Source organism: Devosia sp. P1_H9, assembly GCF_056405135.1.
Genome location: NZ_JBFUCQ010000018.1, coordinates 1 through 55,291, shown reverse-complemented (window position 1 = coordinate 55,291; position 55,291 = coordinate 1). Strand labels below are relative to the sequence as shown.

Annotated in this window: 51 protein-coding genes and 3 pseudogenes; 29 read left to right on the top strand and 25 right to left on the bottom strand. The window is 66.2% G+C overall.

Going from position 1 to position 55,291, the window contains the following annotated elements; translation table 11 throughout:
- Positions 1–91: 91 nt before the first annotated feature.
- The 5 genes from AC1DYL_RS22290 to AC1DYL_RS22270 all read right to left on the bottom strand — a co-directional run bounded on the left by AC1DYL_RS22290 (position 92) and on the right by AC1DYL_RS22270 (position 5,465).
- Positions 92–1,222 carry a glycoside hydrolase family 172 protein gene (locus AC1DYL_RS22290; RefSeq protein WP_477174828.1) on the bottom strand — a complete coding sequence of 377 codons (1,131 nt, stop codon included), beginning with the start codon at positions 1,220–1,222 and terminating at the stop codon, positions 92–94.
- Between the two features lie 31 nt (positions 1,223–1,253).
- On the bottom strand, positions 1,254–2,090 hold the full coding sequence (locus AC1DYL_RS22285) for a carbohydrate ABC transporter permease (RefSeq protein ID WP_477174827.1): 837 nt from the start codon (positions 2,088–2,090) through the stop codon (positions 1,254–1,256).
- A complete protein-coding gene (locus tag AC1DYL_RS22280) occupies positions 2,083–3,021 on the bottom strand; it encodes a carbohydrate ABC transporter permease (protein ID WP_477174826.1) in 939 nt (312 codons plus the stop codon). Before AC1DYL_RS22280 ends, AC1DYL_RS22285 begins: the two co-directional genes overlap by 8 nt.
- A 10-nt stretch (positions 3,022–3,031) precedes the next feature.
- Positions 3,032–4,372 (bottom strand): ABC transporter substrate-binding protein, encoded by a 1,341-nt coding sequence (locus tag AC1DYL_RS22275; protein ID WP_477174825.1) that lies wholly within the window; start codon positions 4,370–4,372, stop codon positions 3,032–3,034.
- 85 nt (positions 4,373–4,457) lie between these two features.
- Positions 4,458–5,465 (bottom strand): LacI family DNA-binding transcriptional regulator, encoded by a 1,008-nt coding sequence (locus AC1DYL_RS22270; protein WP_477174824.1) that lies wholly within the window; start codon positions 5,463–5,465, stop codon positions 4,458–4,460.
- Between the two features lie 289 nt (positions 5,466–5,754).
- Between AC1DYL_RS22270 and AC1DYL_RS22265 the strand changes: the two genes are divergently transcribed.
- The 6 genes from AC1DYL_RS22265 to AC1DYL_RS22240 all read left to right on the top strand — a co-directional run bounded on the left by AC1DYL_RS22265 (position 5,755) and on the right by AC1DYL_RS22240 (position 13,594).
- Positions 5,755–7,008, top strand: a complete 1,254-nt coding sequence (locus AC1DYL_RS22265) for an ABC transporter substrate-binding protein (RefSeq protein ID WP_477174823.1) — start codon at positions 5,755–5,757, stop codon at positions 7,006–7,008.
- A 75-nt stretch (positions 7,009–7,083) separates the two neighbouring features.
- Positions 7,084–7,980, top strand: coding sequence for a carbohydrate ABC transporter permease (locus AC1DYL_RS22260; RefSeq protein ID WP_477174822.1), 897 nt, complete (start codon positions 7,084–7,086; stop codon positions 7,978–7,980).
- Positions 7,981–7,985: 5 nt separating this feature from the next.
- Positions 7,986–8,840, top strand: coding sequence for a carbohydrate ABC transporter permease (locus AC1DYL_RS22255; RefSeq protein WP_477174821.1), 855 nt, complete (start codon positions 7,986–7,988; stop codon positions 8,838–8,840).
- A 13-nt stretch (positions 8,841–8,853) separates the two neighbouring features.
- On the top strand, positions 8,854–11,409 hold the full coding sequence (locus tag AC1DYL_RS22250) for a GH116 family glycosyl-hydrolase (RefSeq protein WP_477174820.1): 2,556 nt from the start codon (positions 8,854–8,856) through the stop codon (positions 11,407–11,409).
- The gene (locus AC1DYL_RS22245; protein ID WP_477174819.1) at positions 11,409–12,530 is read left to right on the top strand and encodes an ABC transporter ATP-binding protein; all 1,122 of its coding nucleotides are present in this window, start codon (positions 11,409–11,411) and stop codon (positions 12,528–12,530) included. The genes AC1DYL_RS22250 and AC1DYL_RS22245 overlap by 1 nt, the downstream gene beginning before the upstream one ends.
- On the top strand, positions 12,530–13,594 hold the full coding sequence (locus AC1DYL_RS22240) for a DUF4185 domain-containing protein (protein ID WP_477174818.1): 1,065 nt from the start codon (positions 12,530–12,532) through the stop codon (positions 13,592–13,594). The genes AC1DYL_RS22245 and AC1DYL_RS22240 overlap by 1 nt, the downstream gene beginning before the upstream one ends.
- Positions 13,595–13,597: 3 nt before the next feature.
- On the opposite strand, the gene AC1DYL_RS22235 is transcribed toward AC1DYL_RS22240, so the two are convergent.
- The 7 genes and pseudogenes from AC1DYL_RS22235 to AC1DYL_RS22205 form a co-directional block, all read right to left on the bottom strand.
- Positions 13,598–14,056, bottom strand: coding sequence for an enolase C-terminal domain-like protein (locus AC1DYL_RS22235; protein ID WP_477174817.1), 459 nt, complete (start codon positions 14,054–14,056; stop codon positions 13,598–13,600).
- Positions 14,050–14,652: pseudogene (locus AC1DYL_RS22230) on the bottom strand (enolase C-terminal domain-like protein); the annotation flags it as partial. The pseudogene AC1DYL_RS22230 and the gene AC1DYL_RS22235, both read right to left, overlap by 7 nt.
- Positions 14,653–14,833: 181 nt before the next feature.
- The gene (locus tag AC1DYL_RS22225) at positions 14,834–15,715 is read right to left on the bottom strand and encodes an amidohydrolase family protein (protein ID WP_477174816.1); all 882 of its coding nucleotides are present in this window, start codon (positions 15,713–15,715) and stop codon (positions 14,834–14,836) included.
- Positions 15,716–15,997: 282 nt separating this feature from the next.
- Positions 15,998–17,290 carry a class II D-tagatose-bisphosphate aldolase non-catalytic subunit gene (locus tag AC1DYL_RS22220; RefSeq protein ID WP_477174815.1) on the bottom strand — a complete coding sequence of 431 codons (1,293 nt, stop codon included), beginning with the start codon at positions 17,288–17,290 and terminating at the stop codon, positions 15,998–16,000.
- Positions 17,287–19,332, bottom strand: a complete 2,046-nt coding sequence (locus AC1DYL_RS22215) for an ROK family protein (RefSeq protein WP_477174814.1) — start codon at positions 19,330–19,332, stop codon at positions 17,287–17,289. The genes AC1DYL_RS22220 and AC1DYL_RS22215 overlap by 4 nt, the downstream gene beginning before the upstream one ends.
- Positions 19,332–20,201, bottom strand: coding sequence for a transcriptional regulator (locus AC1DYL_RS22210; RefSeq protein ID WP_477174813.1), 870 nt, complete (start codon positions 20,199–20,201; stop codon positions 19,332–19,334). The genes AC1DYL_RS22215 and AC1DYL_RS22210 overlap by 1 nt, the downstream gene beginning before the upstream one ends.
- Entirely contained in the window at positions 20,202–22,223 is a 2,022-nt protein-coding gene (locus AC1DYL_RS22205; RefSeq protein WP_477174812.1) for a DUF5107 domain-containing protein, read from the bottom strand. It abuts the gene before it with no gap.
- A 210-nt stretch (positions 22,224–22,433) separates the two neighbouring features.
- On the opposite strand from AC1DYL_RS22205, the gene AC1DYL_RS22200 reads away from it, so the two are divergent.
- The 3 genes from AC1DYL_RS22200 to AC1DYL_RS22190 are packed head-to-tail and all read left to right on the top strand — an operon-like array spanning position 22,434 to position 26,046.
- Complete coding sequence (locus tag AC1DYL_RS22200) at positions 22,434–22,976, top strand: 2Fe-2S iron-sulfur cluster-binding protein (protein ID WP_477174811.1); 543 nt, start codon at positions 22,434–22,436, stop codon at positions 22,974–22,976.
- Complete coding sequence (locus AC1DYL_RS22195) at positions 22,973–23,926, top strand: FAD binding domain-containing protein (RefSeq protein ID WP_477174810.1); 954 nt, start codon at positions 22,973–22,975, stop codon at positions 23,924–23,926. The genes AC1DYL_RS22200 and AC1DYL_RS22195 overlap by 4 nt, the downstream gene beginning before the upstream one ends.
- Entirely contained in the window at positions 23,923–26,046 is a 2,124-nt protein-coding gene (locus tag AC1DYL_RS22190) for a molybdopterin cofactor-binding domain-containing protein (RefSeq protein WP_477174809.1), read from the top strand. Before AC1DYL_RS22195 ends, AC1DYL_RS22190 begins: the two co-directional genes overlap by 4 nt.
- A 4-nt stretch (positions 26,047–26,050) precedes the next feature.
- Here AC1DYL_RS22190 and AC1DYL_RS22185 read toward each other — a convergent pair whose 3' ends face one another.
- Genes AC1DYL_RS22185 through AC1DYL_RS22175 form a run of 3 tightly spaced genes read right to left on the bottom strand, consistent with a single transcriptional unit; the run spans position 26,051 to position 28,165 of the window.
- On the bottom strand, positions 26,051–26,620 hold the full coding sequence (locus AC1DYL_RS22185; RefSeq protein ID WP_477174808.1) for a uridine kinase family protein: 570 nt from the start codon (positions 26,618–26,620) through the stop codon (positions 26,051–26,053).
- The gene (locus tag AC1DYL_RS22180) at positions 26,617–27,186 is read right to left on the bottom strand and encodes a nucleotidyltransferase family protein (protein WP_477174807.1); all 570 of its coding nucleotides are present in this window, start codon (positions 27,184–27,186) and stop codon (positions 26,617–26,619) included. Before AC1DYL_RS22180 ends, AC1DYL_RS22185 begins: the two co-directional genes overlap by 4 nt.
- Positions 27,173–28,165, bottom strand: coding sequence for an XdhC family protein (locus AC1DYL_RS22175; protein WP_477174806.1), 993 nt, complete (start codon positions 28,163–28,165; stop codon positions 27,173–27,175). Before AC1DYL_RS22175 ends, AC1DYL_RS22180 begins: the two co-directional genes overlap by 14 nt.
- A 109-nt stretch (positions 28,166–28,274) precedes the next feature.
- Between AC1DYL_RS22175 and AC1DYL_RS22170 the strand changes: the two genes are divergently transcribed.
- On the top strand, positions 28,275–28,583 hold the full coding sequence (locus tag AC1DYL_RS22170) for an acylphosphatase (RefSeq protein ID WP_477174805.1): 309 nt from the start codon (positions 28,275–28,277) through the stop codon (positions 28,581–28,583).
- A gap of 3 nt (positions 28,584–28,586) precedes the next feature.
- On the opposite strand, the gene AC1DYL_RS22165 is transcribed toward AC1DYL_RS22170, so the two are convergent.
- From AC1DYL_RS22165 to AC1DYL_RS22155, 3 genes are read right to left on the bottom strand one after another with little or no spacing between them, the layout of a single operon-like run.
- Positions 28,587–29,210 (bottom strand): glutathione S-transferase family protein, encoded by a 624-nt coding sequence (locus tag AC1DYL_RS22165; RefSeq protein ID WP_477174804.1) that lies wholly within the window; start codon positions 29,208–29,210, stop codon positions 28,587–28,589.
- Positions 29,203–30,063: an aromatic ring-hydroxylating dioxygenase subunit alpha gene (locus AC1DYL_RS22160; RefSeq protein WP_477174803.1), complete on the bottom strand. Its 861-nt coding sequence runs from the start codon at positions 30,061–30,063 to the stop codon at positions 29,203–29,205. The genes AC1DYL_RS22165 and AC1DYL_RS22160 overlap by 8 nt, the downstream gene beginning before the upstream one ends.
- Positions 30,060–30,671 (bottom strand): Rieske 2Fe-2S domain-containing protein, encoded by a 612-nt coding sequence (locus AC1DYL_RS22155; protein ID WP_477174802.1) that lies wholly within the window; start codon positions 30,669–30,671, stop codon positions 30,060–30,062. The genes AC1DYL_RS22160 and AC1DYL_RS22155 overlap by 4 nt, the downstream gene beginning before the upstream one ends.
- Positions 30,672–30,953: 282 nt before the next feature.
- Here AC1DYL_RS22155 and AC1DYL_RS22150 point away from each other — a divergent pair, with 282 nt between their 5' ends.
- The 8 genes from AC1DYL_RS22150 to AC1DYL_RS22115 all read left to right on the top strand — a co-directional run bounded on the left by AC1DYL_RS22150 (position 30,954) and on the right by AC1DYL_RS22115 (position 38,549).
- Positions 30,954–32,057, top strand: coding sequence for a BMP family ABC transporter substrate-binding protein (locus AC1DYL_RS22150; protein ID WP_477152180.1), 1,104 nt, complete (start codon positions 30,954–30,956; stop codon positions 32,055–32,057).
- A gap of 204 nt (positions 32,058–32,261) precedes the next feature.
- Complete coding sequence (locus AC1DYL_RS22145) at positions 32,262–33,377, top strand: ABC transporter permease (protein ID WP_477174801.1); 1,116 nt, start codon at positions 32,262–32,264, stop codon at positions 33,375–33,377.
- Positions 33,377–34,294: an ABC transporter permease gene (locus tag AC1DYL_RS22140; RefSeq protein WP_477174800.1), complete on the top strand. Its 918-nt coding sequence runs from the start codon at positions 33,377–33,379 to the stop codon at positions 34,292–34,294. The genes AC1DYL_RS22145 and AC1DYL_RS22140 overlap by 1 nt, the downstream gene beginning before the upstream one ends.
- Positions 34,295–34,316: 22 nt before the next feature.
- Positions 34,317–35,027, top strand: a complete 711-nt coding sequence (gene biuH / locus AC1DYL_RS22135) for a biuret amidohydrolase (RefSeq protein ID WP_477174830.1) — start codon at positions 34,317–34,319, stop codon at positions 35,025–35,027.
- On the top strand, positions 35,027–36,541 hold the full coding sequence (locus tag AC1DYL_RS22130) for an ABC transporter ATP-binding protein (RefSeq protein ID WP_477174799.1): 1,515 nt from the start codon (positions 35,027–35,029) through the stop codon (positions 36,539–36,541). The genes biuH and AC1DYL_RS22130 overlap by 1 nt, the downstream gene beginning before the upstream one ends.
- Positions 36,542–36,787: 246 nt before the next feature.
- The gene (locus AC1DYL_RS22125) at positions 36,788–37,453 is read left to right on the top strand and encodes a cysteine hydrolase family protein (RefSeq protein ID WP_477174798.1); all 666 of its coding nucleotides are present in this window, start codon (positions 36,788–36,790) and stop codon (positions 37,451–37,453) included.
- On the top strand, positions 37,453–37,833 hold the full coding sequence (hpxZ, locus tag AC1DYL_RS22120) for an oxalurate catabolism protein HpxZ (protein ID WP_477174829.1): 381 nt from the start codon (positions 37,453–37,455) through the stop codon (positions 37,831–37,833). The genes AC1DYL_RS22125 and hpxZ overlap by 1 nt, the downstream gene beginning before the upstream one ends.
- Before the next feature lie 74 nt (positions 37,834–37,907).
- The gene (locus AC1DYL_RS22115; protein ID WP_477152187.1) at positions 37,908–38,549 is read left to right on the top strand and encodes a GntR family transcriptional regulator; all 642 of its coding nucleotides are present in this window, start codon (positions 37,908–37,910) and stop codon (positions 38,547–38,549) included.
- A 201-nt stretch (positions 38,550–38,750) separates the two neighbouring features.
- On the opposite strand, the gene atzF is transcribed toward AC1DYL_RS22115, so the two are convergent.
- Complete coding sequence (gene atzF, locus AC1DYL_RS22110; RefSeq protein ID WP_477174797.1) at positions 38,751–40,466, bottom strand: allophanate hydrolase; 1,716 nt, start codon at positions 40,464–40,466, stop codon at positions 38,751–38,753.
- A 303-nt stretch (positions 40,467–40,769) separates the two neighbouring features.
- On the opposite strand from atzF, the gene rsgA reads away from it, so the two are divergent.
- On the top strand, positions 40,770–41,774 hold the full coding sequence (gene rsgA / locus AC1DYL_RS22105; RefSeq protein WP_477174796.1) for a ribosome small subunit-dependent GTPase A: 1,005 nt from the start codon (positions 40,770–40,772) through the stop codon (positions 41,772–41,774).
- Between the two features lie 33 nt (positions 41,775–41,807).
- On the opposite strand, the gene AC1DYL_RS22100 is transcribed toward rsgA, so the two are convergent.
- Positions 41,808–42,311 (bottom strand): winged helix-turn-helix transcriptional regulator, encoded by a 504-nt coding sequence (locus AC1DYL_RS22100; protein WP_477174795.1) that lies wholly within the window; start codon positions 42,309–42,311, stop codon positions 41,808–41,810.
- A gap of 187 nt (positions 42,312–42,498) precedes the next feature.
- Here AC1DYL_RS22100 and AC1DYL_RS22095 point away from each other — a divergent pair, with 187 nt between their 5' ends.
- A complete protein-coding gene (locus tag AC1DYL_RS22095; RefSeq protein WP_477152191.1) occupies positions 42,499–43,719 on the top strand; it encodes an MFS transporter in 1,221 nt (406 codons plus the stop codon).
- 117 nt (positions 43,720–43,836) lie between these two features.
- Positions 43,837–44,034: a hypothetical protein gene (locus tag AC1DYL_RS22090; protein ID WP_477174794.1), complete on the top strand. Its 198-nt coding sequence runs from the start codon at positions 43,837–43,839 to the stop codon at positions 44,032–44,034.
- Here the strand turns inward: AC1DYL_RS22090 and AC1DYL_RS22085 are convergent.
- From AC1DYL_RS22085 to lhpI, 4 genes are all read right to left on the bottom strand, one after another.
- On the bottom strand, positions 43,999–44,256 hold the full coding sequence (locus AC1DYL_RS22085) for a hypothetical protein (RefSeq protein WP_477174793.1): 258 nt from the start codon (positions 44,254–44,256) through the stop codon (positions 43,999–44,001). The two genes, AC1DYL_RS22090 and AC1DYL_RS22085, sit on opposite strands and share 36 nt — an antisense overlap.
- Positions 44,257–44,396: 140 nt before the next feature.
- Positions 44,397–45,290 (bottom strand): dihydrodipicolinate synthase family protein, encoded by an 894-nt coding sequence (locus AC1DYL_RS22080; RefSeq protein WP_477174792.1) that lies wholly within the window; start codon positions 45,288–45,290, stop codon positions 44,397–44,399.
- Between the two features lie 113 nt (positions 45,291–45,403).
- A complete protein-coding gene (locus AC1DYL_RS22075; RefSeq protein ID WP_477174791.1) occupies positions 45,404–46,135 on the bottom strand; it encodes a GntR family transcriptional regulator in 732 nt (243 codons plus the stop codon).
- Between the two features lie 5 nt (positions 46,136–46,140).
- Positions 46,141–47,076, bottom strand: a complete 936-nt coding sequence (gene lhpI / locus AC1DYL_RS22070) for a bifunctional Delta(1)-pyrroline-2-carboxylate/Delta(1)-piperideine-2-carboxylate reductase (RefSeq protein ID WP_477174790.1) — start codon at positions 47,074–47,076, stop codon at positions 46,141–46,143.
- Positions 47,077–47,190: 114 nt separating this feature from the next.
- On the opposite strand from lhpI, the gene AC1DYL_RS22065 reads away from it, so the two are divergent.
- The 6 genes from AC1DYL_RS22065 to AC1DYL_RS22040 all read left to right on the top strand — a co-directional run bounded on the left by AC1DYL_RS22065 (position 47,191) and on the right by AC1DYL_RS22040 (position 52,299).
- A complete protein-coding gene (locus tag AC1DYL_RS22065; protein ID WP_477152196.1) occupies positions 47,191–48,009 on the top strand; it encodes a transporter substrate-binding domain-containing protein in 819 nt (272 codons plus the stop codon).
- 89 nt (positions 48,010–48,098) lie between these two features.
- Complete coding sequence (locus AC1DYL_RS22060) at positions 48,099–48,764, top strand: amino acid ABC transporter permease (RefSeq protein ID WP_477152204.1); 666 nt, start codon at positions 48,099–48,101, stop codon at positions 48,762–48,764.
- Positions 48,765–48,773: 9 nt separating this feature from the next.
- Entirely contained in the window at positions 48,774–49,433 is a 660-nt protein-coding gene (locus AC1DYL_RS22055; RefSeq protein WP_477152197.1) for an amino acid ABC transporter permease, read from the top strand.
- The gene (locus AC1DYL_RS22050; protein ID WP_477152198.1) at positions 49,426–50,148 is read left to right on the top strand and encodes an amino acid ABC transporter ATP-binding protein; all 723 of its coding nucleotides are present in this window, start codon (positions 49,426–49,428) and stop codon (positions 50,146–50,148) included. The genes AC1DYL_RS22055 and AC1DYL_RS22050 overlap by 8 nt, the downstream gene beginning before the upstream one ends.
- Positions 50,149–50,155: 7 nt before the next feature.
- Positions 50,156–51,196 carry a trans-3-hydroxy-L-proline dehydratase gene (locus tag AC1DYL_RS22045; protein WP_477174789.1) on the top strand — a complete coding sequence of 347 codons (1,041 nt, stop codon included), beginning with the start codon at positions 50,156–50,158 and terminating at the stop codon, positions 51,194–51,196.
- The gene (locus AC1DYL_RS22040) at positions 51,196–52,299 is read left to right on the top strand and encodes a cis-3-hydroxy-L-proline dehydratase (protein ID WP_477174788.1); all 1,104 of its coding nucleotides are present in this window, start codon (positions 51,196–51,198) and stop codon (positions 52,297–52,299) included. The genes AC1DYL_RS22045 and AC1DYL_RS22040 overlap by 1 nt, the downstream gene beginning before the upstream one ends.
- Before the next feature lie 30 nt (positions 52,300–52,329).
- Here AC1DYL_RS22040 and AC1DYL_RS22035 read toward each other — a convergent pair whose 3' ends face one another.
- Positions 52,330–53,376, bottom strand: a complete 1,047-nt coding sequence (locus tag AC1DYL_RS22035) for a LacI family DNA-binding transcriptional regulator (protein ID WP_477174787.1) — start codon at positions 53,374–53,376, stop codon at positions 52,330–52,332.
- Between the two features lie 196 nt (positions 53,377–53,572).
- Here AC1DYL_RS22035 and AC1DYL_RS22030 point away from each other — a divergent pair.
- Positions 53,573–54,529: pseudogene (locus AC1DYL_RS22030) on the top strand (Gfo/Idh/MocA family protein); the annotation flags it as partial.
- Positions 54,516–55,291: pseudogene (locus AC1DYL_RS22025) on the top strand (sugar phosphate isomerase/epimerase family protein); the annotation flags it as partial. The pseudogenes AC1DYL_RS22030 and AC1DYL_RS22025, both read left to right, overlap by 14 nt.

Below are 55,291 nucleotides of genomic sequence, written 5' to 3'. Positions count from 1 at the left end.
AATTTCTAAGGCTTAGCGAAGGGCTAAGCCCAAGAAATTCCATTCTCCCCCGCAAGGGGGGAGATGAGCATCGAGCTTGTGGCCGGATGGCTCAGATCACCTCGAGATAGTCGCGGCCCGGCAGGGCCTCGAACGGGGCGGTGGGGAGGGTCTGGTACCAGAACGCCACCGAGGCGATGTCGTCTTGCAGCGGCAGGTAGCGCCGCGAGTTGCGGTTCTCCGTCCGCCAGCCGAGCGCCTGGATGGTGACCTTGAGATCGCTCTCGAAGCGGATCGGGTCGCTGAGGTGCCAGCGGTACATGCCGAAGCGGGTCTGGCTGCGATAGGTGCCGTCGGGGCGCAGCACTTGCGGCAGGCCGGAATAGGGAGTCGAGAACTCGCGGTAGCGGCTGTCCATGGTGTCGTCGACCACGCCGCCGTCGAAGTTGTAGGCGCCGCAGAAGTAGTCCTCGGTGCCGGTGCCGCAGATGGTGGGGAACTCCTTGTCCCCATCCATGAAGAACTTGATCTCGCCTTCGCCCCACCAACCGGAGTTGTTGACGCCCCAGGCCATGTAGGTGCCGACATAGTGCCCGCGGCCCTTGATGCCATCGAGGATGGTGTAGTCGGTGCCATAAGGCAGGGGGTTGGTGCGACGGAACTTGGCGTGGAAATACGCTGCATCCTCAGGCACTTCGGTCAGGGCATAGTTGATCTGGTAGTAGATGATGCCGAAGTCATCGGGATCGGTGTTCTCGATCTCGATGCGGGCGGCCTTGCGGAACGGCATCTCCCAGTAGCAGTTGAAGGCACGGCCGGGGTTGACGCACACGGCGAGCGAGTTGATCTGCGCGAACTGGCCCCAGCCCGAGCAGAAGAAATCGCCGAGCGGCGCTTCGACCGAGGGGTTCTCCTGGTCGTCCCACCACATGCGGATGATGAGGCTGCGCCAGCGCAGGTTCGCGGTGGTCAGCCAGATCTGCTGGATCGCGCCCATGCCCTTGATGTCGGCGAGGACGCGCGTTTCGCCCGGCTCGATGCGGATCGAGGGCGAGACCTTCCAGCCCTGGCCGCTGCCGTTGGGGCCGAGCCCCTTGGCGTGCACGGCGCCGGTGCCTTCGGTGGCCATGCCGCCCTTGCCCTTTTCGCCAGTGAAGTTCTCGGGCGAGATGGAGCGGGTCTTGGCGGGGGACAGCCGGTAGAGGTTAGAGAGGTTGACGCCGAGGCCATTGAAAGAAGTCATGTTGGGATCCGTTGGAATAGAGGGTTTGGTCTCAGCCTTTGAGGCCTGAAGTCTTGATGGAATCCATGATCTGCCGCTGGAAGATCACGAACAGGACGAGCATCGGCACCGCGACGATGGTCGAGGCGGCCATGGTGTAGTTCCAGCTGGCGGCGTACTGGCTCTTGAAGTTGGCGATGGCCACCTGCACGACCCAGAGGTTCGGGTCCGAGGCGACCGTGAGCGGCCACAGGAAGCTGTTCCAGTTGGCGAGGAAGAACAGGATCGCCAGCGCCGCGATGATCGGCCGGCTCAGCGGCAGGATGACGCTGGTGTAAATGCGCCAGTAGCCGGCGCCGTCGATGACGGCGGCTTCCTCCAGCTCCTTGGGCAGCGACAGGTAGTACTGGCGGAGCAGGAAGATGCCGAAGGCGTTGAAGATCGCCGGGATGATGAGCCCGGCATAGGAGTTCAGCATGCCCATCGAGCGCACCAGGATGAACAGCGGAACGATGATGACCGGGAGCGACACGAGGAAGGTCGAGAACATGGCGAGGAACACCACTTCGCGCCCCGGAAAACGCAGCCGCGCCAGCGCGTAACCGGCCATGGTGTGGAAGAACAGCGCCACCACAGTCACCACCGCCGAGATGACGAAGGTGTTGAGCAGGTAGCGCCAGAACGGCACCTCGGTCAGCACGTAGATGAAGTTATCGAGCACGGGCTTTGCCGGGATGAGGTTCGACTTGAACACCTCGGTCGGGCCCTTGAAGGCGATCGACAGCATGTAGAGCAGCGGGAAGATCGCCATCAGGGCGAGCACCACCGTCACCAGCATCCAGACCAGCCGGACGACGTTGGCCTGCGAACGGGAGAGGTTGTTACTCATAGTCGAACCGTCCGCCGCGGGTGAGGAGGAAGAAGAACACCGTGACCACCATCAGCAGCACGACCAGCAGCGTCGCCAGCGCCGCGGCATAGCCGAAGGCGGAGTACTGGAAGGCCTGCTGGTAGATGTAGCTGATCAGCAGAGAGGTCGAGTTGGCCGGCCCGCCCTTGGTCATCACGTAGATCAGGTCGAAGGCCTGCGCGCCGGTGATGGCGGCGACCGAGGAGACCAGCAGCACAAAGAAGGTGGTGGGGCGAAGCAAGGGCAGGGTGATGAACCAGAAGCTCTGAGTGGCGCCGGCTCCGTCGATGCGTGCGGCCTCGTAATACTCCTTGGGGATGTCCTGCAGGCCGCCGAGGAAGATCAGCATGTAGAAGCCCATCAGGAACCACACCGCGGCGAGCGTCACCGTGAACAGCGCGAGGTTTGGATCGCCGAGGAACGAGATGCCGCCGAGCCCGATACTCGCGGCGAAACGGGTGAGCACGCCGAGCTTGTCGACCACCATCAGCTGCCAGACCAGCGCCACGACGACAAGGCTGACCATCTGCGGCGCGAAGAACATCGAGCGCATCACGGTGTTGAACTTGCTGGTCCGCTGTACCAGCAGCGCGAGGCCGAGCCCGGTGACGTAGAGCAGGGGCACCAGCATGACGGTGAACTGCGCGGTGACGCGCAGCGACGACCAGAACAGGGGATCGATCCACATCTTGGTGTAGTTGGCGAGCCCGACGAACTTGAAGCCGCCGAAGCCGTCGACCTCGAACACCGAAATGCCGAGCGCCAGGAGCATCGGCAGGCCGATGAACAGCGCCAGCCCGATGGCATCGGGCGCGACGAACAGCACGCCGGCAATTGCCTCGCGCTGCTTGGTGGTGAGCCGGATGGCAGCGGGCTTTTCGCCCGCCGCCGTGGTTGTAATCTCGGTCACTGGTCTGCCTTCAGAGGATCGGTGCGCCGGTGTAGGACGCGAGGAAGGCATCGAGCTGCTGGCTCGCGGCAGTGGCCGTCGCCTGCGGATCGGCACCGCCGAGCTGGGTCTGCTGGATGGCGTCGGAGATGATCTTGTAGACCTCCGGCGGCACCCGCGGCTCGGCCCGGGTCCCCGGGTGGATCTGCGTGCCGAAGATCCCCATGTTGCCCTTGGCGAAGGCGTCACCGCCGGCCGCCAGCGCCGAGTTGCGCGGCGGCATGTCGGACTTCGCCACCGTGCACCAGTCGACTACGCGCTGCACCGAATCCGGCGCCATCGAGGCCAGCGCCCAGGCGATGAACTTCGCCGCAGCTTCCGGGTTCTTGCCCTTCGAGTTGGCAACGAAGGCCCAGCCGCCGCCGACGGTCACGTACTTGCCGCCTGATGGGACCGGCAGCTTGAAGATGCCGTAGGGGACGTCGGGGGCGTTGTTGTCCATCGCCGAGATGCCCCAGATGCCGACGTTTTGCATGGCGCAGTAGCCGGAGCCGAGGTTGGCAACGATATCGCCACCGCCGCCGCCGAGCATCTGGCGCGGGGCAGCGCCGGAGTTCACCGCGTCCTGCCACAGCTTCAGCGCCGCGACGGTCGCCGGCGAGTCGAAGGCGGACTTACCTTCAGCCGACTGGAACTCGCCGCCGCCCTGCCACATGAACGGGTACCAGGTGAAGTTCTGGTAGTAGCCCGGGTTGGTCTCGAACAGCACGCCATAGCGCTCGGCCGTGGTCAGCTTCTTGCCGACCTCGAGCAGTTGATCCCACGTTTGGGGCACGTCGTTCTCGTTGAGGCCGGCGTCCTCGAAGGCCTTGATCGAGTAGTAGAAGGCCATCGGCTCGACTTCCATCGGCACGCCGAAGATCTTGCCGTCGACCATGCGGTTGGCGATGACGCTCTCGGGGAAATCGGCACGCGCCGCTTCCTCGATTGCCGGCGTCAGGTCCTGCAGCACTCCGCCATTGTAGTAGCGCAGGAAATCGCCGGGCGAGATGATGAAGATATCCGGGCCCTGGCCCGAAGCGAACGAGGTCGCGAGCTTGGTGCCGCCGATATATTCGGAGCCCACCACGTATTCGAGCGCCACCTGCTCGGACTGGGTGGCGTTCCAGTCGGCCACCATCTTCACGAACCAGTCGACCTGCGGCTTCACATCGCCGCCGGGGGCATAGAACTGCCAGAAGCTGAGCGTGTTGTCCTGCGCGAACGCCTTGCCGGCGAACGGCAGGGTAAGGCCGGCAGCGCCGAGTGCGGCGCCACCCTTGAGGATGGACCGGCGGGACCATCCCGACGGCATGTTGGACGTATTAGTCATCTCACTCCTCCCTGGAGCTTTCGTGTTGTCGTCCGGACGCGGCCACCTCCCCCGAAACGGCCGCGCTTACTGTTTCTCCGGTCGGCTAAGCTGACTCGAAGATGCGCAGCGCACAGGGGATGACCTCGGTGCGCGGCGGGCCGTCGAACTTTCCGTTGATACGTTCGAGCAGCATTTCGACGGCGCGCCTTGCGAGCGCGCCTGGATTCTCGCCGGCTCGGGTGAGGTTCGGCCTCACATATTCGAGCTGCGGCAGGTCGCCGAAGATGGCGACGGCGATGTCGTCCGGGATGCGGATGCCCCGGTCGTGGAACTCTGCGAGCGCGCCGGTGGCCATCAGGTAGTTGCCGATGAAAACGGCAGTCGGGCGCTGGTCGCCGGTCAGGCTGGCGATCCACTCGACCGCCTCGCGGCCGGAGGGCGGCAGGTAGGTGCCTTCGTGGCGCTGGGTCAGCCGGTCGAAGGCGACGCCGTGGTCGGCCAGCGCCTTCTCGAAGCCGTCGGCTCGCGCCATGGCGCTTTCGAAGTTGTTGGGGCCGGTGATCTGCACCACACGCTTGTGCCCGCGTTCGGCGAAGTGCTTGCCCACCATGTAGCCGCCGCCGAAATCATCGACCTTGATGCTGTCGACGGCGTGGCTTGCGAGCTGGCCGATGAACACCACGGGGGTGTCGAGCTTCAGCAATTCCTCGTTGATGCCGTGGAGCGCGAAATCGCCGACTAGGAGGCCATCGACGCGCTTCTTGTTGAGCTGGCGCAGGTAGTCGCGGCCATGCGTCTGCCAGTTCCCGCCCGGCACGTCGGTATTGTAGATCAGCGCGTCGAGCCCGGCTTCCTCGAGCGCCGCCTGCGCCGCCTTCACCATCTCGGTGTAGAACGGGTTGCCGATATCGGGGATCAGCATCGCGATCAGGTTGGTGCGCCCGGTGCGAAGGCTCTTGGCCTGCGGGTTGGGCGAATAGCCGAGCTCGTCGATCGCCGCCTGCACCCTTTCGCGCAGCGGCTTCGACACGCGGCTGGCGTGATTGATGACGTGCGAGACCGTGGTCCGCGATACGCCTGCCCGTTCGGCAACCTTTGAGATCGTGCTCATGGCGGCAACGGCTAGCACCAAACGAAAGACGCATGCAAATGGATTTGTGAATGCATTTGCAAATCCATTCACAGCTGTTACGTTTGGACTCGCCAGAAGACGGGGATAACCCCGCGACGGGAGAAATATCTGAACAATCACAATGGCTTAATCAGCGCACTTTGAAGTCGGACGCCGGTTTTCGGCGGTTTTCGAGGTGCGGATGGCATTTTCAACAGGGGACGCGGCAAAAACCCGCGATCCAGCACCGGCGAAGCTTTGTCGAAACGCCGGACAGAGGAGGGACGAGATGAAGAAATTACTGGCGGCTCTGCTGCTCACGGCGGGGCTGGTGTCGCCCGCGCTGGCCCAGTCGGACGAGGCGGGCAAGCTCCGCCTGATGACCTTCGGCGGCGAGGCACAGCTCAAGTCGACGCAGGACGCGGTGGCGCGCTTCAACGCCAAGTACCCCAATGTCGAGGTCGAGATCGGCGTCGATCCGATCAGCGGCGGGTGGGGCGATTTCGTGTCGCGCGTGCTGCAGCAGTACAATGCCGGCGAGCAGTATGACGTCTATCACACGGCGGTCGAGACGCTGCAGAGCTTTGCGGCGCGCGACCTGTTCATCCCGCTCGACGACTACATCGCCACGGGCGACTTCTCCGACTTCGACGCCAAGCTGTTCGACCTGACCAAGTACAAGGGGAAGACCTACTTCATCCCCTCGACCTGGAACAACATCATGACGAACTACAACCGCGCGCTCTTTGCCGAAGCGGGCATCCCCGCGCCCAGCAAGACCTGGACGTGGGACGAGTTCGCCGCGATCGCCGAAAAGCTGACTAAGCGCGACGCCAACGGCAACGTCACCCAGTTCGGCTACGAGGTCCCAGCGTTCTTCTTCGGCCTGATGCCGTGGTTCCTCTCGAACGGCACCTCGCCGGTGACCGAGGACTGGTCGGCTTCCAACATGAAGGACCCCAAGGTCGCCGAGACCCTGCAGTTCCTCTACGACCTGATCCACACCAAGAAGGTCTCGCCGGTGCCGGGACAAGAGGGCGTTGAGAACCAGTTCTTCGCCGGCCAGATCGCCATGATCTCTCGCGGCCACTGGATCGTGCAGAACGCGATTGCGTCGAAGCTCGACATGGATATCGCGGTGCAGCCGGGCAAGGTGAGCAACGACACGGTCATCGGCTTCGGTGCCTATGGCATCTCGTCCAAGGCGCAGAACCCGGAACTGGCGAAGGCGCTGGTCACGGAGCTGTTGTCCTACGAGACGCAGGTTGCCGAGGGTGATCTCGGCGGCGCGGTGCCGGGCCGCAAGTCGGCGGCCGAGACCGAGAATTTCCTGAAGTTCCCGCCGTCGGCGCCGCTCTACTACGAGACGCTGCCGACCACCCATGCGGTGCCGTCGCCGGCCAACTTCCAGGAAGTCGACCAGATCTTCATGCGTTACTTCAACGCCATCATGACCGACGAAATGACCATCCCTGATGCCGTCGCCAAGGCGGACCAGGAACTGACCCGCTCGTTCGAGCGCATCAAGCGCGTCACCCAGTAGTCCTCCCCCGGACTGCCCGCGTCGGACCCTTGGGTTCGGCGCGGGCACTTGATCTCTCTCCGGCCCGAGATGGTTATGGCGAAGCGACGACTATCCGACCTCCGCAAAGCGCAGATGCAGGCAGGCTACATCTTCGTGCTGCCCTCGATCCTGCTTTACGCGGCCTTCGTGCTGGCGCCTGTCGTCATCACCATCATCCTCAGCTTCACCTATTACGACATCAGCTTCGGCGCCGACTGGGTGGGGTTCGAGAACTACGCGCGCTTCCTCACCGAGCCGCGGTCGCTCGAAATCTTCTGGAACACGCTGCGCTTCGCCTTCCTCGCGGTCACCTTCAACGTCGCGGTGGGGCTGATCCTGGCGCTGGCGCTGAACCGGGCGATGCCGAAATTCCTGCTCTACTTCTTCCGTCTCGCCTTCTTCCTGCCGGTGATCATCTCGGCGGCGTTCGTCGCGGTGGTGTGGAGCTATTTCTACAGCTTCGATTTCGGCGTGCTGAACTACTATCTGCAGCAGATCGGCATCCCGGCGGTGCCGTGGGTTTCGTCGTCGAAGGTGGCGATGACCTCGATCGTCATCATGGACGTGTGGAAGAACACCGGCTTCTTCATGATCATCCTGATCGCGGCGCTGCAGGGCGTGCCCAAGCCGATCATGGATGCGGCGTCGATGGACGGCGCGTCACCGTGGCGGCGCTTCAGCCGGATCACGCTGCCCTACATCTCGCCGGTGCTGTTCTTCTGCATCGTGTTCGCCTCGATCGGCGCGCTGCAGGTGTTCGAGTCGATCATGATCCTCACCGGCGGCGGCCCCGGCGACTCCACGCGGTCGCTGTCGATCTACCTCGTCGACGAGGCGTTCGGCAGCTTTGAGCTCGGCTACGCGGCCGCGGTCAGCGTCATCATGATGCTGCTCGTCCTCGCCATCACCATCATCCAGATCATCGGCTCGCGCCGCTGGGTGCGGGAGTAACTGCGATGCAAACCAAGACAATGCAGACGCGCGAAGCCAAAAAGTGGGTCGATCGCGCCATCATCGCGGTGCTGCTGCTGATGGGCATCCTGATGCTGATGCCGTTCTTCTGGCTGTTCTCGATGTCGTTCCGGCCGGCTGCCGAAGCCTACAAGATGCCGCCGAGCTTCTTTCCACCGAGCTTCGATCTCGCCAACTACCAGACGGTGCTCGAATCTTCGGTGCCGTTCCTCAGGATTTACTGGAACAGCCTCTATGTCGCTGTGCTGGTGACCATCGGCCAGCTCGTGACTTGCACGCTCGCTGCTTTCGCCTATGCGCGATTGCGCTTCCCGGGGCGTGACAGCCTGTTCTTCGTCATGCTGATCGGGCTGATGTTCCCGGCGCAGGTGACGATCCTGCCGATCTATCTCGGCTACGCCAAGCTCGGGCTGCTCAACAACCCACTCGGCCTCGTGCTGATGGGACTGACCTCCAGCTTTGGGGTGTTCATGCTGCGCCAGTTCCTGCGTTCGCAGCCCAAGGAGCTGGAGGAAGCGGCGCTGATGGATGGCGCGGGCTACTTCAAGATCTTCTGGCGCATCTCGCTGCCGCAGCTGATGCCGGCGCTCGGCGCGCTGGCCATCATCACCTTCACCGGCGCGTGGAACTCGTACTTCCAGCCGCGGGCCCTGATCGAGTCGCAGGCGTCGATGACCCTGCCGATCGCGATGGATCTCCTCCGCGGCTACATGAGCCAGGGCAACCTGTCGGTCGTCATGGCCGCGATGAGCATGGCCATCCTCCCCGTCGTTCTCCTCTTCCTCGTCGCCCAGAGAATGGTGATCGAGGGCGTCACTTTCTCGGGCATCCGCGCCTGACATGGATTTTCAGATGACCAAGACCCATCCGCGTTTCATCTACGAAGGCGACCGTACGCGCCACATTGCCTTCCCGCTCGGCGGCATTGGTGCCGGGGGCCTGGCGCTCTCGGGCAGCGGCCGGCTGGTCGACTGGTCGATCCGCAACCGGCCGGGGCTGCAGAGCTTCAACGGCTACAGCCACTTCGCCATCAAGGCGGAGGCGGAGGGCGAACTGCTCGATGCGCGGGTGCTCAATGGGCCGTATGAGGGGCTCCCGACCGGGTCGCCGACGACGCGGAAATTCTTTGACGGGTTCGGCTGGGGCGCCAATCGCAATACGCTGGCCGGCGTGCCGCATTTCGAGGGCACGACATTCACCGGCACGTTCCCGGTGGCGGAGGTGGCGTTCGACGACGCGAGCTTCCCTGGGCAGGTGAAGCTCACTGCCTGGAGCCCGTTCATCCCGACCAACGAGCGCGATTCATCGCTGCCGGCGGCGATGTTCGAGATCGAGGTCACCAATACCGGTACGACGCCGGTCGACTACACGATCGGCGGCACGCTCGGGAACCACGGCTGCCAGAACGGCCGGCACAGCTACGCGGAGCAGGGCGAGGTGAAGTCGCTGCTGCTCACCGCCGCCGACGAGCTGCCGGACTGGCAGTTGGGCGACGTGTCGATCGCCACCGATGCCGCCGATGTCGACCACATGGACTACCACTTCCGCGGCCAGTGGTTCGATGACCTCAACCTGTTCTGGCGCGAGTTCGCCCGGCCGGGCCGGCTGCCGGAGCGGCACTACGACAAGCCGCGGCTCAACAAGAATATGTTCGATCAGCCCGAGCACGGCACCATCGCCGCGCGCATCACCGTGGCGCCGGGCGAGAGCAAAACCATCCGCTTCGCCATCAGCTGGCATTTTCCAGTCGGGCAGGTCTACTGGCGGCAGGGGCAGCTGAACGGCGAAACCGGCACCTGGCGCAACTACTACGCCAGCCAGTGGGCCGACAGCCGCGCCGTGCTCGCCGAAGCCTTCGCGCGCTGGGATGAACTCCGCGCCCCGACCTTCGCCTTCCGCGATACGCTGTTCGGCACCTCGCTGCCGGTCGATATCGTCGACGCGGTGCAGGGTACGATGAGCATCCTCTGCACCGCCACGGTGATGCGGCTCGAGAATGGCGAGCTCTGGGCCTGGGAGGGCCAGTTCACCAACGAGGGCAGCTGCGAGGGCAGCTGCACGCATGTCTGGAACTACCAGCAGACGCTGCCCTACCTGTTCCCGGGCCTCGAGCGCACGCTGCGCGAGACCGACTACACCTACAACCAGCTGCCCAATGGCGGCCTGACCTTCCGGCAGATCATCCCGCTCGGCTCGGCCTTCTTCCCGCTCAACCCCTGCGCCGACGGCCAGTTCGGCTCGATCATCAAGACTTTTCGCGACTGGAAGATCTCCGGCGATACCGAGTGGCTGAAGGGTCTTTGGCCGAGGGTAAAGGCGGCGCTGGAGTATGCCTGGTCAGCCGATAATCCGGACCAGTGGGATCCCGAGCGCACCGGGATCCTGTGGGGCCGCCAGCACCATACGCTGGACATGGAGCTGTTCGGGCCGAACTCCTGGCTGTCGACCATGTATGTCGCGGCGCTCAAGGCGGGCGCCGAGATGGGCCGGGCCGCCGGCGATACGGCGTTCGTTGCCGAGCTCGACCGCATGGGGCAGGCGGGCGCCGACTACCTCAACGCTGAGCTCTTCAATGGCGACTATTTCATCCAGAAGACCGACCTCGGCGACAAGGCGCTGATCGAGAAGTTCGACAAGGCCAGCGGCAAGGTCGGCGTCATCGCCGATGGCTTCATGGAGACGTACTGGTCCGACGAGTACGCAGAGATAAAGTACCAGTTCAACGATGGCTGTGCGACCGACCAGATCCTCGGCCAGTGGCATGCCGACCTAGCTGGGCTCGGCAGCTTCCTCGACCCGGACAAGGTGAAGACCGCGCTTGCCTCGGCCTATCGCCACAACTACCGCGCCGATTTGAAGGGCCACTTCAATCCCTGCCGCGTCTACGCCTACGAGGACGAAGGCGGCGTGCTGATCGCCACCTGGCCCGAAGGCACCACCAAGCCGGCAGTTCCCGCGCCGTATTCCGAGGAAGTGTGGACCGGGCTCGAATACATGCTCGCCTCGCACCTGATCTTCCGCGGCCTCACCGACGAGGGGCTGTCCATCGTCCGCACGGCGCGCGCCCGGCATGACGGTTATCGCCGCAACCCGTGGAACGAGATCGAGTGCGGCAGCTATTACGCGCGCTCGATGTCGAGTTTTGCGCTGGTCAACGCCTGGTCCGGCTTCAGCTACGATCTCACCAGGGGCGCCATCGGCTTTGCGCCCAAGGACAAGGGCGACGGCAGCTGGTTCTGGTCGGTGGGCGAGGGCTGGGGCGTCGTCAGCCGCACCGGCAACCTCGTCCGCCTCGAGGTCCGCTACGGCAGCCTCGATCTCACGGACCTCAGCTTCGCCGGCACCACCGCCCGCATCGGCCGCAAGCTCGCGGCCGGCGACACCGCTGACCTGACCCTCGGAGGCTGATGATGGCCGAACTGCAGCTGCGGCAGGTCCGCAAGAGTTTCCAGACCCTCGAGGTCATCCACGGCATCGACCTGACCGTCGACGATGGCAGCTTCACCGTGTTCGTCGGCCCTTCCGGCTGCGGCAAGTCCACCCTGCTGCGGATGATCTCCGGGCTCGAGGAAACCTCCGGCGGCGAGATCTGGCTCGATGGCGAGCGCTGCGACCACCTGCTGCCCTCGGCCCGCGGCATGGCCATGGTGTTCCAGTCCTACGCGCTCTACCCGCACATGAGGGTCGAGGAGAACCTCCGTTTCGGGCTCGAGAACCAGAGGCTCGCGAAGTCCGAGATCGCCACTCGCGTCGACAAGGCCGCGGACATCCTGCAGATCAAGCATCTGTTGAAGCGCCGGCCCAACCAGCTTTCGGGCGGCCAGAGCCAGCGCGTTGCCATCGGCCGTGCCATCGTGAAGGAGCCGAAGGTGTTCCTGTTCGACGAGCCGCTGTCGAACCTCGATGCCGAGTTGCGGGTGAAGATGCGCTCCGAGATCTCGTCGCTACACCGCCGGCTCGGCACCACCATGATCTACGTCACCCACGACCAGGTCGAAGCCATGACCATGGCGGACCGCATCGTGGTGCTGCGGGAGGGTGTGATCGAGCAAACCGGTGCGCCGGTGGAGCTCTACGCCCGGCCGCGCAACCAGTTCGTCGCGGGCTTCCTCGGGGCGCCGCAGATGAACTTCTTTGGTGCCAAGGTCACCGAAGCGGGTGAACGCCTCACCGTCGCCTTCAACACGGGCGGCCCCACCCTCAGCCTTGCCCGCCGCGAGGGGGCAGTGAAAGCCGGCGATGCCGTGACCATCGGCATTCGCCCCGAGCACCTGGTCCTCACCGCCAACGGATCGCTCGCCGTCGAGGTGGTCTCGACCGAAGTGCTGGGGGCCGAAACGGTGCTGCACGGCAAGACCCCCGGCGGCGAGCCGGTCACCGCCACCATGCGCGGCATCCTCGCGACGCAACGCGGCGACACGCTGCGCTTCGAGATCGCCGACGCCTTCACCCACGTGTTCGACTCCAACGGGCTGACCCTGCAGCCCACCCGCGCCTGGACCGACGACTACATGAAGAAGATCGCCTGATGCGCCTCCTAACTCTCGCCGTCGCCGCCCTCCTCGCCGCCAGCCCGGCCTTCGCCACCGACTACAGCGTCACTTCGGAAAAGGTGAAGGCGCTCACCGGCCCCAACGCGCTGGCGCCGATGAAAGGGCCGGACATCTGCGGCACCGACCTCGGCACCATGGCCGAGATCGACGGCAGGATCGTCATGGCCTTTGGCGACACCTTCGGCTGGAACGAGAACGCCTGCATCCGCTTCGGGCCGAACTGGCGCTCCAACGTCCTCGCCTTCACCTCGGACCTCGATGCCTCCGACGGCATCGTCATCGACGACTGGGTCACCGGTGAGGACGGCAAGGCGGTCGAAGTCGCCAAGGGCGCGCACCAGGACGCGTTCAAGGGCGAGCAGACCAAGATCCCGACCGCCATGGTGGCGGTCGGCGACACGCTGTACCTCCACTACATGTCGGTGAATGGCTTCTCCTCGATGGGCGGCGTCTGGCTCTGCAACTGGTCGCGCTTCATCTCGTCGACCGATGGTGGCAAGACCTGGAGCCCAGGGCCCGAGGAGTTCGGCAGCTTCAAGTCGAGCTTCAACATGCTGGCGCTGTCGGCCCAGCCGGGCGCGGGCAATGAGGACGGCAAGTACGTCTATGCGGTCGGCACGCCGTGCGGTCGCTTCTCCGGCGCTCGTGTCGGCCGGGTCGCGGCGGATAAGGTGCTGGAGACCAAGGCCTGGGAATACTTCGACGGCGCCACCTGGGTCGCCGATCGGGCGCTGGCTGCGGAAGTCATCAGGCCCGGCGCTGGTGAAGGCTCGCTGGTCTGGAACCCCGGCATCAAGCTCTGGATGTACACGACGCTCAACGAGCTCTCCGAAGCGATCGAACTGCGCTTCGCCGAGCGGCCGGAGGGGCCGTGGTCGGCGCCCGAGGTGCTGGCCCGTGGGTCGGACTACGCCCAAGCCTACGGCGCCTACATGACCCCGTCGTGGATTTCCGAGGATGGGCTGAGCTTCTGGTTCGTGATGAGCCAGTTCGGGCCGTACAACACCTACGTGATGAAGGCGACGCTGACGCCGCGCTGAGGCTCAGAGCACCATCTTCTCGATGGCCTCCTTCGACAGGCCGTGGCCGAAGCCGCGCTCGTCGCTGACGACGACAAAGCCATCCTTGGGAACGGCCATGCCGGGGTAGTTGTTGGTCTGCTTGAGCGGAATGCCGGGGGCGCCGCCGACGAAGTACTCGCCCCAGCGCGAGTTGGGCGCCGAGTAGTTGAAGTGCTGGCCATAGGGCGTGTTCATGCCGGCGTGGCAGATCACTTCGAGGCCCGAGGCATCGGCGATGGCGGTGATCTTCTGCACCGCAGTGAAGCCGCCGACCCAGTTGATGTCGGGCTGGAAGATGTCGACGACGCGATCCTTGGCCGCCTCGAAGAAGGTGTAGGGCGTGTACCAGTGCTCGCCGGTGGCCAGCGTCTGCCACGGTAGGCGTTCGCGCAGCGCCTTGTGCGAGGTATGGTCCTCGGGATCAGGCAGTCTTCCATCCACTTGAGGTTGAACGGCTTCAGCCGGTGGGCGAGGCGCACCGCGAACTCGACATCGAAGGCCATCCAGCAGTCGAGCATCAGCTCGACATGCGGGCCGATCAGCTCACGCGCCTTGCCGACGAAGGCTTCGTTCTTGTCGAGGCCTTCGAGGCCGTCGGCGGTGCCATAGGGGCAGGCGAGCTTGGTCGCCTTGAAGCCCAGCTCCATGTGCCAGTCGGTATCGTTGCCGGTGGCGTAGCAGAACTGCTTGTCGCGGGCGGCGCCGCCGGCGAGTTCGTATACCGGCAGCTTCAGCACCTTGCCCTTCAAATCCCAGAGCGCGAGGTCGATGCCGCTAATGGCGTAGGAGGCGAGGCCGGACGAAGAGTAGGGCGACGTGATGCGCATCATCATGTCCCACAGCTTCTCGGTGGCGAGGGCGTTCTCCTCGTGCAGCAGCGGGCCGATATGGTCGTTGATCAGGCTGATGGTCGGCTGGCCGTAGCCGGTGACGCCAAAGCCCCAGGAACCGTCGTCGGCGGTGACGATCACGCCGACCGCCGGGAAGGCGTTGTTCCAGCTCGAGCGCAGGGCCTTGTAGCGCGGGTAGCGCGACATCGGGTTGGCGACTTCGGCGTCCTTGGTCCAGGGCGGCCGGCGCGCAGTGCTGGTTTCCTTGTCCTTGTCGTAGTTGCCGCCGGCAATCGGGTTGGTGATGGCAAAGGCTTCAATAGTTTTGATTTTCACGAACAATCTCCTGGTCGCCGTATGTCGAGGCGGACAGCTGCGCCGTCAGAAATCAGCTGGGGATGCGGTAGAACTTCCTCGAATTGTCGCGGAACAGCGCAGCCATTTCGGCCTCGGACGCGCCCTCGGTGATCTTGGCGAATGCCTTCCACAGGGTCGGGAAATCGCTGGTCAGCTTGTCGACCGGGAAGTTGGAGGCGAACATCGCCCGCTCGGTGCCGAAGATCTCCAGCGTCTCCAGCACCAGCGGGCGGAAGCTCTCGGTGGTCCACGCCTTGTCGAGCATGCCGAGGCCGCTGATCTTCACCGCGATGTTCGGTCGTGACGCGAGCTCGCGCATCCCGGCCTTCCAGGCTTTCCAACCGGCGAGGTCGCGGTCGGCCCACATGCCGGCGTGGTTGAGGATGATCTGCGTGTTCGAGGCGTCGGCGGCTAGCTTGGCCGCCTGGGCCATCTGGTGCGGGTAAAGCTGCAGGTCGAACGAGAGGCCGCGGCGGCCCAATTCCTTCAGCCCGCCGATCCAGCCCGGTTCATCCATCAGGTCGCGGGCGATGTAGTTGAGCTTGGGGTCGGCGTGGCGGTTCACCACCTGCCGGATGCCCCGGAAGATCGGGAAAGCCGCGTGGCGGTCGAGCAAGGCCGGGAAGTCTGGCGCCGCAAGGTCGCCGTGCGCCACCAGGACGATCGGCACCGGGCTGCGATCGGCGACGGCCTGCAGCGTCTCCGATTCCTTCACCGGGTCGGTGGGGAAGGCCTCGACATGCACCGCGCCGGCGATCTCGATCTCGTTGCCGCCTTCTTCGAGGTACTCCTCGAGCAGGTAGCTGCGCGAGATCGCGGCATTGGCTCCGCCTTTGCCGGGCTTTTCGAAATGCGGGTAGATACGGGTCCAGAGGTCCCACAGGTGGATGTGCGGATCGATGACTTTCAGCATTTCGCCCTCAATGCAGCCGACATTTCTTCGACCGGCCAGGATTTCGGCCGGGCGCCGGGATGGGTCTCCATGTGGGGGCTCCATCCAGGTCCGTGGGTGGAATGTGGGCGTTGGAATAATGAACGCCCACACCAGAAGTGAGTCAACGGAGCAGTGGCTACAACTTACGTCTCGATGGGGCTAAATGTTTGTATTTATTGTATTACCCGCGGCCGAGCCGGACTGCCATTCGGCCATGTGGAACGCTTGCCGGATAAGTGACTTGCCGTCAAAGACGGTTGGTCAGGTTGCGACACCGATACATGCGAAATACGGGACCAGCGCAGTCTGGACCTGGGCGTAGATCAGTGCGCGAGCCCAATCGGGCGACCGGGCTTCGAGGCGCTCGGCACGGGCGATCACCTCTGGTGCGAAGTACTGCTCGAGCAGCGGGGCTGCCGGCTTGGCGGTGGCGAGGCTGGCCAGCAGTCGCTCTACGGCTTCCGCCGCACGGGGCTGCGCCCAGTAGTAGCGGATGCGGTCGGCGTAGCTGAAGTGGCGCAGAAGCTTCAGGGTCGCGGCGTCGCCGGCGTAGTGCTTGGCCCAGTTCCTGGGATTCTCCAGCATCAGCACCTCCATCACCGGGGCGATGGGCTTGCGCGGTGCATCGGCTGCGAGCCAAGTCGCCACGCCGTCCAGCGCGTAGACCGCCTGGCGGTAGGCGAAGGTGAGAGCGGGGCCGACTTTCAGCACGGCGAAGTGGCGCCGGGCGAGGGCCGGGAAGACGTCGGAGTACTGGTAGTCGGTCGAGTGGGCCTCGAAGCTCAGGCCGTCGTGGCCTTCAAGGACCGGGGAGAGCAGGTCGGGGGCGGCGAGGTCGAAGCGGTGGATGTGGTCGGGGGCGAATTCCAGGCCGGGTTGGACAACGAGGCCCACGGCGCGTTGCCAGGCGGTGTGATCGAGGCCTTGGGCGGCGAAGGCATCGTGGTGGGCGGCGATGGTAGCGCGGGCGTTGGCGGGCTCGGTGGGGGCGATGCCGATCGGGCCTTCCTCGGCGCGGGCGCCTCCGGGCGGGGGGACTTCGGTGCCGAACATGTAGCTTAGGGATGACGGATCGGCGGTTGCGGCCTCGCAGACGGCGGCGAGATCGGCGGCGCGGGCGGCACTGATGGTGTCGCCGACGGCTGCGGGCTCGCCGGCGCAACCCTCTGAACAATCGAGGTGAATCTTGGTGAAGCCGGCTTTGACGTAGGCCGCGACGAGGTCGCGGGCGTTGGCCATGGCGATCTCGGCGGGCTGGTCGCGCCAGGCTTGTGGGCCGAGGTGATCGCCGCCGAAGAGGACGCGGTTGGGGCTGACGCCGGTCTGGGCGCAGAGGCCGTGGACGAAGGCGATGAAGTCGGGCGGGGTCATGCCGGTGTAGCCGCCGAACTGGTTTACCTGGTTGCTGGTGGCCTCGATCAGCAGGGGGACGTCCCACTCGTCGGCCAGCAGAAGCGAGGCGGCGAGTACGTCTGGGTGGGCCGAACAGACCGAGGGCAGGGCCTCGCCGGAGCCTTTGCGGTTGCGGGCGATGAGGTCGCGGAGCTGCTTCATTTGGTGCCTCGGGTGACCAGCATGGCGGCGCCGCGAACGCCGCTGGCGTCGCCGAAACGGGCGGTGGCGAAGGCTGGCTGGCGCACACCTTTGAGCATTCGCGGGGTGAAAGTCCGGGAAAGCGTTGGCGCTAGACCATGAATGTTTGACAGTCCACCGCCGATAACCACGCAATCGGCGTCGATGGTGAGCTGGATGGTGTGGATGAGCTCGGCGAGGATGTCGAACCAGATGTCGAGCACCTTGCCCATCGCGACGTCGCCGGCTGCTGCCTGGGCGACGATGGCGGCCGAGTCGACTTCGGCGCCGGTGAGGTGTTCGGCGATGCGCGCCATGCCGGGGCCGGAGAGCAGGGTCTCGTAGCAGCCAATTCGGCCGCAGCCGCAGGCGAGGATGGGGAGGTTGTGACGGCGGACCAGTTCGGCGGGGAGGCCGAAGTGGCCGACTTCGCCGGGGAGGCCGTTGTGTCCGACCACCAGCTTGCCGTCGACGCAGACGCCGCCGCCGACACCGGTGCCGAGGATCAGGCCGAAGACGGTGCGGTAGCCGGCGCCGGCGCCGCCATTGGCTTCGGACAGGGCGAAGCACTTGCAGTCGTTCTCGACCGGGATTGAGCGGCCGATGCGGGTCGAGAGGTCGGCGCTGAGGGTGTGGCCGGTGGCGGGGACGTTGGAGGTCATCGAGATGCCGGTGGCAGGGTCGATCAGGCCGGGCAGGCCGACGCCGAGGGCGACTTTGCTGCCCGCTGTGTCATCGAGCCAGGTGACGGCGCCTTCGATGGCCTCAAGCAGTTCTTCGTAGCTGCCCTTGGCGGTGGGGAGGCGGCGGCGCTCCAGCACTTCGAGCTTGTTGTTGAACAGGCAGGCTTCGATCTTGGTGCCGCCGACGTCGATGGCGCCGAACACTTGCGGGCCGGTTTCGGGCAGGGGGTAGAGTTTTACGCCGGCGACGACGCGGGTGAGGTTGCCCGAGGCGAAGGGGTTGTCGACGGTCATGCCGAGGCGGTGGGACCAGATGACGGCGAGTAGCTGCGCCACCATGACGTAGAGTACCGAGGACCAGGCGTCGTTGCCGATAGAGGGGATGGCGATGTCGGCGCCAGCAGCCGGGTCGCCGAGCCGCGAGACGATGTCGGCGCCGAACTGCGCCGCGACTTCGGTGGCGAGGTCTGTGTCGTAGCGGCGGGTGTGCGGGTCGGAGGAGAGGAGGACGAAGACGCGGGTCTTGCTGTTGGTGATGGCCTTGGGGCCGTGGCGGAAGCCGAGGGTCGAATCCCAGGAGGTGGGGATCTGGCCGGCCGCGAGCTCAAGCACCTTCAGCGCGCTCTCGCGCGACGAGCCGGTGAGGGGGCCGGAGCCGAGGAAGACGGCGCGCTCGGGGATCGGCAGGGCGATGAGCTTGTCTAGCTGGCCAGAGATGAGCTGTTCGGCACCGTCGGCGAGCCGTGCCAGCAGATCAGTCACCGGCGCCGGCGGGGTGGGGTCGAAGCAGGCGAGGGCGGTAAGCAGCATCGTGGTGTAGCTCGACGTCATGGCGAAGCCGCTGTCGTCGGTTTCGGGCGGGAGCACGATGTTGCGCAGCTCGCCGGGGCCGGCATTGTCGGTGCGGGCGAGGGCGCTGTTGGCGTTGCAGGTGATGTGCAGGCGGTCGGCCTCGGGGGCGTGCGCCGCCAGGAGGTCGAGCGTACCGATCGACTCGGAGCTGTTGCCGCTGCGGCCGAACGAGACCACCAGCAGCTTGACGCCGGGGCGGAGGAAGTTGCGCGGCGCGGCGATCAGGTCGGTGGTCGGGATGGCGCGATAGCGGGCGGGGCCCGCGGCCTGGTTCAGGTAGGCGGCCAGCGTTTCGCCGATGAAGGCTGAAGTGCCAGCGCCGGTGAACCAGATCTCGTCGGGGCGGCGGGCGGCGACCCAGCCGCGGATTTTGGTCGCGATGCCGTCGAGCCTCGGGCCGAAGCTGCGCCAGATGGCGGGCTGGCGCTTGATCTCGCGGGTGGTGGCCCAGCGGTCGAGGTCGGCGGGATTGAGGTATGCGTCGGTCATCAGTTGTTTCCTTCCGGCTCGACCCGGTGAACGGTGACGCCGCGTTGTTCGAGCATTTCGGCGGTTTCGTCGGGCAGGCCGGTATCCGTAATCACGGCGTGGATGCGATCGGGCTCGCAGATGCGATGCAGGGCCGGAGCGCGGAACTTGGTGGAGTCGGCGAGGACGATCACGCGCTGGCTGACGCTGACCATGGCGGCATTCTGGTGCGCTTCCGCCTCGTTGAAGGTGCTGAGGCCGAGCACCGGGTCGATCGAGTCGGCGCCCAAGTAGATGGCGTCGAAGCGCATGCCGGCCAACGTGCTTTCGACCATGCGGCCGGAGAGCGAGTTGGACTCGAAGCGCACGGTGCCGCCGGGCAGCATGACGGTGTGCTGGGTGGCGCCCCGGAAGGCTTCGACGATGTTGAGGCCGGTGGTCATGATGACGAGGCCTGGGGCAGCGCGGAGATTTTCGGCGAATAGCTGGGTGGTAGAGCCGGAGTCGATGATGATCGAGCGGTCGCTGCCCGCCAGCGACAAGGCGAAGCGTGCGATCGCCCGCTTGGCGCCGAGGTTGACGACTGCCTTGTCGGTCACTGCCGGTTCGACGAACGGGCTCTGGCCGGCATCGCGGGCCAGCGACATGGCCAGGGCGATGCGGAAATCCGGCAGCCCCTTGTATCCGAAGTGGCGGCAGAACCGCAGCACGGTCGGCTCGCTGACGCCGGCGGCGCGGGAGATTTCCTGCAGTGGCTCGCGGATGAAGGCCTCGGGTGAGGCGACGAGGTAGGCGCCGACCAGCTGGAAAGCCTTGTTGAAGCCGGACAGCTCCTGCGAGATGCTCTGCATCAGCGAGGTGGCGGGGCGCGGCGCCGCCGCGTTCGACACTTATCGACCCCCGGCTTCGTCGGCGGCCCGCATGCGGAAATTGAGGTGTGCGGGCACCGGATATTGCTTCAGCCGTTCGGCAAGTTCGGCGGGTGAGGGCGCGCGGCCGAGCGCCTGCTGCAGCCGGCCGCGCTGCAGCGCCACCCAGAGCTCGTCGAGGAGGTTCTCACCCTCGCGCACCGTGGCGAAATGGCGATCGAGCAGCCGTTCGAGGAGGTTTAGGTCGCCTTCACCGGCCGCGACCATGGCGCGGCCCAGGTGCACCCGTTCGTCGGTCAGGGCCGAGGCCGGCAGGGCGGAGGCGAAGGCACGCAGCCGCTCGAGCCGGCCGTGCTTGACGAGCAGCGTGACTATTTCGGCGGCCAGCGCCGGTGGCGCGTCGCCGCCCGCCCAGGCCGCGAGGTAGTCGCTGTCGGCTGCGTCGGGATCGGTGGTGACGAGAGCTCGCTGGCGCCGGCCGAGCCAGGTCGGCCGCAGGGCGATGGAGCGGTCGAACAGGGTTCGCGCCGTCTCGCGGTCTTCACGGTCGAGCGCGGCAATGCCGAGCAGCAGGGCATGGAGCCAGGTATCGCCGGACTTGTCGCGGCTCGCTTCAAGCGCCTTGACCCAGACGGGCGAGACGGCGATGTCGGCGGGTACGCGCTTGAGGCTTGCCTCGGAGAAGCGTCCGGTAGTGACCAGCTCGTCCCAGCAATCGGTTGGATGCTGCACGGCAAAATCGAGGCCCGGGGCCAGCGGGCTGCCGGTCAGCTTCTCCTGCCGGCCGCCCCAGGGCGAGCCGCCGGCGAGGCGCTGCGTCACCGGACGGCGCGACACTTCGGTGAGGAATGCGTCGACGCTCGCGAGTTCGGCGGCGGGGAAGCGCGTATCGACGGCCCTGGCCGCGGCGCCGACTGCCTGCTGGTAATCGGTGGCATGCGCTTGAGCCCGATCGACGCTCAGCGCGCCATAGACCTCGGTCCAGTGCACTTCGCTGTTGGGCGCGAGTTCGAAGCGCTGGTTCTGCGTGGGGGCGATGCCGCTCTGGATCTCGATGTAGTCGCCCTCGCCGGGGCGGGCGAGGTAATCCATCCATTGCTGGCCGCCGGCGCCGGTGCCGAAATAGAAGAACTTGCGGCCTTTGAGGGTGGCGGTTGCGGTCTGCGCCAGGCCGACGCCGTCGGTGTCGAGGGCGGCGATGAACAGCCGGTCGGCGTCGGGCTTCCGGAAGAACACGGAGGTCGAGTCGCGCCAGCGGTCGGGGTAGGAGCCGTCGAAGCGGGTCGGATCGGGGAACTCGAAGCGGGCCAGCTCATTGCCGGGCAGCACATGCTCGATCGAATAGTCGGCGGGGCTCAGCACGCGCATGCCCTTCGACATCGGCGCCGCGACGTTGGTCCACCAGTAGGCGAGCTTGGTCGCCTCGGTGCTGTTGACGATGCGGCCGTGGACGAACAGGCGATCGTCGTCGTTGGGCAGGAACAGGTCGATCTGCCAGGTCGCCTCGACGATGCGGTCGAACTCGTAGAGCCGCAATACGGGACCGCGCTCGGTTTCGACGATGCCGGCGAAGACCGGGGCGGAGGTGAACGGCGTGTGCCCGGGAATGAGCCCGTTCCACTCGATGCCGCCGGAGAACCAGGCGTTCAGCGCCGCTAGATTGGCCGGCTGGAACACCGGATTGCGGAAGACCAGGTCGCGGCCGAGCTTCAGGTCGCGCATTTCCATGAGCCGGCCGCCGAACTGCGGGGCGACGGAGACGCGCAGCCGGCCGTTCTCGATGGTCACCAGTTGCATCTCGCCGGGCGCCTGGGAGCGGTCGTAGTCGTCGTAAATCTGGTAGGGCAGGATGGAATCCTTGCCCCACTGGAAGCCGTGCGAGCTTTCCTCGGGGCTCAGGTCGCGGTTGGGTGGGGTGTTCTTGTCGAGCGTCGGCTGTTGCCAGCGGAAGCGAGGCAGAGTGCTGGGGCCGCCGAGCCGGGACATCGGCATTTGGCGGGACGTGGCGGCGATCCGTGTCGCTCCCGTGTTGATCTTGTTCATTTTCCCCTCCCTTGGCCGCAGCGGCGGGGCGAAAGTACACGGCGGCTGTAGTTTTGCAACATGGATGTTTGTGAAACTACATTGGACGCTCAGCGATCGTCCCCCGCCACGCGGGGGAGGATCACGGAAGGGCCGGTGCATCCCACCACGGGACTGGCTTTTTCTTGAAAGCGCTCTAGGCTCGACCGTGCATTTCTTGAGGGGGAAATAATGTCTGCAGCGCGTGACGGGACCGCGACGTCCCGGCTGCCGGTGACGCTGAGCGTCAATGGCGAGATCAGGACGCTTGCGCTCGATCCGCGGGTGACGCTGCTCGACGCGCTGCGCGAGCACATGCTGCTGACGGGAACCAAGAAGGGCTGCGACCAGGGGCAGTGTGGGGCGTGCACGGTGCTGGTGAACGGGCGCCGGATCAACAGTTGCCTGACGCTGGCGGTGATGCACGAGGGCGACGAGATCTCGACCATCGAGGGGCTGGGGACGCCGGAGGCGCTGCATCCGATGCAAGCGGCATTCGTGAAGCACGACGGGTTCCAGTGCGGCTATTGCACGCCGGGACAGATACTCTCCTCGCTGGCGGTGCTCGAGGAAATCCGGGCGGGGGTGCCGAGCCAGGTGACCGGTGATCTAGAGGCGGCGATACCGCTGAGCGACGAGGAGATTCGCGAGCGGATGAGCGGGAACCTCTGCCGCTGCGCCGCCTACCCCAACATCATCGCGGCGATCCGCGATGTGGCGGGGGACGACGCATGAGGCCGTTCAGCTATGAGCGCGTGACGACAGCTGCGGAGGCGGTGGAGGCGGCCGCTGCGACACCGAATGCACGGTTCATCGCCGGTGGCACTAACCTGCTCGACCTGATGAAACTGGGGATCGAGGCGCCGGCGCACCTGATCGACATCAACCGGCTGGGGCTGGACCGGATCGAGCCGACGGCCGAGGGCGGGTTGCGGATCGGGGCACTGGTGCGCAATGCCGACCTTGCCGCGGACCTGCGGGTGCGGCGGGACTATGCGTTGCTGGCGCGGGCGCTGCTCGCCGGGGCTTCGGGGCAGCTGCGCAACAAGGCGACGACGGCGGGCAACCTGATGCAGCGGACGCGTTGCCCGTATTTCTACAACACCGACATGCCCTGCAATAAGCGAAGGCCCGGCTCGGGGTGCGCGGCGATCGGTGGGTTGAGCCACAACCTGGCGGTGCTCGGGGCGAGTGACGCATGCATCGCCACGAACCCGTCGGACATGTGCGTGGCACTGCGGGCGCTTGATGCGACGGTGGAGACGGTTGGCGCGGGTGGGCGGGTGCGGTCGATCCCGATCGCGGAGTTTCATCGGTTGCCAGGCGATACGCCGGATATCGAGACGGCGCTGGAGGCGGGTGAGCTGATTACGGCGGTGACGTTGCCGCGGCCGATCGGCGGGGTACAGCTTTACCGCAAGGTGCGGGAGCGGGCGTCGTATGCGTTCGCCAATGTGACGGTGGCGTTAGTGGCGCGGCTGGATGGGGCGATCGACAGGCTGGCGTTCGGCGGGCTGGCGCATAGGCCGTGGCGGGTGGAGGCGGCGGAGGGTGGCCTCGATGTCGATGCCGCCGCCGATGTGGCGCTGGCTGGTGCGAGGCCGACCGCCGACAATGCATACAAGCTGCCGCTGGCGCGGCGGACGCTGGCCGCGACGCTGGCGCAGGCGGGAGTGGCGCGATGATCGGCGAGGGGATCAGCCGCACCGATGGGCCGGTGAAGGTTACCGGACGGGCCGCCTATTCGTACGAGCGGCAGGACGCAGGGCCGGCGCTCTACGGTTACATCGTTGGGGCGGGCATTGCGAAGGGCCGGGTTGCCCGGATCGAGACGACGGCGGCGGAAGCGGCGCCGGGGGTGCGGCTGGTGTGGACGCACAAGAACGCGCCGGACCAGGGGCCGGCCGAGGGCATCGACGGCGACATGATGGACCGGGCCCGGCCGGAGCTGGCGAGCGATCGTGTCGGCTACTATGGCGCGCCGGTGGCGTTCGTGGTGGCCGAGAGTTTTGAGGAAGCGCGGGCCGCTGCGGGGTTGATCGAGGTCGAGTATGAGGCGGAGCCGGGTGAGTATGACCTGGGCGATTTCGGGCCGGATACGCGGTGGCGGCGGCCGTCACAGGCGGGCGACGTCGACGCGGCGATGCGCGAGGGGCCGGTGACGGTCGATGAGACCTACACCACGCCCTACCATTTCTCGCAGCCGATGGAGCTGCATGCCTGCCTCGCCGACTGGAAGGACGGGCACCTCAACCTGTACCTCACGGCGCAGATGCTGAACCAGCTGATCGTCGGGCTGGCGGCGACGCTGAAGCTCGAGGTGAAGGACATCACGATCGACAGCGCCTTTGTCGGGGGCGGGTTCGGCTCGAAGATCGTGCTGCATGCCGAGGCGGTGCTGGCATCGCTGGCGACGATGGCGCTGGGGCAACCGGTCAAGGTGATGATGACGCGGCGGCAGGTGTTCACGCTGGTTGGGCACCGGCCGGCGTCGGTCAGCCGGGTGCGGCTGGCGGCGACGCCGGATGGCCGGCTGACGGCGCTGGGGCATGAGGCGCTCATCCAGGTGACGGCGGACGAGGCGTGGGACGAGGGGGTTTCATCGGTAGGCAAGGCGCTCTACGCGGCGCCGAACCGGTTGACGCGGCAGGCGCACAAGGCGCTCGATTTGCGGGCGGGCGAGCCGGTGCGCGGGCCGGGCGAGTTGCCGGGGCTGATGGTGCTCGAGTCGGCGATGGACGAGCTGGCTGAGAAGCTGGACATCGATCCGGTGGAGCTGCGGCTGAGGAACGACACGGACATGGATCCGGACAAGCGGCTGCCGCTGAGCGGCAGGCGGTTGGCGGACTGCCTGCGAGAGGGGGCGGAGCGGTTCGGCTGGCGGGATCGGCCGACGCGACCGGCGAGCCGGCGGGATGGGCGATGGCTGGTGGGCTATGGCGTTGCGTCGTCGATGCGGGGGCATTTCCAGACATCGGCCGATGTGCTGGTGCGGATCGACCCGGATGGCTGGGTGATCGTGCGCTCGGACATGACCGATATCGGCACCGGCACCTACACCATCGTGGCACAGGTGGCGGCGGAGGCGCTGGGCGTGCCGATGAGCCAGGTGCGGGTGGAGCTGGCGCGGACCGACCACCCCAAAGGCAATGGGGCGGGTGGATCGTGGGGAGCGGCCAATACCACGGTCGCCACTGACCGGGCCTGCAAGGCTTTGCGCGAGCGGATCGGTGCGGTGGCGGGGACGAGCTACAACGATCTGTTCGCCGAGGTGCGGCGGCATTTTCCGGATGGGGTCGAGGAGTTGGGCAAGACGCTCGATAACAAGCACGACCCGAACTACCAGAACTTCGCGCAGTACACTTATGGCGCGTCGTTCGCCGAAGTCGGGGTCGATGTGGACACCGGCGAGGTGCGGCTGCGGCGGATGCTCGGGGTGTTCGCGGCCGGGCGCATTCTCAACGCCAAGACGGCGCGCTCGCAACTGATCGGCGGGATGATCTGGGGTGTCAGCGCAGCGCTGCACGAGGCAGGCCTGGTGGATCCGCGGCATGGCAGCTGGGTGAACGGCGATTTCGCCGAGTACCTGATCCCGACGCATGCCGATATCCCCGATATCGACGCCATCATGCTCGAGGATTTCGACGAGCGGGCGAACCATCTGGGGGTGAAGGGGATCGGCGAGCTGGGAGCCGGTGGGACCGGCGGCTCGGTGGCGAATGCGGTCTACAATGCGACTGGGGTGCGGATCCGCGATTTCCCGATCACGCTGGCGAAGCTGCTCCCGGGGTTGCCGACGCGCTGAATGGCTATTGGCCGGCGCCGCGCCCGGCGACGAGGTGGTCGGCGCGCCGTTTGGGCTCGGTCTGCATGTAGAGTTCGACGCTGGGCAGGAACAGGTCGCGCCATTCGTGTTCCCAGTCGCCGACGCCGCGGGCGAGGGAGGAGGAGAGGGTGGTGGTTGGATCGCTCTCGACCCATAGGCGCAGGTCGTAGAGCGGCGCGAGGTCGGGGTGGAGGGACGATACGCCCTCGACGATCACCGGGCCGCCCGGACGGATCTCGCGGTGGTCGTCGCCGACCCGGCCGCTGCTCCAGTCGTAGAGTGGGATGCGGATCGTCTCGCCCCGGGCAAGGGTTCGCACGGCGTCGAGGAATTCGTCGTAGCGGATGTAGCTGAACGGGAAGGCGGGAACGGCCTGGCCGCGCCACTCGGCTTCCGGCCTGACGAAATCGTCGAGATAGAGGCATTGGGCGCCGAGCGCTGTCTCGAAGCGGTCGGCGAGGGTCGACTTGCCGGAGACCGGCAGGCCATCGATGGCAATGAGGCGCGTGTCAGGGCGGCTGGCGATCGCCACGGCTTGGTCGAAGTCGATCATGTCCGGGTGAAATCCTCCGGCGTGTCGAAGTCCTGGGCCAGTTCGGGCGGCGCCTCGATCAGGGTGGCTTGCGCGAGGAGGTGGCGGGCGCCGTGGTCGCCGGAGAGCGCTGCCAGTTCGGCGAATAGCCGGCGGGTGAAGATCGCGGGTGGGCTGCGGGTGCTGGCGAAGACCGTTGCGGCAGTGTCGCTGGTTGCCGCTGCTGCGATCAGGCGCAGCAGGTGGTCGCCGGTGACGTTGGGCATGTCGGCGAGGCAGACGAGGAGGGCGTCGGCCCCGAGGTCGAGGGCGCGCTGGGCGCCGAGCGCCAGGGACGAGGCCATGCCGCGCTGCGGCTCGGGGTTGGGGATGAGTTCGAAGCCGCGGGCGCGGAACAGGTCGGCGCGCGCCGATGGTTCGGGTGGGCAGACGGCGAGGCGATACGCCAGGGGCATCGCAGCGAGGGCGTCGGCGATGTGTGCTGCAAGCGGCTTGCCGGCGAGCGGATGCAGCAGCTTGTCGCTGCCGAAGCGGCTCGAGAGGCCGGCGGCAAGGACGACCACGGCGATGGTGCTATTGCCGGTCAAGCTGGGCGCGGATGGCTGAGATTTCGGAGAGCACCGAGAGCGCCAGCATCCCCGGATCGCGGGCGCGATCGATGAGCCCGATCGGGCCGCGGATGCGGTCGATCGCCGACGGTGGCACACCCATTGCGGCGAGCCGCTCGCGGCGCATCTGGTGGGTGCGTACGCTGCCTAGGGCACCCAGGTAGAACCCGCCGGCAGTGGCAGCGCGCGCCAGGATGGCGTTTTCCCACTCGTGCTCGTGGAACAGCAGCACCGTCGCCGTCCACGGATCGATCGGCAATTCCACCGGTTGGCTCGGGGTCTTGAGGAGCTCGACCGGCACATCGAGGCTGGCGAGTACCAGTGCAGAGCTCTCGTCGGGGGTGACGAGGTGGAGGTCGAACTCCGCGGCCGTGCTGACGCGGGCCATGACCTCGAACTCGGGGCCGCGGCCGACGAGCAGCAGACGAGTGCGGGGCTGGTAGCGGCGAATGAAAAGGCCGTCGTGCCAGCCGGTGGGCGCGGCGCTTTCGACGATCGCGGCGCTGGATCGGGTCGGGTCGAACGCGATGGAGAAGGCCTCGCGGCGTTCGAAGCGCTGCAGTGCAGCGGCCAGCAGTTCGTCGGGCGGGGAGGCGTGCAGCAGCAGGTCGACGCCGCCGCCGCACGGGAAGCGGATATCGATGAAGCGGGAGCCCTTGCCGAAGCGGAATACCTGGTCCTTGCCGGCCGCAACCAGCGGGGCGAATTCGGCGGCGATGGCCGGCTCGACGCAACCGCCCGAGACATGGCCGAGATGCCGGCCATCGGCCAGCACTGCCATGTTGGTGCCGATCGCCTTGGGCGCGCCGCCGTCAATGGCGGATATGCTGACCAGGGCGCCGGGAATGCCTAGCGAGCGGGCGCGGGCCAGAAAAGCGAACGGCGCCATCTCGCGGTTCATCCCCGCGAAGGCGGCAGGCGCGAGAGTCGTTTCGACGGGGACCTCCTCGGCCAGCATTCGCTCCTCCAAGCGTCAAGGCGTGCAGTCTAGGCCGAGATGGGCTCGCGGGCCAGACGCTGGTGGAGCACGGTTCGACGGCGCGGGTGAAAGCCGATAACATCTGAGCATGCGTAACGAGTACTCCACCGATGTCGAAGGCGGCGCGCCTGTGAGCCGGCGCTACGTGATCAGCGGCCGGATGGAGGTTGCGGCCTATCTCGAGTTCGTGGCGGAGCGGGCGCGCTGGCTCGATGTCCGGGGCTGGGTGCGTGCCGATGGGGCGCAGGCGGTGACGCTGGTTGCGGCGGGGCCGGAGGCGCTGGTCGGGGCGCTGGAGATGGCGTGTACGCTCGGGCCGCTCGATGCGTTGGTCGAGACGATCGATGCAGTGGACGAGGCAGGGCCGGTGGGGAACGGGTTTCAGGTTCGGCGTTAGCGCTCAGAAGTAATCCGGGATGCCGGGCATGCCGACGAAGCCGGGGAGTTTCCTGACCTGGCGCTGCCAGAGGTTGATCGCCGGATAATCCTCGTGGCCGATGCCGGCGTCGTGGCTCAGTGCGACATAGGGGAACATGGCGATGTCGGCGATGGTCGGGTGGTCGCCGACGATCCACAGCTTGCCGGCCTGGGCGCGATCGGCGAGGTGATCGTCGAGGAGGCGGAGGGCGGCGCGGCCTTTGGCCTGCAGGGCGGCGAGATCGCCGGGATAGCTCAGCATCCCAATCATCCGGGCGGCGGAGACGGCCATCAGCTCGCCGCCGGCGAAGCTCAGCCACATCATTATTGGGCCGAAGCGGTCGTCGCGGGGCAGCCATTGTCCTGAGGTGTCGTACTTGTTGGCGAGGTGGGCGAGGATGGCCTGGGCGTCGCGGAGGACTAGGCCATCGTCCTCGAACACCGGGAGCTGGCCGAGGGGGTTCAGGGCAAGGAATTCGGGGCGCTGGTGCTGGCGGCCGGGGAAGAAGTCGACGGCTTCGACTTCGTGGGCGACGCTGAGCATGCTGAGCAGCAGGCGCACCTTGTAGCAGCTGCCCGAGAGCACGTAGTCGTAGAGCTTAGGCATGCGGGATGTCTGTCCGGGGTTCGGTGCCGAAGCGGAGCTGCTTCTCCTTGAGCCAGCGGCGATAGAGCACCGAACTGAGGTCGGCGCGGGTCGGGGTTTCGCGGCCCGGCTGCAGCGGCAACAGCGACGGGCGCTGGTTTTCGAGCACGATCTTGTCCTGCACGAAGATCATCTGCTGGAAGGCGCTGAGCTCGGCATCGGTGCTGGTCTCGTCGATCACAAGCATGAAGGCGTGCGCCACCGACACCGCCTCATCCACCGGCTGGACGAACAGGGCGATGACGTCCCAGCGGTTGGGCGCGGTGGGCGGGGTCTTGTAGAGCATGACGTTGAAGGGGCTGACCACGCGGTACATGTACTTGCTGATCTGGCCTTCGTCGGACGCGGCGGCGGCCTTGGGCTGGTAGAACTCGCACTTGGTGGCCCATAGCTCGTCGACGTCGCGGCGTTGCTCGACATCGTATTTGGCGACTTCCGGGTGCTCCTCGGAGCCGAGGATGTCGGTGTGAACGTAAGGGAAGTGGGCGAGGTCGAGGAAGTTCTCGACCAGCCGCAGGCCGGAGGCGCGGACGCGGACCGGGCCGCAATAGATTCGGCGGCGGTCGGGTTCGAGGCTTTCGGGCAGTTCGAACAGGCCGCGTTCGGGGGTGCCGAAGCTGGTCCACAGGTGGTCGTAGTCGGTGCGGACCGGCAGGGTGCGGCCGGCAGCGCGGACTTCGACGCCATCGGCGAGGCGGCGGACGGTGAGGTCTTCACCGAGGAGGCGCGACGGGACGGCGCCCATGGGGAAATCCTGCAGCGCGCCGAGCGTGTACCACTGGTCGAGCGCGGCCTGATCGTCGGTGAGGCTCATGCGGCGGCTCCCTGTTCGACACTGTTGCGGAGGGCGCGGAGGTGCGCCGTAGCGGCGGCGATGTCGGCGGCGCTGGTGATGGCGGCATGGAGCATGGTCTTGTTGGCGTGCACCCGGTGCCAGCCTATGTGCAGGGTTTCGCCTGCGAGCGGGATGGTGACCACTGGAGCTGCGTCGGTGCCGGCGAGGGCTCCGAGGACGGCTGCCGGGGCGGCTTCGACGGCGAGGCTGACCACGGGAGCCAGCTCGGGCAGGGCGGGGGGCACATCGGCGGTGTCCGCGCTCATCCAGATCATTCCACCGGTTTCGGCTGCGGCGTAGGCGTTGGCGCGGATGGTGGGCGGTACCGTCAGGTCGGGGTGGGCGGGGATGCGGAGGCATTGCGAGCCAGAGCCGTATTGCCAGCCGTGGTAGAGGCAGTTCAGCGCGTTGTCGCGCACGAAGCCGAGGCTCAGGCGCATCCCGCGGTGCGGGCAGCGATCCTCCCATACATGGGCTACGCCATCGGCGCCGCGCCAGATGACGACCTCTCGGTTGTCCACGATGACGGCGCGGGTGACGCCGATCGGCACGTCGCGACCCAGGGCAATCGGTATCCAGGCGGCCATGGTTCGAAACGAGCCTCGTTAGCAGTTATCAACGCATTGTATGCAACACGCCGGTGCATGCCTAAATCGCAGGCAACTGCGAACACGATGCGAAGTCATTAAGCATTCATCCCTGCCGCCGGGCAAGCCGAATATTGGGCCGGTTCTACCCAACCAGCTGAAATTGCTGGCTGAAAATCTCCGGCGCGCAGCGATCTAGCGTTGGCACATGGTTTGCATTGACTCCCTCGGATACCGGCGCTGGGCCGCGGCGCCCAAAGGTGCAATCCAGGGGAAGACGTCATGACATTCAACGCTATCTCTCGCCGTACGTTGCTTAAAGCCGGCGCAGCCGGGTTTGCCGCGTCGGCGCTGCCGTTCGGAATCGCCAAGGCACAGACCAGCGTCGTGCTCGGCATCGTCTATGTCGGGCCGAAAGACGATTTCGGCTGGAACCAGGCGCACGCCGTATCGGTGGAATCGCTGAAGGCACTGCCCGGCATCACCGTGGTGGAAGAAGAGAACGTGCCCGAAACCGACGCCGTGGCCAAGTCCATGGAGTCGATGATCAACCTCGACGGGGCCAACCTGATCCTCGCCACCTCGTTCGGCTATTACAACCCGTTCGTCGTCGACATGGCGAAGAAGTATCCGGATGTGACCTTCCGGCATGCGGCGCCGCTGTGGAACAAGGACGCCGACCCGAAGAACGCCGGCTCGTATTTCCCGTACCTCAACCAAGCGCACTATGTGAACGGCGTCGCTGCCGGCTTGTCGTCGGGCGGGAAGATCGGGTTTGTGGCGGCGAAGCCCATTCCGTCGGTGCTGTCCAACATCAACTCGGTTCTGCTCGGCGCGCGGTCGGTGAACCCGAACGCCACGGTGCAGGTGATCTTCACCGGCGAGTGGAGCCTGCCAGTGCGCGAGGCGGAAGCCACCAACGCGCTGGTCGATGCCGGCTGCGAAGTCATCACCTGCCACGTGGATAGCCCCAAGGTGGTGATCGAGACCGCCGAGGGCCGCGGCGTGAAGACCGCCGGCCACAACGCCTCGCAGGCGCCGCTGGCGCCGAAGGGCTTCATCACCGGCGCCGAGTACAAGTGGGAGACGATCTACAAGTCCTACGCCGACGACATCGCGGCCGGCAAAACCCCGCCGAACTTCCTCGTCGGCGGCTACAACAACGACATGCTGCGCAACACACCCTATGGCGCTGGCGCGACGCCCGAGGCGATCGCCGCCGCTGATGCGGCGATCGCAGCGCTGGTCGCGGGAGCGCCGATCTACAAGGGTACGCTCAAGGACAATGCCGGCAACGTCGTGGTCGACAAGGACTACGACAATTACGACCCGTATCTCGACGGCATGAACTGGCTGCTCGAGGGCGTGCAGGGTTCGATCACCTGAGGCTCCAGATCGGAGCGTGTGGCTTACCCCCACCCTAGCTCCGCTGGGCCGCGTTGCGGCTAGCTGCGCTACCCTCCCCACAAGGGGGAGGGAGGCGCAAGAGCCGGGAGATAAGGCACTCCGAAGCAGCAGTCGTCTCCCTCCCCCTTGCGGGGAGGGATCAAGGGTGGGGGTGGCCCCACCCTCCGGCCAACGGAGCAGTGCATGACCGTTCAGACCGCCGACACCACAGCCATCCCGGCCAAGACCGGATCGAACATGCAGTTGCTCCGCTTCGCGGAGTCCCTCGCCATTCCGGTTGGTGCGGTGATCGTCTCCGGGCTGATCTTCGCGGTGTTCCTGCTGGTCATCGGCAAGGATCCGCTGACGCTGTACGGGCTGATCTGGACCGGTGGGTTCGGTTCCTCGTTTTCCATCCAGAATTCGCTGCAGCGCGCTGCGCCGCTGATCCTGACGGGGCTCGCGTTCGCCACTCCGGCGCGGATCGGGCTGACCATGATCGGTGGCGAGGGCGCGCTGGTGCTGGGCGGGTTCACGGCGGCGGCGATTGCCATTCCGCTGGTTACGAACGCCGTGCCGGTGCCGGTGACGCTGCTGATCATGGCGGCGACTGGCATGCTGACCGGCGGGCTGTGGGTCGGGTTCACCGGCTGGCTGAAATACTCGCGCGGGGTCAACGAGACCATCGCCTCGCTGCTGATGAGCTACATCGCCATCGCCATCATGAACTTCTTCGTCGAGGGGGCGCTGCGCGACCCGGCCTCGGCCAATAAGCCCTCGACCATGCCGATAGGCGACGCCTACCGGATCGGCTCGATCCCCGGCACCGATGTGCACTGGGGCTTTGCCGCTGGCGTCGTGCTCGCCATCCTGCTGTGGGTGCTGATGAGCCGCACGACGTTTGGCTTCGCCGCGCGGATGACCGGCGGAAACCTGCGTGCCGCCCGGGCGCAGGGCCTGCCGGTAGGCTGGCTGATGGTGATCTGCTGCGCCATTGCCGGGGCCTGCGCCGGGCTTGCTGGCTTCTTCGAAGTGGCGGCGATCCATGGGCAGGCTAACGCCTCGCTGGTTGCGGGCTACGGCTTCACCGGCATTCTTGTCGCCTTCCTCGCGCGGCAGAACCCGCTGGCGGTGATCCCGGTGGCCATCCTGTTCGGCGCGCTGGCGGCGGCAGGCGGGGTGATCCAGCGGCGCATGGGGATGCCGGATGCGACGATCCTGGTGCTGCAGGGCATTATGTTCGTGGTGCTGCTGGTGTCCGAGACGTTCTACGGCCGCTTCAAGCTGTTTCAGCCCAAGGCAACGGGGGATCGCACCTGATGGACAACGCGCTGATCACCGTCCTCATCGCCATGCTCGGCGGCGCCATCCGGGTGTCGACGCCATTCATGTTCGTGGCACTGGGGGAGACGCTTACCGAGAAATCGGGCCGCATCAACCTGGGGCTCGAGGGCAACCTCGTGCTCGGCGCGATGGTCGCCTATGCGGTGTCCTATCTCACCGGCAATGCCTGGCTGGGCGTGCTGGCGGCCGGCGGCTCCGGGCTCTTTCTCGGGGCACTGCACGGCTACATCTGCAAGCTGCCCAAGGTGAACGACATCGCCGTCGGCATCGCCATGATGAGCTTCGGCACCGGCATCGCCTTCTTCTTCGGCAAGCCGTTCATCCAGCCTACCGCGCCGCGGCTCGACGCCATTCCGCTCGGCGATTGGACCGGCAATCCCGCTCTGGCGCAGGCGCTGCAGGTCAACCCGCTGTTCTTCGTCGGCATCGCGCTGGCGGTGTTCATGTTCTGGGCGTTCAAGAACACCAAGTGGGGCCTAATCGTGCGGATGACCGGCGACAGCGCCGCGTCGGCCAAGGCGATGGGTGTGTCGGTCGACCTGGTGCGGTTTCTCGCGACGGCGGCGGGCGGGTTCCTCGCCGGCATCGGCGGCGCGTTCCTGTCGCTCTACTATCCGGGCAGCTGGAACCAGGGGCTCAGTTCCGGGCAGGGGCTGATGGCTGTGGCGCTGGTGATCTTTGCGCGCTGGGACCCGATCAAGTGCATCTTCGCGGCGCTGCTGTTCGGCGCGGCCGGCGCCATCGGCCCGTCGCTGCAATCGATCGGCATCTCGCAGGGCTACTACTTCTTCAACGCCGCCCCCTACATCCTGACGCTGATCATCATGATCATTTCTGCCGGCTCCAAGGCCTCGGCGCGGGATGTGCCGGGCGAACTGTCGATCACCAAGTGAGGCCGGCCCGATGACCAGTTCCATGGACGAGCGGATTGATGCGGCCTTGGTGGCGGGTGGCAAAACCATCGCCTCGACGCCCTATCCGTGGCCCTATGACGGGGATCTGAGGCCCGACAACACGGTGCTTGTTGTCATCGACATGCAGACCGACTTCTGCGGACCCGGTGGCTATGTCGACTCGATGGGCTACGACATTTCCCTGACCCGTGCGCCGATCGAGCCGCTGAAGCGGTTGATGGCCGCCTTCCGCGCCAAGGGTTATCCGATCATCCACACCCGTGAGGGGCATAAGCCGGACCTCTCGGACCTGCCCGCCAATAAGCGCTGGCGCTCGCAGCGGATCGGCGCGGGCATCGGCGACCAGGGGCCGCAGGGGCGCATCCTGGTGCGCGGCGAGCCGGGCTGGGAGATCATCCCCGAGCTGGCGCCGCTGCCGGGCGAGGCGATCATCGACAAGCCGGGGAAGGGCTCGTTTGCCTCCACCGATCTCGAGCTGATCCTGAGGCTCAAGGGTATTCGCAACATCGTGCTCACGGGGATCACCACAGATGTGTGCGTCCACACCACGATGCGCGAGGCGAACGATCGTGGCTTCGAGTGCGTGCTGCTCGAGGATTGTTGTGCCGCGACCAAGTACGACAACCACCTCGCCGCCATCGACATGATCAAGATGCAGGGCGGGGTGTTCGGCGCTGTTTCGACCTCTGCCGCGCTGATGGAGGTGCTGTGATGGAAGGTCGCGCTCCGTCGCTCGAAGCTATCGGGATGACCAAGATCTTCGGGCCGCTGGTGGCGCTCGACGATGTGTCGATCAAGGTCGAGGCGGGGTCGTTCCATGCGCTGCTCGGCGAGAACGGCGCCGGCAAGTCGACCTTGGTGAAGTGCATCATGGGCTTCTACAGCGCCGACAAGGGGCAGGTGACGCTCGACGGCAGGGAGGTCTCGATCAAGTCGCCGCGTGACGCGCGAGCCAATGGAATCGGCATGGTCTACCAGCAGTTCACGCTGGTGCCGTGCCTGACCGGTGCGGAGAACCTCGTGATTTCGCGCGCCGATGCGCCTGCGATCATCGACTGGGCGAAAGAGAGGAAGCACCTCGACGCCTTCATGGAGCAGATGCCGTTCCGGGTGCCGATGAACACGCAGACTAGCCAGCTGTCGGCGGGTGAGAAGCAGAAGCTCGAGATACTGAAGCTGCTCTATCTCGACCAGCGCTTCATGATTTTGGACGAGCCGACCTCGGTGCTGACGCCGGGCGAGGCCGACGAGATGCTCGGGCTGCTCGGCGGCATGGCGGACCGCAAGGAGATCACCGTGCTGATGATCTCGCACAAGTTCCGCGAGGTGAAGGCGTTTTGCGACCACTTCACGGTGCTGCGGCGCGGTCGCTTCACCGGGGCGGGTGACGCCAAGGCGGTGAGCGTTCCCGACATGAGCAACATGATGATCGGCGACACCAAGATCCTCGAGCGCGCTTCTCGAAAGAAGCACAACGAGGGCGCCGACCGGCTGGAACTGGCCGGGCTGTTCGCCGAGGACAGTGACGGGTTGCCGGCGATCAAGGCGGTGAACCTCAAGGTGAAATCGGGCGAGATCGTCGGCATCGCCGGAGTGTCGGGCAACGGGCAATCGGCGCTGGTCGAGGCGCTCTCGGGGCAGCGGCCGCTGTCGGATGGCGCGATCTTCATCAACGGCGAGCAGTTCCAGCCGAAGCGCGGTTCGTTCGATCGCTACAAGGTGTTCGGGTTGCCCGAGGAGCCGCTGAAGAACGCCACGGTGCCGCGGATGAGCGTGGCCGAAAACCTGGCGTTCCGCTCGTTCGACAAGCCGCCGGTGGCGAAGCTCGGCTGGTGGATGTCGCCGGGGCCGATGCGTGAGAAGGCGAAAGAGCTGATCGCCAAGTACCGGGTGAAAACGCAGGGGCCGGATGCACCGATCGAGACGCTGTCGGGCGGCAACGTGCAGCGCGCGGTGCTGGCGCGGGAGCTCAGCGGCGATGTCGATGTGCTGATCGTCGCCAACCCCTGCTTCGGGCTGGATTTCGCTTCGGTGGCGGACATCCGCAGCCAGATCATGGAGCAACGCAACCGCGGCGCGGCAGTGCTGCTGGTGAGCGAGGACCTCGACGAGATTCTCGAACTCGCCGACCGGGTGGCGGTGATGAGTGGCGGCACGATCAACTACGTGTCGCGCATCGAGGACACCGACCGGAATACCATCGGTCAACACATGGCGGGACACTGAGATGGGCGCTGTAGCCGCGACAGGGCAGACGAAACCTCGGGTTTGGGGCGGAAGCTGGCGGCGTGCAGCGCCGGGTGAGGGGGCCTTCAATTGGGTCCGTGGCAGGGTGCGAGGCCCCCTCACCATACTGTTTGGCGCGACGGAGCGCACCAGCCTCTCACCGCACCGCCAGTGGCACGTCGGCCCCCCCGACTACCTCGCCATCCATATCCCCTGCCGCGGCTCCTTCATCGTCAGCGTCCGCCAATGATCTCTGTTCCATCGCGGCCCTATCCCTACGAGCTCGACCCGGCGCACACCGCGCTGGTGGTGATCGATATGCAGCGCGATTTCATCGAGCGGGGTGGGTTCGGGGACTCGCTGGGCAACGACGTGGCGCGGCTCGAGGCGATCATCCCGACGACGGCGGCGCTGATCGGGCTGTTCCGCCAGCAGGGCTGGTTGGTTATCCACACACGCGAGGCGCACAAGCCGGATCTCAGCGACTGCCCGCCCTCGAAGATCCGGCGCGGCAACCCGCGCCTTCATATCGGGGAGACCGGGGCCATGGGGCGGCTGCTGGTTACGGGCGAGCCGGGCAACCAGATCGTCGCGGCGCTGGCGCCGGTGGATGGGGAGATCGTTATCGACAAGCCGGGAAAGGGGATGTTCTGGGCTACCGGCATCCACGAGCGCCTGCAGGCACTCGGAGTTACGCACCTGGTGTTTGCGGGGGTGACGACGGAGGTCTGCGTGCAGACCTCGATGCGCGAGGCCAACGATCGCGGCTACGAGTGCCTGCTGATCGAGGATGCGACAGAGAGCTATTTCCCCGAGTTCAAGGCGGCAACGCTGGCGATGATTGCGGCGCAGGGCGGCATTGTCGGCTGGGTGACGCCGCTGGCGGCGTTGCGGGATGCGGTCTCGGCGTGATGATCATCAACGACCCGGCTGTCGTTACTGAGGTGGAGGCGGTGTTCGCGCGCTATGAGGCGGCGCTGGTGAGCAATGACGTGGCGGTGCTCGACGAACTGTTCCTCGATAGCCCGGTGACCATCCGCTACGGCATCGGCGAGAACCTCTATGGCATCAAGGCGATCCGGGAGTTCCGGCTGTCGCGGCCATCGGCGGGGCTGTCGCGGCGGCTGGAGGAGACGGTGATCACCACCTATGGCCGGGACGTGGCTACGGCCTCGACGTTGTTTTACCGCGACGATGCGCCCGGCAGGGTTGGACGGCAGATGCAGACGTGGATACGGATGCCGAATGGCTGGCGTGTCGCCGCGGCGCATGTCAGCGTCATCGACGACTAGAGCGCTTTCAGGAAGAGTTGCAGACTTTTCCGGTTCGGAAGCGCGCCAAGAAGTGACTGAGACTAGAGGGGACTATGCTGAAACGCACCTCCGGCGAGGAAATTCGCCGCGTGCTGGCGAGCCGCATCATTGCCGGCGAGCTGGAGCCGGGCACACCACTGGACGAGACGCTGCTGGCCGGTGAGTTCGCGGTGTCGCGTACCCCGGTGCGCGACGCGCTGCGGCTGCTGGCGGCGAGCGGGCTGGTGGACCAGAAGCCGCATGCGCGGGCGCTGGTGGCGAAGCCGGCGCCGGCGGAACTGGCCGGGATGTTCGAGGTGATGGGGTATCTCGAGGCGCTGTGCGCCGGGCTCTGCGCCGTGATGATGACGGCTGCGGAACGGGACGCGCTCGATGCACAGCACAGCGCGATGGCCGGTATCGTCCGGGCCGGCGACGCGACGGGCTATGCCGAGGCGAACGATGCGTTCCACACGGCGATCTATGACGGGGCGCACAATGGCTACCTGCGCGAGATCACCGTTTCGACGCGGCAGCGGTTGCAGCCGTTCCGGCGGGCGCAGTTCGGCGCGCGCGGGCGGCTGGCGCAGTCGCATACCGAGCACGGGCTGATCGTCGAGGCGATCTTGCGCGGGGATCGGGGTGAGGCCGAGGCGGCGATGCGGCAGCATATTGCGATCGTCGGCGATGCTTATGAGCGGTTGAGCCGGGGATAGTGCAGAACAGCCACAGCGGTGTGGGAGCGCCTTCTCCCCTTGTGGGAGAAGATGCCCGAAGGGCGGATGAGGGGTTGTCTCCGCGCACACCGTCGTTCGTCGCTACGCTCCGATCGCGCAACCTGCGGTTGCGGGACCCCTCATCCGGCGCTTCGCGCCACCTTCTCCCGCAAGGGGAGAAGGTAGACCGGTGGGTCACCGCTAGACTGAGGCCTTGGCCAGAAACTTCCGCCAGCCGCCGAATTCCGAGATATCGCGTGCACCGTTGACCGCCTCGGCTTCGACGAGGAAGCCTTTGGCGGTGCTGCCGTCGGCGAAGCGCAGGGTGCCGATGCCGAGAGGGGCCGGGATTTTGGCTACGAAGGCGCCGAAACCGGCGGGGTCGAGCGACCAGATTTCGGTGGCGATGGCAGTGCCGGTGCCGGCGGCGACGCGGAGGAGGCCGGGTTTTGGCGGGGTGGTGCCGGGAAGGGCGAACAGGCGGTAGTCGGGTGCGGTGTCGGCGGTGCGGATGAAGCCGCCGCCCAGCGCGGTCAGTTCGCCATTGAGGGGGAGGCCGGAGAGATGGGCACCGACCACGGCGATTTCGATGCGGTCGGGGCTGGCATGGGCTGGTGCGGTCAGCGGTTCGCCCATGAGTGCAGCGCCGAGACCGGCGAGGTGGCCGTCGCTGTTGGCGCGGCCGATCAGCGTGATGCTGCCGCGCAGGCCGTCACTGCGGGTGCCGGTCGGCACGGCGATGGCGGCCATGTCGAGCAGGTTCACGAAATTGGTGTAGCTGCCGAGATTGGAGTTGAGGGTGATGGGGTCGGCGTTGAGCTCGGCGACGGTATAGGCGCGCGGAACGGTGGGCACGGCGAGGCAATCGAGGTTGGCGAGGAGCGGCGCTACGGCGCGCTTCAGGTCCATCAGCTTGTAGGTGGCCTCGAAGGCGGAGACCGCGGTGAGGCCGCGCGCGCCTTCGATGATCGTTCGCGTCACCGGGTGGAAGGAGACGGGGCTGGTTTCGAGCAGGCGCCTGGTGGCGGCGTAGCGCTCGGCCACCCACGGGCCTTCGTAGAGCAGGCGGGCGACGGCGTGCAGCGGCTCGAAATCGAGCTCGATGATCTCGGCGCCGAGGGCGGCGAGGCGCTGCAGGTCTTCGGCATAGGAGGCCTCGGCGGCGGAATCGCCGAAGAACTTGCGCTGGGCCGGGATCGGCACGCCGATGCGCGGGTGGGGCGGCGGCGCCGACAGCGTGGGGGCCGGTAGCTGCCGCGAGTAGGCGTCGGCGGCGTCGTAGCCGGCCGCGACTTCGGCAACGCGCATGGCCATGGCGATGTCGCGGGCGAAGATCGAGATGGTGTCGAGGGTGCGGCAGGCGGGGACCATGCCGGTCGCGGACAACAGGCCGAGGGTCGGTTTCAGCCCGACGATGCCGTTCATGCCGGCGGGGATGCGGCCGGAGCCCGCGGTGTCGGTGCCGAGGGAGAAATCGACGATGCCAGCGGCGACGGCGACGGCTGAGCCGGAGCTCGAGCCGCCGGGGATGAGATCGGGGCGCTGCACGTTGCGCGGCACGCCGTAGGGCGAGCGCACGCCGACGAGGCCGGTGGCGAACTGATCGAGATTGGTCTTGCCGAGGACGATGGCGCCGGCCGCTTCGAGCCGGGCGACGACGAAGGCGGAACGCTCGGGCGAGTAGGTGAAATCGGGGCAGGCGGCAGTGGTCGGGAGGCCGGCGGCGTCGATGTTGTCCTTGACGGCGAAGACCAGGCCGAACAACGGCTTGCCGGCAGGGCCGGCGGCTTCGAGTGCCTGGGCTTCGGCGAGAGCGCTGGCTTCGGATTTGAGGCCGATGAACAGCGCGCTGTCTTCGTATTCACGCAGTGCCGCAAAGGCACGCTGCACTGCTGCGACGGGAGAGATCTGCTGCAAGGGGTGGTCCTCGATGCTCGTCCAAACATCATGCACAGATTTTGGAGCGTCGCCCACCCAGATGTGTGCATTGAAGGTGGTGTAGCGACATATATGCGCAGCGTTGGCGCGTGGACACAGAATGCCCTCGATATGAGCATATTCGGGTTGACGAGGCGGCGGGCAATCGCGAGCCGGCTGGCGAGATCTGACCAGGCAAACTGCAGTATCCGGATGGGACTGGGTCGGCGGGCGTGGTAGCTTCGCACCCGCCCCATCTGGCGGCGGGATCGGGCGCCGCTGGGCGCAATCAAAGGGACACGGATGCGGGATAGCGAGGCCAGCCGGTTGTTGCAGAGTCTGGGCTGGTCGGAGTTCTTTGAGGAGCAGGTCGAAGCTGACGAAAGCGTGCTGATGCCGCGTCGCGTCGCGTCGGTGCATCGTACCGAACTCGAGGTGATGCTGGAGGGCGGACCGGGCGCGCTGGGGCTGCCGCCGCGGACCAATACCGGGGATTTCGCGGTCGGGGACTGGGTGCTGGCCGACCCGCTGAGCGGGTTGCTGACGCGGCGCCTCGAGCGCAAGACATTGCTGCAGCGGACCGGTCAGGGGCGGAGGGTGCCGCAGCTGGCCGCTGCCAATGTCGACAGCTTGTTCATCGTGACCTCATGCAACGCCGATTTCAACGTCGCGCGGCTCGAGCGCTACCTGGCGTTCGCCAACGAGGCCGGGACGACGCCGGTGATCGTGCTGACGAAAGCCGACGTGGCGGATGATCCGGCCGAGTATCAGCGGCAGGCAGCGGAGCTGCAGCGCGACTTGCCGGTGGTCACGCTGAACCCGCGGCTTGCTGGTGCCGCAAGCATCCTGTCGGAGTGGTGCGGGCCGGGGCAGACCGTGGCGGTGGTCGGCTCGTCCGGGGTCGGCAAGTCGACGTTGGTGAATTCGCTGGTCGGGCGAGGTGCGGTGCAGGAGACCGGCGCGGTACGCGAGCATGACGCCAAGGGGCGACACACCACCACATCGCGCTCGATGCATCCGATTGCGGGTGGAGGCTGGGTGATCGACACGCCCGGCATACGCTCGCTGCAACTGAGCGACGTGGCTGGGGGCATCGGCACGCTGTTCGCTGAGATCACCGAGCTGGCGCCGCTGTGCAAGTTCCGCAACTGCACGCACAGCCACGAGCCGGGCTGCGCGGTGCAGGCCGCGATAGCGGCTGGAACGCTGGACGCCGATCGGCTGGCGCGCTGGCGGAAGCTGCAGCTCGAGAACAGCGGCAACTCAGGGCCGCAGGCGGGATCGGTGTCGGGGCGCGGCAGGCGTTGAGGGCGGCCGTGGCGGTGTTCTAGCCGGCACGGGTCAGGGGCTCGTCTCGCCCTCGGCGAGCGCGGCCTCGGCGGTGCGAAAGGCCTGCTGCAGTTCTGCATGCACGGAGCGGGTGGTGGCAGGGGCGCCGAGGTGGAGGTGGCGCAGCTCGACCATGAAGTCGGCCCACATCGGCGGTCCGCCTTGTTCGAGGGCGATCGAGCGGGCCGCGAACAGCGGTGATGCGGGCAGGAACTGCGTGCCCCAGGTGCCCAGCGCCGCCATTACCGGCACCAGCGCGATCGATTTCTCGGTGAGGCTGTAGATGGTGCGCTGCTTGTGGCCCGGATCGGCCGCGGCGGTGATCATGCCCTCCTCGGTCAGGCGCTTCAGGCGATCGGCCAGGATGTTGGTGGCGATGCCCTCGAGGGAGTTGCCGTGCAGCTCACCATAGGTGCGCAGGTTGCCGAACATCATGTCGCGCAGCACTACGAGGCTCCAGCGGTCGCCGAGCACCTCGACGGAGAGGTTGATGGGGCATCCCGATCGCAAATCCACAGCTGCTCTGCTCCGACTTATCTGCTTGCAGTTTACAAGCAGTTTTGATCTGGGTATACCACTTGCACAATACAAGTGGTTGTGAAGCCGACCGCCGGCGGTGCCGTCGATACGAAATTGTCAGCCGTATGTCGAAACGCTCGCCTGCCATTCGTCTAGATGGCAGAGTCGTCCGGAGGAACCGAGAATGAACAGTCGTTATGGTTGGGTCATCGTCGCTGCGGGAGCGGTGATCACCTGTGTGGCGATGGGCGCGATGTTCGCGCTGCCCGTCTATCTGCAACCCATTGCCGAAGAGACCGGCTGGAGCCGTGCCGGCATTTCCGGCGCGATGACCATCGGCTTCATCGTGATGGGCGTAGCGGGGTTCGGCTGGGGGACGCTCAGCGACCGCATCGGCGCGCGACCGGTGGTGCTGATGGCCGCGGCGCTGCTCGGGCTGGGGCTCGTCATCGCCAGCAACGCCAGGGAGTTGTGGGTGTTCCAGTTCGCCTATGGCGGGCTGGTCGGGGCATCCGGTGGGGCGTTCTTTGCGCCGATCATTTCGACCACGCTGGGTTGGTTCGACAAGAACCGCAGCCTTGCGGTGTCGCTGGTTTCGGTGGGCGGCGGCGTAGCGCCGATGGTGATCACCCCGTTCGCGGGCTTCCTCACCGAGGGCTATGGCTGGCGCAGCGCCATGCTGTGGATCGCGATGGGCGCGCTGATCGTGATGATTCCGGCGACGTTGCTGATCCGCCGGCCGCCAGCGGTTGTCGATGCTCCGGTTCCCACCGCTGGTGGGGCAGCGCCGCGCAAGCAGTCGGCGGCCTGGTCGGCGCTCAAGACGCCGCAGTTCATCGTTCTCGCCGGGACCTTCTTTCTCTGCTGCGCTGCCCATTCGGGCCCGATCTTCCACACTGTCAGCTATGCGATGATCTGTGGCGCGTCGCTGGGCGCGGCGACGCTCATCTACTCGGTCGAGGGGATCGCCGGGCTGTTCGGGCGGCTGTTGTTCGGCACGCTGGCGGACCGGATCGGGGTGCGCAAGGTGATCGTGGGCGGCCTTGCGCTGCAGGCGGCCGGCATTTTCGCGTACATCTATCTCAGGGAAGTGTCGCAGTTCTACATGCTGGCATCGGTACTGGGTCTCGCCTATGGCGGCGTGATGCCGCTCTACTCGGTGCTGGCGCGTGAGTATTTCAGCCCGCGCGTCATGGGCACGGTGCTGGGCGCCGCGACCATGACGTCAAGCATCGGCATGGCCTTCGGCCCGGTGGGCGGCGGCTGGCTCTACGACACGTTCGGCACTTACCAGTGGCTCTACATCGCTTCGGCCGCCGTCGGCCTCGCCGCCGCCGGCATGGCGCTGGCCTTCCCGCCGGCCAAGAAGGCCGACGACCAGCAGGGCGATCTGCAGCCAGCCTGACCCTCAGTGCACGAACGGGCCCTCGTTCCCCCGTTCGTGCAACCCCCTACGTAGTTAACGAGGGGATAACGGCGGTTCCGACAGGGTAGCTGGGCAGCAGGACGGGGGCTCGGCAGCATGCAAGGATTGCGGTTCGTTATTTCTCCAGGTCGGGACACCTGGACGCTCAGCGTCGGGCGGACGGTGCTCGGCTATCACCGCAGTTCGGAGAAAGCGCTGCGGGCCGCGGTCGACATGGCCAAGCGCACGCGCGGCGAGAATTTCGTGATGCTGGAAACCCTAGACGGCAATCTGGAGCAGTGCTGGCCGGCGTGACACGCGCCGCCGGGACTGTCCGCTGAGGGCACGAATCTGCCAGCCGGGGAACAGGATCGCGAGCTTCATGGCGGTGGCGATCGAGGTTCGGATGATCCGCACTTCATGGCGAGGCGAAAGGCTGACGACCCGCAGCGCCGGCAGCGTGGTCAGGGCGTTGGCACTGAACATGGTCAGGCGCCAGGCGTCGCCCCTGGGCATGTGAATGATGTAGTCGCGCATCGCCGTCCTCCATACGACAACGGCAAGGGTAACCTGTCGCGCCTGAATGGCCGCTGACAGCGCAGCAAACGCGAGCACCCCAACGAGGAGACCATGCTCATCGTCGGAAAGCAGGGCCGCTGTCGCGGTGGCCTGACGGCTTAGTAGGCGGGCAGTTCCGGGCGGGTGGCGAGGGCGGTGTTGACGATGCCCTCGATGCGGGTGCGGTCGGCGCCGGAGATGGGCTTGCGGGGCAGGCGGACGCGCTCGTTGGAGCCGATCACCAGGGCCTCGACCAGCTTGATGTTCTGCACCAGGTAGGTCGACACATCGAGGTCGAGCAGCGGGCGGAACCAGCGATAGATCGCCAGCGCCTCGGCCTGGCGGCCCTGCTGCATCAGCTTGTAGATGGCCACGGTTTCCTTGGGGAAAGCCACGACGAGGCCGGCGATCCAGCCGACTGCGCCGACGGCCAGGGCCTCGAAGGCGTAGTTATCGACGCCGGTGAACACCGCCATCTTGCCTTGCAGCTTCACCACCGCGTCGGTGGTGCGGCGCAGGTCGTCGGAGCTCTCCTTGACGGCGACGAAGCGGCGGTCTTCGGCCAGCTCGAGCAGCATGTCGTTGGTGACGTCGACGCGGTAGGCCAGCCGGTTCGAGTAGACCATGATCGGCAGGTCGGAGGCCTCGGCCACGGCACGGAGCGAGGCGAGGGTCTCGTCGCGGTTGGTGTGGTAGACGGTCGAGGGCACCACCATCAGGCCGGACGCGCCGGCCTTGGCGCCGCGCTCGGCCAGGATGCAGGCTTCGCGCGTGCCGGCCTCGGCGACGGTGAGCAGGGCGGGGCGGCCGGCGGCGGCTTGCTGCACGGCGCGGAAGACGTCGAGCCGCTCGTCGTGGCTCAGCATCGGGCCTTCGCCGAGCGAACCGCAGGCGATCAGCCCGTCAACGCCGGCATCGATCTGCAGCTTGAAGCAGCGCTCCATCTCCTTGAAGTCGAGCGCGCCCGATTCGGTGAATTTGGTGGTGACTGCCGGGAGTATGCCTTGCCACATGATCGCTGGGTTCCGTTGGGACTGGCGAGGGTGTTAGCAAAGATTATGCAGTTTGTCGACAATCACTGTACAACGCAAACTGCGACGTCTGCGCGCGGCAGATTGGCTTGGGATCAGGGGTCGTAGGTGACGCTCAGATCGGCGGAGTTGCGCTCGCTCATGTAGCGCAGGAAGCGCTGGTGCACTTCCTCGGCGTGCTCGTGCGCCAGCCGCTCAGCGAGCGCCTCGTCGCGCGCAGCGATGGCGGCGATCTGCTCGTCGTGGGCGTCGCGGAGGCTCTCGGGCAGGCTGTCGCCGTAGGAGCGGAAGTAGAGCCGCAGGGTGCGGCGGCCCTCATCGAGAATGCGGCGGTAGGTGTCGGTGAGGATGCGATTGCGGCCGGCCGCCGCCATGGCGAGGTGCAGCTTGGCGTTCTGGGTGATCATGCCGAGTGCGTCGTTGGCGATGACGCGGCGACGGAACTCCTCGTTGGCGGCGCGGATGGTGACGAGGTCTTCCTCGGTGCGGAAGCGGGCGGCGAGGCGGAACACGGCGCGCTGGATCAGGTCGAGCGCGTCGACATAGTTCGGGAACTCGTCGAGGTTCAGCGGCGTCACCACGGTGCCTTTGTTGGGGACGGTCTGCACGAGGCCATCGGCCGCGAGCCGCACCAGCGCTTCGCGCACCGGCGATCGGGAGACGTTGAAGCGCTCGGCGAGGTTGGCTTCGTCGATCAGCTGGCCGGGGCGCAGCTCCAGGGACAGGATCTCGTCGCGCAGGCGCTCGAACACCAGGATGGCGCCGAAGCCGTGCGCCGGTTCGCCAGGGGTAGGGGCCTTGATCCTCTTGGTCCGCTTGGTGGCCATTGCACTCAGTCCTTGTCTCCGGCCGCCGCGACGAGGCGCGCCGCAGCCAAATCCTCTATCGCTGCACCTACCGATTTGAACAGGGTGATTTCATCTGCCCGGGTGCGACCGGGGTGGGCGCCGGTCACCAGCGCCGCGAGGTCGGCGGCGACGTCGGTCCAGGCGAAGCGGGCTTCGGTTATGGCGTGGAGCAGGTCGCCTGCCTCGGCCTGCGCGCCGCCCAGCGTATCGATGAAGACGGTGGAGCGGGCGACCGCCACCGAATCGGTTTCGCGCATTTGCGGCGTGAAGGCGCCGACGAGGTCCAGATGGGTCCCCGGGCGCAGCCTCGCGCCGCGGATCAGTGGTTCACGCGAGAGGGTGGCCGCGGAGACGATGTCGGCCACGCCGAGTGCCTCGTCGAGATCGTCGACCACCTGCGCGCCGGTTTCGGCGGCGAAGGCGCTGGCCTGCTCCGGCCGGCGGGTCCAGATCAGCACGCGCTCGATCGGGCGCACGGTGCGGTGTGCCTCGATCAGCAATCGCGCGAGGCGGCCGGCGCCGACCATCAGCAGGGTCGCGCTATCGGGGCGCGACAATTTCGCCGACGCCAGCGCCGAGGTGGCGGCTGTGCGGCGGGCGGTCAGCGTGCCGCCGTCGATGAGCGCCAGCATCTGCCCGGTGCGGCCATCGAACAGGACGTAGGCGGCACTGACGGCGGGCAACCCGAGCGTGCCGTTGGAGGGGAAGATGTTGGCGAGTTTCACCCCGTAATGCTCGCCTTCGATCCATGCCGGCATGATCAGGCCAGTGCCATCCATGGCGCCCGGAACAGCGATCGTGTGGATGTGGCGGTCGGGCGCGACATGCGGCGAGGCGAAGGCTTTTTCCAATGCTTCCATCAGCTTGGCCCAGGGGGTTGCTGCCGTAACTGCCGCTGCGTCGAAGCTGCGAAACGTCATGAAATCCCGCCTGTCGAGGGTAGCTTGCCACATTGCATACAGTTTGCCTACTATGTCGCATGGATGCCGGCAATCCTGCCGACCCTCATCCTAGAGGAACTGGGGAGTTAACGAATGAAGTGGACACCGCTGGTTGCGACAGCAGCCTTCCTGACCATGCTCACGGTACCGCCGGCCTTTGCCGACAAGCTCGACGACATCATCGCTTCGGGCGTGCTGCGCTGCGCCATCGTGCTGGATTTCCCGCCGATGGGGTCGCGCGATGCGAGCAACAACCCGATCGGTTTCGACGTCGACACCTGCAACGATCTGGCCAAGGCGCTCGGGGTCACGGCCGAATATGTCGAGACACCGTTCCCGGACCGTATTCCGGCGCTGGTTTCCGGTCGCGCCGACGTCGGCGTCGCCTCGACCTCCGATACGCTCGAGCGTGGCAAGACCATCGGCTTCTCGATTCCGTACTTCGCCTTCACCTTCAACGTGGTGACGCGCAAGGATGCCGGGATCGACTCCTATGACAGCCTCAAGGGCCACAAGGTCGGCTCGACTTCGGGCACCTACGAGGCGATCCGCCTCGAGGACGACGTGAAGAACTGGGCCGATCCGGCGGGCACCTTCCAGGCCTTCCAGTCGCAGGCCGACGTGTTCCTGGCGCTGTCGCAGGGCGCGATCGACGGTACCGCGGTGACCTCGACGGTTGCCTATGCCACTGCCAACGACCCGAACTTCTCCAACCTGATGGTCGGCGGCGCGGCTCCCTATGCGATCGACTACGTGTCGCTGATCTCGCTGCGCGAAGAGTATGGGCTGATCAACTACCTCAACCTGTTCGTGAACCAGCAGATCCGCACCGGCCGCTACAAGGAGCTCTACAACAAGTGGATCGGGCCGGGCGAGCCGCCGAACCTGTTGATCCCGGGCGTCTACTACTAAGCGCGCGATCGTGACCAGGGGGGCGCCCGAGGCGCTCCCCTTTTGGTCGCGAGAGTGATTTGATCAGCACGAACTCGGGGTTGGGAGCGATGTTCAAGTACACCTTCCATTGGCGACCGGCGTTCCAGGCGTTGCCGCAGCTGCTCGAGGGAGCGCTCGTCACGCTGCAACTGGCTGTGCTCTCGATGCTGATCGGCGTGGCGCTCGGGGTGGCGCTGGCGTTGATGCGCAACTCGAAGAGCAGGGTGCTCAATTTCGTCGGCGCTGCCTGGGTGGAGATCGCCCGCAATACGCCGGCGCTGTTCCAGATCTACATGGCGTATTTCGGCCTCGGCCAGCTCGGCATCCATGTCTCCAGTTTCGCGGCGCTGCTCGCCGGCATCACTTTCAATAATGCCGGGTACCTCGCCGAGACGTTCCGCGGCGGCTTGCGCGCTGTGCCGCAGACGCAGGAGCGCGCCGCCCGTTCGCTGGGCTTTTCGGCGCCCGCGGCGTTCCGGCTGATCGTTTTGCCGCAGATGTTCCGCGTGGTGTTCTATCCGATGACCAACCAGGCGGTGTGGGCGATCCTGATGACCTCGCTGGGCGTCGTCGTCGGGCTCAACAGCGACCTCACGGGGGTGACGCAGGAACTCAATGTCCGTACCTTCCGGACCTTCGAGTATTTCGCCATCGCGGCGATGCTCTACTACCTGATCGCCAAGATCGTGACCCTCGGTGCCCGCCTGATCGGCTGGCGGCTGTTCCGGTACTAGGAGGGCGCGATGGGCTTCAAGACGGCAATCACGCTCCCCGATCTCCTGTTCCTTGCGCAGGGCGCGGGCTGGACGCTGCTGATCACGCTGATCGCAGTGGGTGCCGGCTCGATCTTGGGCGTCATCTTCGGGGTGTTTCGCGCCAGCGTGCCCTGGTGGGCGAGCGTCTGGCTGGGGTTCCTGCTCGATATCTTCCGCTCGGTGCCGCTGCTGATCCAGCTGGTGCTGGTCAACTCGTTCGTGCCGATGTTCGGGCTGAAGTTCACGCCGTTCACGGTGAGCTGCCTGGTGCTGGCGATCTATACCTCGGCCTACTGCTCCGAGATTGCCCGGGCCGGGGTGCTGGCGGTGCCGATCACCACGCGCCGCGCGGCCCGTTCGCTGGGGATGACCTGGTGGCAGGACATGACGCAGATCGTCTACCCGATCGGGCTCAGGATCATGCTGCCGAGCTGGATCGGGCTGGCGCTGGGCGTGATGAAGGACACGGCACTGGTGGGCTGGATCGGGGTGATCGAGCTGCTGAAGAGCTCGCAGATCCTCATCACCCGGATGCAGAACGAGCCGCTGTTCATCCTCTTCATCGCCGGGCTGATCTACTTCCTCATCAGCTTCCCGATATCACGCTGGGGCGCCAGGCTCGAGCAGAGGTTCCGCGAAAATGATTGAGATCGAAAACGTCACCAAGACCTTCGGCAGCCTGACGGTGCTCGACGGCGTCAGCCTCACCGTCAACAAGGGCGAGGTGGTGTCGATCATCGGCGGCTCGGGTTCGGGCAAATCGACGCTGCTGATGTGCATCAACGGGCTGGAGCCGATCCAGGGTGGGCGCATTGTCGTCGATGGCACGGAAGTTCATGCGCGCGGCACCGACCTCAACAAACTCAGGCAGAAGATCGGCATCGTCTTCCAGCAATGGAACGCCTTCCCGCATCTGACGGTGCTGGAGAACGTCACGCTGGCGCTGCGCAAGGTGCTCGGCAAATCGCGCGACGAGGCCGATGGGATCGCCAAGAAGCAGCTCGAGCACGTGGGGCTCGGCGAGAAGTTCAACGTCTATCCGAGCAAGCTGTCGGGCGGCCAGCAGCAGCGCATGGCGATCGCCCGGGCGCTGGCAATGGAGCCGCAATACATGCTGTTCGACGAGGTGACCTCGGCCCTCGATCCGCAGCTGGTGGGTGAGGTGCTCGACACGATGCGACTGCTCGCGCGGGAGGGGATGACGATGATCCTCGTCACGCACGAGATGAATTTCGCCCGTGAAGTGTCGGATCGCGTGGCGTTCTTCAAGTCGGGCAAGATCCATGAGATCGGCAGTCCGCAGCAGATCTTCGATGCGCCGCAGACGCCTGAGACCAAGGCGTTCCTCAACTCCGTCCTCTAGGCTTTCCATGCGTTCCAGCAAGCTCGTGCATATCGTTTCCGCCCATGCCGAGGGCGAGGTCGGCGACGTCATCGTCGGCGGCGTGGCGCCCCCGCCTGGCGACACCGTGTGGGAGCAGCGCAACTTCATCGCCAGCGACGAAACGCTGCGCAACTTCGTGCTGAACGAGCCGCGGGGTGGAGTGTTTCGCCACGTGAGCCTGCTGGTGCCGCCGAAGAACCCGGCGGCGCAGATGGGCTGGATCGTGATGGAGCCGCAGGATACGCCGCCGATGTCGGGGTCGAACTCGATGTGCGTTTCGACTGTGCTGCTCGATACCGGCATCCTGCCGATGACGGAGCCGGTCACCAAGCTGGTGCTGGAGGCGCCGGGTGGGCTGATCGAGGTCATGGCGGAGTGCCGCGATGGCAAGGCCGAGCGCATCCACGTCACCAACCACCCGTCCTTTGTCGACAAGCTCGATGCGATGATCGAGGTGGAGGGGATCGGCTCGCTGCGCGTCGACACCGCCTATGGCGGCGACAGCTTCGTGTTCGTATCGGCGGCGCGGCTCGGCTTCTCGCTGACCCCGGATGAGGCGCGCGATCTTGCCACCACCGGGATGAAGATCACCAGGGCGGCCAATGAGCAGCTGGGGTTTGTTCATCCCGAGAATGCGGGCTGGGACCATATCTCGTTCTGCCAGATCACCGCGCCGGTGGAGCGTGGCCCCAATGGGATACTGAGCGGCAAGAATGCGGTGGCCATCCGGCCGGGCAAGATCGATCGCTCGCCCTGCGGCACCGGTTGCTCGGCCCGCATAGCGGTGCTGCATGCGCGCGGCGAGATGCAGGTCGGCGAGCGCTTCATCGGGCGCTCGATTATCGATTCCGAGTTCCATTGCCGGATCGAGCGGGAGGTCCAGGTCGGGGGCAGGCCCGGCATCGTGCCGGTGATTTCCGGTCGGGCCTGGATCACCGGGACGCGGCAGGAAATGCTCGATCCCGCGGATCCCTGGCCTGCGGGCTATCGCCTCTCCGACACCTGGCCGCTCGAAGGACGCTTCTGATGAAGATCACCGCGATCAAATACTGGCAGGTCGACCTGCCGCTGCGCGAGGGCCGCTACAAGTGGAGCGGCGGCAACTTCATCGACGTGTTCGACTCGACAGTGGTGGCGGTGGAAACCGATGTGGGGATCACCGGCTATGCCGAATGCTGCCCGCTCGGCTCGGCGTACCTGCCGGCTTATGCCAAAGGGGTGCGGGCCGGGCTCGAGGAGATCGGGCCCAAGGTGATCGGCATGGACCCCACTGCGCTCGGGCCGCTCAACCGGCACATGGACGCGGTTCTGCGCGGGCATCCTTATGTGAAGGCGCCGATAGACACTGCCTGCTGGGACATTCTGGGCAAGGTCGCCGGACTGCCGGTGAAGACGCTGCTGGGCGGGGCGGAGCAGGAGAGCATCAAGCTCTACCGTGCCATCAGCCAGGAAGATGCTGGTGTCATGGCCGAGAAGATCGCGGGCTACCGGGCCGAGGGCTATACGAAGTTTCAGCTGAAGGTCGGGGGTGACGCCAATGACGACATCGCGCGGATCAAGGCCTGCCGTGCCATCCTCAAGCCGACCGATATCCTCGTCTGCGACGCCAATACCGGCTGGACCATGGCCGATGCGGCGCGCGTGGTGAACGCGGTGCGCGATCTCGACGTCTATATCGAGCAGCCCTGCATGAGCTACGACGAGAGCGTTTCGATCCGCCGCCGCACGGCCCTGCCGTTCGTTCTCGACGAGAATATCGACGGAGTGGGCATGCTGCAGAAGGGCCTCGCCGAGGACGCCTTCGATGTCATCAACCTCAAAATCTCCAAGGTCGGCGGGCTGACCAAGGCCAGGCAGATGCGCGACCTCTGCGTTGCCAACCGCATCCCGATGACCATCGAGGACACCTGGGGCGGCGACATCGTCACCGCAACCATCGCGCACCTGGCGCAATCGACGCCGGAAAGCCTCTGCTTCTCCGCCACCGACTTCAATTCGTACGGCACGGTGGACATCGCGGATGGCGCGCCCAAGCGCGTCAACGGCACGATGAAAGCCTCGGATGCGCCGGGGCTGGGCGTGACGCCGAAGTTCGAGGTGCTGGGCGCTGCGACCTCGATCGGCGGCTAGTCGCGGGTTCGGTTCTCCGGCCCGGCCGTCTCAGGTTTCTGCGGCGCCTTTGATGCCGTGGGCATCGCTTTCGCCGGGGACCAGTTCCATGGGCCAGAGGCGCTGGACCAGCCCCTGGGGGTAGATTTCCTCGTAGGCGGGCATCGAGGCGAGCAGGGATTCTCCCAGGGCCACACCGAGGTCGCGCAGCGACAGGCGGAAGCTGGTGAGCGTAGGCGAAAGAAAGCGCGATAGCGGCGACTCGCGGAAACCGATCACGGCGATGTCTCGGCCCGGACGCAGACCCGCCTCGTTCAGGCGTCGATAGAGACCGATGGCCATCTGCTCGTAGATCAGCACGACGGCTGTCGGCCGGTCCGGCATGGCCAGCAGTTCGTGCGCGATCTGGTAGCCGCCCTGCTCGGACGACGCTGCCCTGATGACGATGCCGGGTTCGAAGTCTATGCCGTGGCGGGCGAGGGCGGCCTTGTAGCCGTCGAGGTAAACGAAGCCTAGATTGATGTCGTTGCTGGGCACGCCCACGGCTATGCGGCGATGGCCTGCTGCCACCAGCCGATCCACCGCCCGGTTGACCACGTCCTCGAAATCCAGGTCGAGCCAGGGATAGTCGCCGTTGGTGCCGGAGCGGCCGAGGGCAACAAAGGGTATGCGGGCCTTGTTGAGAAACTCGATGCGCGCGTCCCTGCGGTGCGTGGCGGAGATGATCAGCGCATCGACCAGGCGCCGGGCCACGATACGCTGCACATACTGCGCTGGATCTTCCTCGGTCGGGCAGGGGAGCACGACGAGATCGAGGTGGTGGCGGCTCAACACGCTTTGTACGCCGTCGACCACGCCGAGAAAGAAGTTGTCGCCGTTATCGCCGGCGTTTCCGGATTCGATCATGAAGCCGATGGCGTTCGTCGTGCCTTGGCGAAGGCTGCGGCCGGACTGGTTGGGGACATAGCCGAACTCGGCGGCAGCCTCGAGCACGCGCTTGCGTGTCTCCTCATTGACATCCGGCCGACCGTTCAGGGCGCGCGAGACAGTGCCGATGGAGATGTCTAGCCGCTCGGCTAGCTGCCTGATCCCCTTCATGTTTCCCCCATTTTTTCCCCAGCCGAGACGGCGACTGGAAACGTTTACGAAAATCTATTGACACGGAAGTGATGCCGAATATAGCGTCGTAAACGTTTACGGAACACCGTTGGCGAGAACGCGACAACGCGCCGCCGACATCCCGTTGGGAGGAATCAACTTGTCATTTCGTGCCGTTTTGGCCGGGTGCGGAGCTATGTCTAGGGGTTGGCTCAAGGCGATTGCCGAGACGCCGGCCCTCAAGGACCGCATCACCATCGTCGGGCTCAATGACCTCAACACCGACGCGGCCGCCAGGCTAGCGACGGAGTTCGGGCTCAACCGCGCGGCGATCGAGAGCGATCTCGAGGCGCTGCTCAACGGCACCAAGCCCGACCTGATCTTCGATGTGGTCATTCCCGGAGCGCGACACGACGTGGTCGCTACCGGTCTGCGCCACGGCTGCCACGTGCTTTCCGAAAAGCCCATGGCGACCTCGATGGCCGAGGCACGCGAGCTGGTGGCGCTCGCAGCGGAGGCGAAACGGGTTCACGCCGTGGTGCAGAACCGGCGCTTCAACGAAGGCGTGCGCCGTATCCGCGCCACCATCGAAAGCGGGGCACTCGGCACGCTCAACGCCATCCATTGCGATTTCTTCGTCGGGGCGCATTTCGGTGGCTTCCGCGAAGAGATGGAGCATGTGCTGCTGGTCGACATGGCGATCCATACGCTGGATGCCGCCCGCTACATTTCCGGCAAGCAGCCGCTCGCCGTTTATTGCCACGAGGCCAACCCGAAAAGCTCGTGGTACGCGCATGGCTCGGTGGCCAACGCCATCTTCGAGTTCTCCGACGACGTGCTCTTCACCTATCGCGGCTCGTGGAGCGCCGAGGGCGCCAATACCAGCTGGGACTCGTCGTGGCGGATCGTCGGCTCGAAGGGCACGCTGCTGTGGGACGGCGCGGACAAATTCGAGGCCAACATCGTTGCCGGCAGCGAGGGCTTCTTCCGCCCGCTCGAGACGCTGCAGGTCGCGGCGCCTGCCGACCCCGACGAGACGCGCGGCCACGCGAGCGTCCTGCTCGATTTCATCGACGCCATCGAAGCGGGCAGGGCGCCCGAGACGGTGAGCTCGGACAACATCAACAGCCTCGCCATGGTTCGAGCCGTTCTTCTGGCAGACCACCAATGGCCAGGACCTGGCCGAACTGGGCAAGCGCAGCCTCGATGCCATCGGCAATCGCGACATCACCATCTCGACCCTCGGTATGTTCGGCAACCCGCTGGAAGACCAGGAGATGGATCGCCAGACGCTGCAGGGCTGGAAGGACTGCATCGACAACGCCCACCATTTCGGCGCGACCTGCGTTGCCGGCTTCACCGGCCGGGTGCGCGGCAAGCCGCTGACCGACAGCCTGCCGCGCTACAAAGAGGTGTGGTCCGAGCTCGCCAAGCGCGCCGCCGACAAGGGCGTGAAGATCGCCTTCGAGAACTGCGCCATGGATGGCAACTGGGCGACCGGCGACTGGAACATCGCCCACACTCCCGATGCCTGGGAACTGATGTTCAACGAGACCCCGGCCGACAATATCGGGCTCGAGTGGGAACCCTGTCACCAACTGGTCTACCTGATCGACCCGCTGCCGCAGGTCCGCAAGTGGGCGAAGAAGATCTTCCACGTGCACGGCAAGGACGCCACGGTCCGCTGGGACGTGATCAAGGAGCACGGCATCTTCGGCAAGGAGAAGTTCGTGTTCATGCGCACGCCGGGGTTCGGCGACAGCAACTGGACCGACATCATCTCCGAGCTGCGGCTCGCCGGATGGACCGGCTCGATCGACATCGAAGGCTGGCACGACCCGGTCTATCGCGACGCGCTTGAAATGACCGGACAGGTCCGGGCGCTCAACTATCTCAAGCATAGCCGCGGCGGCGA

What these genes read in the sequence shown, in the direction of transcription:
- AC1DYL_RS22265 (WP_477174823.1), top strand. Translation starts at nt 5,755, where the DNA reads ATGAAGAAATTACTGGCGGCTCTGCTGCTCACGGCGGGGCTGGTGTCG.
- AC1DYL_RS22285 (WP_477174827.1), bottom strand. Translation starts at nt 2,090, where the DNA reads ATGAGTAACAACCTCTCCCGTTCGCAGGCCAACGTCGTCCGGCTGGTC.
- biuH (WP_477174830.1), top strand. Translation starts at nt 34,317, where the DNA reads ATGGACGAGCGGATTGATGCGGCCTTGGTGGCGGGTGGCAAAACCATC.
- AC1DYL_RS22080 (WP_477174792.1), bottom strand. Translation starts at nt 45,290, where the DNA reads ATGTGGCAAGGCATACTCCCGGCAGTCACCACCAAATTCACCGAATCG.
- AC1DYL_RS22195 (WP_477174810.1), top strand. Translation starts at nt 22,973, where the DNA reads ATGAGGCCGTTCAGCTATGAGCGCGTGACGACAGCTGCGGAGGCGGTG.
- AC1DYL_RS22270 (WP_477174824.1), bottom strand. Translation starts at nt 5,465, where the DNA reads ATGAGCACGATCTCAAAGGTTGCCGAACGGGCAGGCGTATCGCGGACC.
- rsgA (WP_477174796.1), top strand. Translation starts at nt 40,770, where the DNA reads ATGCGGGATAGCGAGGCCAGCCGGTTGTTGCAGAGTCTGGGCTGGTCG.
- AC1DYL_RS22160 (WP_477174803.1), bottom strand. Translation starts at nt 30,063, where the DNA reads ATGAGCCTCACCGACGATCAGGCCGCGCTCGACCAGTGGTACACGCTC.
- hpxZ (WP_477174829.1), top strand. Translation starts at nt 37,453, where the DNA reads ATGATCATCAACGACCCGGCTGTCGTTACTGAGGTGGAGGCGGTGTTC.
- AC1DYL_RS22260 (WP_477174822.1), top strand. Translation starts at nt 7,084, where the DNA reads ATGGCGAAGCGACGACTATCCGACCTCCGCAAAGCGCAGATGCAGGCA.
- AC1DYL_RS22055 (WP_477152197.1), top strand. Translation starts at nt 48,774, where the DNA reads ATGGGCTTCAAGACGGCAATCACGCTCCCCGATCTCCTGTTCCTTGCG.
- AC1DYL_RS22225 (WP_477174816.1), bottom strand. Translation starts at nt 15,715, where the DNA reads ATGCTGAAAGTCATCGATCCGCACATCCACCTGTGGGACCTCTGGACC.
- AC1DYL_RS22050 (WP_477152198.1), top strand. Translation starts at nt 49,426, where the DNA reads ATGATTGAGATCGAAAACGTCACCAAGACCTTCGGCAGCCTGACGGTG.
- AC1DYL_RS22090 (WP_477174794.1), top strand. Translation starts at nt 43,837, where the DNA reads ATGCAAGGATTGCGGTTCGTTATTTCTCCAGGTCGGGACACCTGGACG.
- AC1DYL_RS22130 (WP_477174799.1), top strand. Translation starts at nt 35,027, where the DNA reads ATGGAAGGTCGCGCTCCGTCGCTCGAAGCTATCGGGATGACCAAGATC.
- AC1DYL_RS22255 (WP_477174821.1), top strand. Translation starts at nt 7,986, where the DNA reads ATGCAAACCAAGACAATGCAGACGCGCGAAGCCAAAAAGTGGGTCGAT.
- AC1DYL_RS22205 (WP_477174812.1), bottom strand. Translation starts at nt 22,223, where the DNA reads ATGAACAAGATCAACACGGGAGCGACACGGATCGCCGCCACGTCCCGC.
- AC1DYL_RS22045 (WP_477174789.1), top strand. Translation starts at nt 50,156, where the DNA reads ATGCGTTCCAGCAAGCTCGTGCATATCGTTTCCGCCCATGCCGAGGGC.
- AC1DYL_RS22125 (WP_477174798.1), top strand. Translation starts at nt 36,788, where the DNA reads ATGATCTCTGTTCCATCGCGGCCCTATCCCTACGAGCTCGACCCGGCG.
- AC1DYL_RS22175 (WP_477174806.1), bottom strand. Translation starts at nt 28,165, where the DNA reads ATGCTGGCCGAGGAGGTCCCCGTCGAAACGACTCTCGCGCCTGCCGCC.
- AC1DYL_RS22215 (WP_477174814.1), bottom strand. Translation starts at nt 19,332, where the DNA reads ATGACCGACGCATACCTCAATCCCGCCGACCTCGACCGCTGGGCCACC.
- AC1DYL_RS22035 (WP_477174787.1), bottom strand. Translation starts at nt 53,376, where the DNA reads ATGAAGGGGATCAGGCAGCTAGCCGAGCGGCTAGACATCTCCATCGGC.
- AC1DYL_RS22275 (WP_477174825.1), bottom strand. Translation starts at nt 4,372, where the DNA reads ATGACTAATACGTCCAACATGCCGTCGGGATGGTCCCGCCGGTCCATC.
- AC1DYL_RS22155 (WP_477174802.1), bottom strand. Translation starts at nt 30,671, where the DNA reads ATGGCCGCCTGGATACCGATTGCCCTGGGTCGCGACGTGCCGATCGGC.
- AC1DYL_RS22190 (WP_477174809.1), top strand. Translation starts at nt 23,923, where the DNA reads ATGATCGGCGAGGGGATCAGCCGCACCGATGGGCCGGTGAAGGTTACC.
- AC1DYL_RS22200 (WP_477174811.1), top strand. Translation starts at nt 22,434, where the DNA reads ATGTCTGCAGCGCGTGACGGGACCGCGACGTCCCGGCTGCCGGTGACG.
- AC1DYL_RS22075 (WP_477174791.1), bottom strand. Translation starts at nt 46,135, where the DNA reads ATGGCCACCAAGCGGACCAAGAGGATCAAGGCCCCTACCCCTGGCGAA.
- AC1DYL_RS22040 (WP_477174788.1), top strand. Translation starts at nt 51,196, where the DNA reads ATGAAGATCACCGCGATCAAATACTGGCAGGTCGACCTGCCGCTGCGC.
- AC1DYL_RS22095 (WP_477152191.1), top strand. Translation starts at nt 42,499, where the DNA reads ATGAACAGTCGTTATGGTTGGGTCATCGTCGCTGCGGGAGCGGTGATC.
- AC1DYL_RS22290 (WP_477174828.1), bottom strand. Translation starts at nt 1,222, where the DNA reads ATGACTTCTTTCAATGGCCTCGGCGTCAACCTCTCTAACCTCTACCGG.
- AC1DYL_RS22065 (WP_477152196.1), top strand. Translation starts at nt 47,191, where the DNA reads ATGAAGTGGACACCGCTGGTTGCGACAGCAGCCTTCCTGACCATGCTC.
- AC1DYL_RS22145 (WP_477174801.1), top strand. Translation starts at nt 32,262, where the DNA reads ATGACCGTTCAGACCGCCGACACCACAGCCATCCCGGCCAAGACCGGA.
- AC1DYL_RS22150 (WP_477152180.1), top strand. Translation starts at nt 30,954, where the DNA reads ATGACATTCAACGCTATCTCTCGCCGTACGTTGCTTAAAGCCGGCGCA.
- AC1DYL_RS22085 (WP_477174793.1), bottom strand. Translation starts at nt 44,256, where the DNA reads ATGCGCGACTACATCATTCACATGCCCAGGGGCGACGCCTGGCGCCTG.
- AC1DYL_RS22115 (WP_477152187.1), top strand. Translation starts at nt 37,908, where the DNA reads ATGCTGAAACGCACCTCCGGCGAGGAAATTCGCCGCGTGCTGGCGAGC.
- lhpI (WP_477174790.1), bottom strand. Translation starts at nt 47,076, where the DNA reads ATGACGTTTCGCAGCTTCGACGCAGCGGCAGTTACGGCAGCAACCCCC.
- AC1DYL_RS22250 (WP_477174820.1), top strand. Translation starts at nt 8,854, where the DNA reads ATGACCAAGACCCATCCGCGTTTCATCTACGAAGGCGACCGTACGCGC.
- AC1DYL_RS22060 (WP_477152204.1), top strand. Translation starts at nt 48,099, where the DNA reads ATGTTCAAGTACACCTTCCATTGGCGACCGGCGTTCCAGGCGTTGCCG.
- AC1DYL_RS22245 (WP_477174819.1), top strand. Translation starts at nt 11,409, where the DNA reads ATGATGGCCGAACTGCAGCTGCGGCAGGTCCGCAAGAGTTTCCAGACC.
- AC1DYL_RS22165 (WP_477174804.1), bottom strand. Translation starts at nt 29,210, where the DNA reads ATGCCTAAGCTCTACGACTACGTGCTCTCGGGCAGCTGCTACAAGGTG.
- AC1DYL_RS22185 (WP_477174808.1), bottom strand. Translation starts at nt 26,620, where the DNA reads ATGATCGACTTCGACCAAGCCGTGGCGATCGCCAGCCGCCCTGACACG.
- AC1DYL_RS22220 (WP_477174815.1), bottom strand. Translation starts at nt 17,290, where the DNA reads ATGAAGCAGCTCCGCGACCTCATCGCCCGCAACCGCAAAGGCTCCGGC.
- AC1DYL_RS22170 (WP_477174805.1), top strand. Translation starts at nt 28,275, where the DNA reads ATGCGTAACGAGTACTCCACCGATGTCGAAGGCGGCGCGCCTGTGAGC.
- AC1DYL_RS22240 (WP_477174818.1), top strand. Translation starts at nt 12,530, where the DNA reads ATGCGCCTCCTAACTCTCGCCGTCGCCGCCCTCCTCGCCGCCAGCCCG.
- AC1DYL_RS22140 (WP_477174800.1), top strand. Translation starts at nt 33,377, where the DNA reads ATGGACAACGCGCTGATCACCGTCCTCATCGCCATGCTCGGCGGCGCC.